57 protein-coding genes, 3 pseudogenes, 1 riboswitch and 1 other annotated feature (1 of these 62 running past the window's edge) are annotated in these 57,671 nt (G+C 32.0%); of the genes and pseudogenes, 22 read left to right on the top strand and 38 right to left on the bottom strand.

The window, feature by feature from the left end; all coding sequences use genetic code 11:
• The 3 genes from gltC to HMPREF2930_RS04680 all read left to right on the top strand — a co-directional run.
• Positions 1-522, top strand: partial view of a glutamate biosynthesis transcriptional regulator GltC gene (gltC, locus tag HMPREF2930_RS04690; RefSeq protein ID WP_017175200.1) — the 3' portion only. Its footprint begins 375 nt before the window's first position; 522 of the gene's 897 nt are visible here — the last part of the coding sequence; the start codon falls outside the window, past its left edge; the stop codon is at positions 520-522.
• 116 nt (positions 523-638) lie between these two features.
• Positions 639-1,760 carry a YibE/F family protein gene (locus tag HMPREF2930_RS04685; protein WP_017175199.1) on the top strand — a complete coding sequence of 374 codons (1,122 nt, stop codon included), beginning with the start codon at positions 639-641 and terminating at the stop codon, positions 1,758-1,760.
• Positions 1,757-2,563, top strand: a complete 807-nt coding sequence (locus HMPREF2930_RS04680) for a YibE/F family protein (protein WP_017175198.1) — start codon at positions 1,757-1,759, stop codon at positions 2,561-2,563. The genes HMPREF2930_RS04685 and HMPREF2930_RS04680 overlap by 4 nt, the downstream gene beginning before the upstream one ends.
• Before the next feature lie 66 nt (positions 2,564-2,629).
• Here HMPREF2930_RS04680 and HMPREF2930_RS04675 read toward each other — a convergent pair whose 3' ends face one another.
• A complete protein-coding gene (locus tag HMPREF2930_RS04675) occupies positions 2,630-3,013 on the bottom strand; it encodes an NUDIX hydrolase (RefSeq protein WP_017175197.1) in 384 nt (127 codons plus the stop codon).
• 150 nt (positions 3,014-3,163) lie between these two features.
• On the opposite strand from HMPREF2930_RS04675, the gene HMPREF2930_RS04670 reads away from it, so the two are divergent.
• Positions 3,164-3,433, top strand: coding sequence for a hypothetical protein (locus HMPREF2930_RS04670; protein WP_029376773.1), 270 nt, complete (start codon positions 3,164-3,166; stop codon positions 3,431-3,433).
• Positions 3,434-3,662: 229 nt separating this feature from the next.
• On the opposite strand, the gene HMPREF2930_RS04665 is transcribed toward HMPREF2930_RS04670, so the two are convergent.
• The 6 genes from HMPREF2930_RS04665 to HMPREF2930_RS04640 all read right to left on the bottom strand — a co-directional run bounded on the left by HMPREF2930_RS04665 (position 3,663) and on the right by HMPREF2930_RS04640 (position 9,962).
• Positions 3,663-4,652 (bottom strand): LysM peptidoglycan-binding domain-containing protein, encoded by a 990-nt coding sequence (locus HMPREF2930_RS04665; protein WP_017175195.1) that lies wholly within the window; start codon positions 4,650-4,652, stop codon positions 3,663-3,665.
• 476 nt (positions 4,653-5,128) lie between these two features.
• On the bottom strand, positions 5,129-5,971 hold the full coding sequence (gene gmpC / locus HMPREF2930_RS04660) for a dipeptide ABC transporter glycylmethionine-binding lipoprotein (RefSeq protein WP_002448016.1): 843 nt from the start codon (positions 5,969-5,971) through the stop codon (positions 5,129-5,131).
• A gap of 41 nt (positions 5,972-6,012) precedes the next feature.
• Positions 6,013-6,672 carry a methionine ABC transporter permease gene (locus HMPREF2930_RS04655; RefSeq protein ID WP_017175194.1) on the bottom strand — a complete coding sequence of 220 codons (660 nt, stop codon included), beginning with the start codon at positions 6,670-6,672 and terminating at the stop codon, positions 6,013-6,015.
• Positions 6,673-7,695 (bottom strand): methionine ABC transporter ATP-binding protein, encoded by a 1,023-nt coding sequence (locus HMPREF2930_RS04650; RefSeq protein ID WP_002447973.1) that lies wholly within the window; start codon positions 7,693-7,695, stop codon positions 6,673-6,675.
• Positions 7,696-7,914: 219 nt separating this feature from the next.
• The gene (locus HMPREF2930_RS04645) at positions 7,915-9,063 is read right to left on the bottom strand and encodes a bifunctional cystathionine gamma-lyase/homocysteine desulfhydrase (RefSeq protein WP_017175193.1); all 1,149 of its coding nucleotides are present in this window, start codon (positions 9,061-9,063) and stop codon (positions 7,915-7,917) included.
• A gap of 2 nt (positions 9,064-9,065) precedes the next feature.
• Positions 9,066-9,962 (bottom strand): PLP-dependent cysteine synthase family protein, encoded by an 897-nt coding sequence (locus HMPREF2930_RS04640; RefSeq protein WP_017175192.1) that lies wholly within the window; start codon positions 9,960-9,962, stop codon positions 9,066-9,068.
• Positions 9,963-10,217: 255 nt separating this feature from the next.
• Between HMPREF2930_RS04640 and HMPREF2930_RS04635 the strand changes: the two genes are divergently transcribed.
• Positions 10,218-10,748 (top strand): pentapeptide repeat-containing protein, encoded by a 531-nt coding sequence (locus HMPREF2930_RS04635; RefSeq protein ID WP_017175191.1) that lies wholly within the window; start codon positions 10,218-10,220, stop codon positions 10,746-10,748.
• A gap of 74 nt (positions 10,749-10,822) precedes the next feature.
• Here HMPREF2930_RS04635 and HMPREF2930_RS04630 read toward each other — a convergent pair whose 3' ends face one another.
• From HMPREF2930_RS04630 to HMPREF2930_RS04600, 7 genes are all read right to left on the bottom strand, one after another.
• A complete protein-coding gene (locus tag HMPREF2930_RS04630) occupies positions 10,823-12,151 on the bottom strand; it encodes a sodium-dependent transporter (RefSeq protein ID WP_037541620.1) in 1,329 nt (442 codons plus the stop codon).
• Between the two features lie 163 nt (positions 12,152-12,314).
• Positions 12,315-12,563, bottom strand: coding sequence for a hypothetical protein (locus HMPREF2930_RS04625; RefSeq protein ID WP_017175189.1), 249 nt, complete (start codon positions 12,561-12,563; stop codon positions 12,315-12,317).
• 12 nt (positions 12,564-12,575) lie between these two features.
• Positions 12,576-13,307, bottom strand: a complete 732-nt coding sequence (locus HMPREF2930_RS04620) for an alpha/beta hydrolase (protein WP_017175188.1) — start codon at positions 13,305-13,307, stop codon at positions 12,576-12,578.
• A gap of 44 nt (positions 13,308-13,351) precedes the next feature.
• Positions 13,352-14,023, bottom strand: coding sequence for a phosphatase PAP2 family protein (locus HMPREF2930_RS04615; RefSeq protein WP_017175187.1), 672 nt, complete (start codon positions 14,021-14,023; stop codon positions 13,352-13,354).
• Positions 14,024-14,386: 363 nt separating this feature from the next.
• Positions 14,387-14,749 (bottom strand): Na-translocating system protein MpsC family protein, encoded by a 363-nt coding sequence (locus HMPREF2930_RS04610; protein ID WP_002447992.1) that lies wholly within the window; start codon positions 14,747-14,749, stop codon positions 14,387-14,389.
• 68 nt (positions 14,750-14,817) lie between these two features.
• On the bottom strand, positions 14,818-17,379 hold the full coding sequence (locus tag HMPREF2930_RS04605; RefSeq protein ID WP_017175186.1) for a DUF2309 domain-containing protein: 2,562 nt from the start codon (positions 17,377-17,379) through the stop codon (positions 14,818-14,820).
• Between the two features lie 15 nt (positions 17,380-17,394).
• Positions 17,395-18,894 carry an NADH dehydrogenase subunit 5 gene (locus tag HMPREF2930_RS04600; RefSeq protein ID WP_017175185.1) on the bottom strand — a complete coding sequence of 500 codons (1,500 nt, stop codon included), beginning with the start codon at positions 18,892-18,894 and terminating at the stop codon, positions 17,395-17,397.
• Positions 18,895-19,682: 788 nt separating this feature from the next.
• On the opposite strand from HMPREF2930_RS04600, the gene HMPREF2930_RS04595 reads away from it, so the two are divergent.
• Entirely contained in the window at positions 19,683-20,210 is a 528-nt protein-coding gene (locus tag HMPREF2930_RS04595) for a phosphatase PAP2 family protein (RefSeq protein WP_228451900.1), read from the top strand.
• A gap of 100 nt (positions 20,211-20,310) precedes the next feature.
• Here HMPREF2930_RS04595 and guaA read toward each other — a convergent pair whose 3' ends face one another.
• The 4 genes from guaA to xpt all read right to left on the bottom strand — a co-directional run bounded on the left by guaA (position 20,311) and on the right by xpt (position 25,350).
• A complete protein-coding gene (gene guaA / locus HMPREF2930_RS04590; RefSeq protein WP_017175183.1) occupies positions 20,311-21,852 on the bottom strand; it encodes a glutamine-hydrolyzing GMP synthase in 1,542 nt (513 codons plus the stop codon).
• 146 nt (positions 21,853-21,998) lie between these two features.
• Positions 21,999-23,465: an IMP dehydrogenase gene (guaB, locus tag HMPREF2930_RS04585; RefSeq protein ID WP_017175182.1), complete on the bottom strand. Its 1,467-nt coding sequence runs from the start codon at positions 23,463-23,465 to the stop codon at positions 21,999-22,001.
• 38 nt (positions 23,466-23,503) lie between these two features.
• On the bottom strand, positions 23,504-24,772 hold the full coding sequence (pbuX, locus tag HMPREF2930_RS04580; protein ID WP_017175181.1) for a xanthine permease PbuX: 1,269 nt from the start codon (positions 24,770-24,772) through the stop codon (positions 23,504-23,506).
• Complete coding sequence (xpt, locus tag HMPREF2930_RS04575; RefSeq protein WP_017175180.1) at positions 24,769-25,350, bottom strand: xanthine phosphoribosyltransferase; 582 nt, start codon at positions 25,348-25,350, stop codon at positions 24,769-24,771. Before xpt ends, pbuX begins: the two co-directional genes overlap by 4 nt.
• A 207-nt stretch (positions 25,351-25,557) precedes the next feature.
• Positions 25,558-25,660: riboswitch (purine riboswitch) on the bottom strand.
• 213 nt (positions 25,661-25,873) lie between these two features.
• Here xpt and HMPREF2930_RS04570 point away from each other — a divergent pair.
• The 4 genes and pseudogenes from HMPREF2930_RS04570 to HMPREF2930_RS04555 all read left to right on the top strand — a co-directional run bounded on the left by HMPREF2930_RS04570 (position 25,874) and on the right by HMPREF2930_RS04555 (position 29,531).
• Positions 25,874-26,281 carry a YflT domain-containing protein gene (locus tag HMPREF2930_RS04570; protein WP_017175179.1) on the top strand — a complete coding sequence of 136 codons (408 nt, stop codon included), beginning with the start codon at positions 25,874-25,876 and terminating at the stop codon, positions 26,279-26,281.
• 215 nt (positions 26,282-26,496) lie between these two features.
• A complete protein-coding gene (locus HMPREF2930_RS04565; RefSeq protein ID WP_037541624.1) occupies positions 26,497-27,156 on the top strand; it encodes a hypothetical protein in 660 nt (219 codons plus the stop codon).
• Between the two features lie 128 nt (positions 27,157-27,284).
• Positions 27,285-27,783 (top strand): annotated as a pseudogene (locus HMPREF2930_RS04560) (DNA-binding protein); the annotation flags it as partial.
• A gap of 356 nt (positions 27,784-28,139) precedes the next feature.
• Complete coding sequence (locus tag HMPREF2930_RS04555) at positions 28,140-29,531, top strand: L-cystine transporter (RefSeq protein ID WP_017175682.1); 1,392 nt, start codon at positions 28,140-28,142, stop codon at positions 29,529-29,531.
• Positions 29,532-29,587: 56 nt separating this feature from the next.
• Here the strand turns inward: HMPREF2930_RS04555 and HMPREF2930_RS04550 are convergent, their stop codons facing one another.
• Positions 29,588-30,343 carry an NADPH-dependent oxidoreductase gene (locus HMPREF2930_RS04550; RefSeq protein WP_017175681.1) on the bottom strand — a complete coding sequence of 252 codons (756 nt, stop codon included), beginning with the start codon at positions 30,341-30,343 and terminating at the stop codon, positions 29,588-29,590.
• A 155-nt stretch (positions 30,344-30,498) separates the two neighbouring features.
• Between HMPREF2930_RS04550 and HMPREF2930_RS04545 the strand changes: the two genes are divergently transcribed.
• The 4 genes from HMPREF2930_RS04545 (at position 30,499) to HMPREF2930_RS04530 (ending at position 34,666) form a co-directional block, all read left to right on the top strand.
• Complete coding sequence (locus HMPREF2930_RS04545) at positions 30,499-31,278, top strand: 2-keto-4-pentenoate hydratase (protein ID WP_017175680.1); 780 nt, start codon at positions 30,499-30,501, stop codon at positions 31,276-31,278.
• A gap of 402 nt (positions 31,279-31,680) precedes the next feature.
• Positions 31,681-32,250 carry an alkyl hydroperoxide reductase subunit C gene (gene ahpC / locus HMPREF2930_RS04540; RefSeq protein ID WP_002447989.1) on the top strand — a complete coding sequence of 190 codons (570 nt, stop codon included), beginning with the start codon at positions 31,681-31,683 and terminating at the stop codon, positions 32,248-32,250.
• A gap of 14 nt (positions 32,251-32,264) precedes the next feature.
• The gene (gene ahpF, locus HMPREF2930_RS04535) at positions 32,265-33,788 is read left to right on the top strand and encodes an alkyl hydroperoxide reductase subunit F (RefSeq protein WP_017175679.1); all 1,524 of its coding nucleotides are present in this window, start codon (positions 32,265-32,267) and stop codon (positions 33,786-33,788) included.
• A 248-nt stretch (positions 33,789-34,036) separates the two neighbouring features.
• Positions 34,037-34,666, top strand: a complete 630-nt coding sequence (locus HMPREF2930_RS04530; protein ID WP_017175678.1) for an NDxxF motif lipoprotein — start codon at positions 34,037-34,039, stop codon at positions 34,664-34,666.
• A 96-nt stretch (positions 34,667-34,762) separates the two neighbouring features.
• Here HMPREF2930_RS04530 and HMPREF2930_RS04525 read toward each other — a convergent pair whose 3' ends face one another.
• Both HMPREF2930_RS04525 and HMPREF2930_RS04520 read right to left on the bottom strand, forming a co-directional pair.
• Complete coding sequence (locus HMPREF2930_RS04525; protein WP_017175677.1) at positions 34,763-35,341, bottom strand: histidine phosphatase family protein; 579 nt, start codon at positions 35,339-35,341, stop codon at positions 34,763-34,765.
• Between the two features lie 277 nt (positions 35,342-35,618).
• Positions 35,619-35,867, bottom strand: a complete 249-nt coding sequence (locus HMPREF2930_RS04520) for a GlsB/YeaQ/YmgE family stress response membrane protein (RefSeq protein ID WP_002447983.1) — start codon at positions 35,865-35,867, stop codon at positions 35,619-35,621.
• Positions 35,868-36,187: 320 nt separating this feature from the next.
• Here HMPREF2930_RS04520 and HMPREF2930_RS04515 point away from each other — a divergent pair, with 320 nt between their 5' ends.
• The gene (locus HMPREF2930_RS04515; RefSeq protein ID WP_017175676.1) at positions 36,188-36,445 is read left to right on the top strand and encodes a helix-turn-helix domain-containing protein; all 258 of its coding nucleotides are present in this window, start codon (positions 36,188-36,190) and stop codon (positions 36,443-36,445) included.
• Positions 36,446-36,503: 58 nt separating this feature from the next.
• Here the strand turns inward: HMPREF2930_RS04515 and HMPREF2930_RS04510 are convergent, their stop codons facing one another.
• The 4 genes from HMPREF2930_RS04510 to rpsF all read right to left on the bottom strand — a co-directional run bounded on the left by HMPREF2930_RS04510 (position 36,504) and on the right by rpsF (position 38,745).
• Positions 36,504-37,448, bottom strand: a complete 945-nt coding sequence (locus HMPREF2930_RS04510) for a hypothetical protein (RefSeq protein WP_017175675.1) — start codon at positions 37,446-37,448, stop codon at positions 36,504-36,506.
• Positions 37,449-37,630: 182 nt separating this feature from the next.
• The gene (gene rpsR, locus HMPREF2930_RS04505; protein WP_002447994.1) at positions 37,631-37,873 is read right to left on the bottom strand and encodes a 30S ribosomal protein S18; all 243 of its coding nucleotides are present in this window, start codon (positions 37,871-37,873) and stop codon (positions 37,631-37,633) included.
• Between the two features lie 41 nt (positions 37,874-37,914).
• Positions 37,915-38,427, bottom strand: a complete 513-nt coding sequence (ssb, locus tag HMPREF2930_RS04500; RefSeq protein WP_017175674.1) for a single-stranded DNA-binding protein — start codon at positions 38,425-38,427, stop codon at positions 37,915-37,917.
• Between the two features lie 21 nt (positions 38,428-38,448).
• Complete coding sequence (gene rpsF / locus HMPREF2930_RS04495) at positions 38,449-38,745, bottom strand: 30S ribosomal protein S6 (RefSeq protein WP_017175673.1); 297 nt, start codon at positions 38,743-38,745, stop codon at positions 38,449-38,451.
• A 247-nt stretch (positions 38,746-38,992) separates the two neighbouring features.
• Between rpsF and HMPREF2930_RS04490 the strand changes: the two genes are divergently transcribed.
• Positions 38,993-39,184, top strand: a complete 192-nt coding sequence (locus HMPREF2930_RS04490) for a hypothetical protein (protein WP_017175672.1) — start codon at positions 38,993-38,995, stop codon at positions 39,182-39,184.
• A 69-nt stretch (positions 39,185-39,253) separates the two neighbouring features.
• Here the strand turns inward: HMPREF2930_RS04490 and ychF are convergent, their stop codons facing one another.
• The 4 genes from ychF to HMPREF2930_RS04470 form a co-directional block, all read right to left on the bottom strand.
• Positions 39,254-40,351, bottom strand: a complete 1,098-nt coding sequence (gene ychF / locus HMPREF2930_RS04485; RefSeq protein WP_019834710.1) for a redox-regulated ATPase YchF — start codon at positions 40,349-40,351, stop codon at positions 39,254-39,256.
• An 11-nt stretch (positions 40,352-40,362) separates the two neighbouring features.
• The gene (locus tag HMPREF2930_RS04480) at positions 40,363-40,566 is read right to left on the bottom strand and encodes a DUF951 domain-containing protein (RefSeq protein ID WP_002448008.1); all 204 of its coding nucleotides are present in this window, start codon (positions 40,564-40,566) and stop codon (positions 40,363-40,365) included.
• A gap of 20 nt (positions 40,567-40,586) precedes the next feature.
• Positions 40,587-41,465, bottom strand: a complete 879-nt coding sequence (locus tag HMPREF2930_RS04475) for a mechanosensitive ion channel family protein (protein WP_017175670.1) — start codon at positions 41,463-41,465, stop codon at positions 40,587-40,589.
• A gap of 129 nt (positions 41,466-41,594) precedes the next feature.
• Positions 41,595-42,419: a ParB/RepB/Spo0J family partition protein gene (locus HMPREF2930_RS04470; RefSeq protein ID WP_017175669.1), complete on the bottom strand. Its 825-nt coding sequence runs from the start codon at positions 42,417-42,419 to the stop codon at positions 41,595-41,597.
• 225 nt (positions 42,420-42,644) lie between these two features.
• Positions 42,645-43,035: a binding site (T-box leader), on the top strand.
• 67 nt (positions 43,036-43,102) lie between these two features.
• On the opposite strand from HMPREF2930_RS04470, the gene HMPREF2930_RS04465 reads away from it, so the two are divergent.
• From HMPREF2930_RS04465 to HMPREF2930_RS04445, 5 genes are all read left to right on the top strand, one after another.
• The gene (locus HMPREF2930_RS04465) at positions 43,103-44,206 is read left to right on the top strand and encodes a PLP-dependent transferase (RefSeq protein WP_017175668.1); all 1,104 of its coding nucleotides are present in this window, start codon (positions 43,103-43,105) and stop codon (positions 44,204-44,206) included.
• Positions 44,203-45,378: a cystathionine beta-lyase MetC gene (gene metC / locus HMPREF2930_RS04460; protein WP_017175667.1), complete on the top strand. Its 1,176-nt coding sequence runs from the start codon at positions 44,203-44,205 to the stop codon at positions 45,376-45,378. Before HMPREF2930_RS04465 ends, metC begins: the two co-directional genes overlap by 4 nt.
• Positions 45,332-47,170: a bifunctional homocysteine S-methyltransferase/methylenetetrahydrofolate reductase gene (locus HMPREF2930_RS04455; protein WP_002454538.1), complete on the top strand. Its 1,839-nt coding sequence runs from the start codon at positions 45,332-45,334 to the stop codon at positions 47,168-47,170. Before metC ends, HMPREF2930_RS04455 begins: the two co-directional genes overlap by 47 nt.
• The gene (metE, locus tag HMPREF2930_RS04450) at positions 47,167-49,413 is read left to right on the top strand and encodes a 5-methyltetrahydropteroyltriglutamate--homocysteine S-methyltransferase (protein ID WP_017175666.1); all 2,247 of its coding nucleotides are present in this window, start codon (positions 47,167-47,169) and stop codon (positions 49,411-49,413) included. The genes HMPREF2930_RS04455 and metE overlap by 4 nt, the downstream gene beginning before the upstream one ends.
• Before the next feature lie 78 nt (positions 49,414-49,491).
• Positions 49,492-50,238, top strand: coding sequence for a cyclase family protein (locus tag HMPREF2930_RS04445; RefSeq protein WP_017175665.1), 747 nt, complete (start codon positions 49,492-49,494; stop codon positions 50,236-50,238).
• Between the two features lie 109 nt (positions 50,239-50,347).
• Here the strand turns inward: HMPREF2930_RS04445 and HMPREF2930_RS11530 are convergent.
• The 3 genes and pseudogenes from HMPREF2930_RS11530 to HMPREF2930_RS04435 form a co-directional block, all read right to left on the bottom strand.
• Positions 50,348-50,458, bottom strand: a pseudogene (locus HMPREF2930_RS11530) (RimJ/RimL family protein N-acetyltransferase); the annotation flags it as partial.
• 33 nt (positions 50,459-50,491) lie between these two features.
• Positions 50,492-50,814: pseudogene (locus HMPREF2930_RS04440) on the bottom strand (MFS transporter); the annotation flags it as partial.
• A 39-nt stretch (positions 50,815-50,853) separates the two neighbouring features.
• Positions 50,854-52,449, bottom strand: coding sequence for a xylulokinase (locus HMPREF2930_RS04435; RefSeq protein WP_017175662.1), 1,596 nt, complete (start codon positions 52,447-52,449; stop codon positions 50,854-50,856).
• 306 nt (positions 52,450-52,755) lie between these two features.
• Between HMPREF2930_RS04435 and HMPREF2930_RS04430 the strand changes: the two genes are divergently transcribed.
• Entirely contained in the window at positions 52,756-53,115 is a 360-nt protein-coding gene (locus tag HMPREF2930_RS04430) for a magnetosome magnetite crystal formation protein family (RefSeq protein ID WP_029376801.1), read from the top strand.
• 75 nt (positions 53,116-53,190) lie between these two features.
• On the opposite strand, the gene HMPREF2930_RS04425 is transcribed toward HMPREF2930_RS04430, so the two are convergent.
• From HMPREF2930_RS04425 to HMPREF2930_RS04400, 6 genes are all read right to left on the bottom strand, one after another.
• Complete coding sequence (locus HMPREF2930_RS04425) at positions 53,191-53,520, bottom strand: hypothetical protein (protein WP_017175660.1); 330 nt, start codon at positions 53,518-53,520, stop codon at positions 53,191-53,193.
• A gap of 200 nt (positions 53,521-53,720) precedes the next feature.
• A complete protein-coding gene (dhaM, locus tag HMPREF2930_RS04420; RefSeq protein WP_017175659.1) occupies positions 53,721-54,095 on the bottom strand; it encodes a dihydroxyacetone kinase phosphoryl donor subunit DhaM in 375 nt (124 codons plus the stop codon).
• Positions 54,092-54,673 carry a dihydroxyacetone kinase subunit DhaL gene (gene dhaL / locus HMPREF2930_RS04415; RefSeq protein ID WP_017175658.1) on the bottom strand — a complete coding sequence of 194 codons (582 nt, stop codon included), beginning with the start codon at positions 54,671-54,673 and terminating at the stop codon, positions 54,092-54,094. Before dhaL ends, dhaM begins: the two co-directional genes overlap by 4 nt.
• Before the next feature lie 31 nt (positions 54,674-54,704).
• The gene (dhaK, locus tag HMPREF2930_RS04410) at positions 54,705-55,667 is read right to left on the bottom strand and encodes a dihydroxyacetone kinase subunit DhaK (RefSeq protein WP_017175657.1); all 963 of its coding nucleotides are present in this window, start codon (positions 55,665-55,667) and stop codon (positions 54,705-54,707) included.
• Positions 55,668-55,861: 194 nt separating this feature from the next.
• Complete coding sequence (locus tag HMPREF2930_RS04405; protein WP_017175656.1) at positions 55,862-56,974, bottom strand: glycerol dehydrogenase; 1,113 nt, start codon at positions 56,972-56,974, stop codon at positions 55,862-55,864.
• Between the two features lie 577 nt (positions 56,975-57,551).
• Positions 57,552-57,671: GNAT family N-acetyltransferase (locus HMPREF2930_RS04400; RefSeq protein WP_141751511.1), on the bottom strand; the 120-nt coding region annotated here is incomplete at its 5' end.

The following is a 57,671-nucleotide window of genomic DNA, read 5'->3' as shown; positions in this document are numbered from 1 at the left end:
ATGAATCATACTCAGATAGTAGACTATTTAAATTCAGGAAAAATTGATATAGCTATTGTTGAGAATACACCTGAACTACAAGCAAACTCAACTCTTTCAATTACGTCTTTATATGAAGAAACATATCATTTATACGTACCTAAAGACGATGCTATTGCCTTATCATTTAATCCGCCCTTAACACAACTTAAACAATTTGAAAAAAATCCTTTATATACACTTCACGATTTTCCTGATTCTATTAAAAAACGATTAGAATCTGTAATTAAAGTACCTATATATACACTAGGTACAAAGTCTCTTGGTCAGTATCTATTAAAACAACGTCGTGGCCATCTACTCTTACCTGATTATATATCGTTGGATCATTCATCTGAACAATTAGAGGATATCTCTTTATCACATACAGAATTAAAACGTTCATTTTGTGTGGTATTTAAAAAAGACAATAAAAAAGTAGATATCTTTAATCTATTTCATCTCATTCAAACATTGCTAAATAAAGTTTCAACATATCACTAGGTCTTGTAACGAACACTAACACATAACATGTGATTGAATATCATTTTGAACACGCATATATTTACTTTATTGCAATAAAGGGGTAAATTATATAATTAAAAAGAGGTTTAGGTTTAATGAATATAAAGACACTTCATGTTTCTAAAATTAAAAACACTCATCGTCTAATTATTATTGTTACTTTCATAATGATTGGATTATTTATTTTTACATTTTTTAATGCTTCATTTTATCAAATACCTATTGGTAAAATCACAAATATCGAAACAAGTCATGGTCAAAAAGTCACAGACGAGCATCATAATACTGACACAAAATATAATCAACGATTAACTATACGCATTCTAAACGGTAAGTATAAAAACGAGATCACAACTGTTAATAATCATTTTGTAAAATCTCAAGCAGATTCAGAGCAATTTGCTAAAAACGAAAAAGTATTATTACATATACAAAAAGGTCCATCTGACGCTACCATTCTAGAAAAAAAACGCGATGGCCTTACTGTGGCGATTGTAGGCATATTTATCGTGACACTTTTAATTGTAGGCAAAAATGTAGGGTTACAATCAATTCTATCTCTACTATTTAACACTGCGTTTATTATTGTTTCCATAGGCATTCATAATACTTTTTCAGGTACAAATTTATTTTTATTAATGAGTATAGCCATTATTTTATCAACTATTCTTACATTAGTATTAGTAACTGGGTGGCAAAAACGAACTTGGGTTACGATAGTTGCTACTTTATCTGGAACGTTTTTATGTGTAGGGATTACTGAATTATTAATTCAGTTTACAGGTGGTAATGGCATCAAATATGAAACAATGAGTTTTTTAACGCTACCTCCAAAAGATGTCTTTATGTCTTCTGTTCTTATAGGAACATTAGGAGCGGTGATGGATGTAGCCATTACAATTTCTAGTGGAATGTACGAAATTCTCCAGCGTACGCCTCACATTTCAATGGCTCGTTGGGTTTTAGCTGGACGTCATATTGGCCAAGATATTATGGGTACCATGACCAATATCTTATTATTTTCATATTTATCAGGTAGTCTAGCTATGGTATTAATTTACTTAAAAAATGCGAATACATTTACTTACACAATATCTATGAACTGGTCTCTAGAAATGACACGTGCACTGACTGGTGGTATCGGTATTGTATTGACCATTCCTATAACCATAGGACTTATGGTCACTATATTTAAGTGGAAAGGAGTAAGTCGATGACTACAATTTTTTTACTCGCACTATTACTTTTTATTTTAATGGTTTTGCTTGGCGGTAAAAAAGGACTCATTTCCTATCTCACTTTATTTTTAAATTTTATTATTCTTATTATTAGTATTGTTTTCATTCTGTTTGGCATGCCAATCTACCTAATAGCCTTTACTTTTTGTCTTGTGACTGCTGCTTGTAACCTTTTTATTTTAAATAGTTACAATATCAAAACACAAGCCGCATTTATCGGAACGATAGTAACAACAGTGCTTCTTATCATAGGCGTCTATTTATCTGTAAAATTTGGTCATCTACAAGGTTTTGCTACAGAACAACAAGATGAAACCTATATATTTTCAATGAATATTGATATAAATATGCTACAATTCTCTGTTTTTACTATTATGTTGGCTGTCATCGCTGCTGTAATAGATTTAACGATTACAATAAGTTCACCAATGTATGAGTTGAATGAAACCAATCCTAATCTTTCTCGTAAAGAATTATTTCAATCTGGTATGCGTGTGGGCAGAGAAATTCTTGCTACTTCCGCTAATACAATTTATTTAGCTTATTTTGGTGGACAATTAACATTATTCTTTTGGTTTTTTCAACTTCATTATTCATTTGGGCATATTTTAAATTCTAAAATTTTTGCTCAAGAGTTTATCTCAATCTTATTAGGTGGCATTGCAGTCGCGTTAAGTATTCCTATCACGGCTTGGGTTAGTGCTCGGTTGATTAAATATCATCAACTTAAACAAACAGATCACCACATTACTACTTCATCCTTAAACGAAGATATAAAATAGTAAAGACCAAACAGTGGCATTTAATGATTGAAAGCATCAAATGTCACTGTTTTATTTATTCAATACTTATGTTGAAAATGTTTCAATCCACTTAATTACAGCTGGTGCGATATATTGTGTATCAAATTTATTGAACCAACGAATATCAGTAACTTCATTATCAATTTGAACTTCATTCCAATTAATACTTCGATTAACCTTAAATCCATTTAATTCGGTCAAAGTATTTGGTTGAGGATAGGCTTCACCAATCACTTTTCCAATATATGTAAAATCATCTTGAGAAAAATGAAGTTGTAGTTCTTCTTCAATTTCTCTTTGAATAGCTTCTAAGAGCGTTTCACCTTCATCAATTTTCCCACCAGGAAAATAATATTTTTCTCTGTGACGCACTTGTACCAGTAAAATTTGGTCCTCTGTTTCTTCCACTAAACATACACATTTAATCATTCTATTCATCCTTATTAAAATATTCTCACTTCAAAAAAATAATTTAATTTAGTATGATATTAACATACATTAAAACAAACATTGGGACAAATTCTTAATGAGTGGTATAACATTCAGATTTGTTTTTTATTTTTATGGAGGTCTTGTATGATGGCAAAACAATCAAAACTTTCACGCTTATCTAGTTTAGTAAGTACAGCAGGATTTATTGTGGATGGATATAATGGACTTAAATATAGTGCAAAAAATAAAAATTTAGTTTATCTATCACTAGCACTTAGCACAGCGGGTACTGTGTTCGATTTTATAGTTTCTATGAGATCACCACGTAAATTCACATCATTTATCTCATTTATTGTTAATGTGACACGCTTAGCTTCAAGCTTTAGAAAAGTGAAAGAAGATTATCATTTCGAATAAAAAAACGAGCCTAAGACATAATGAATTGTCTTAGGCATTTTTAATATATTGGCAGTCGATGACTGAAGTAAAAATACGCTTGTATCAAGCTTTTTTCAATTCTAGTCCCGGATTCCCAACATAAAGACTTTCAATAAGAAAGTCTATGTCCAACGCAAATTAGGGATACGTTGCCAAGGTAGGACGACGGATTCAAAATGAATTCTGTCCCATTTCCTTCATTTTTTTACTAATGAATAAATTTATATTGTCTAACTTGATAGGCTGGAATTGTACGATATGTTAAAATTCCTGGACCTGCACTAAAGTTCATTTCAGATACTAAAATACTTCCATTACTATTGACGCGTTCTACAAATGCAACATGACCATAGTAGCCAGCATCTGATTGAGCAATTGATCCTACAGTAGGATGATAATCAATTCTATAGCCATCTCTTTCAGCTGCATTATCCCAGTTATTTGCATTCCACCAATATGTACTAATACCTTTACCGATTTGAGCACGACGATTAAAGACATGCCATGTACATTGACCCCAATCATATAAATTTCTATGATTAAAAATCGGTGTATGATAATAATAATTTGATGATGAACTTGTACTATTTGTATTACTACTTGATGATGCTGTGCCGCTTACGCGTAATGTTTGACCTGGGTAAATAAAGAAATTATTTAACCCATTTAAACGCATAATATTTTGATATGTCGTATTATATTTCCAAGCGATGCCCGATAATGAATCACCGTAACGCACAGTATAGTAGCTTGAAGAACTAGATGAATTTGAGCTACTTTGTGTGTGGCTACTCGAACGTGCTGTCCCTGAAACTTTTAATGTTTGACCTGGAAAAATTAAAAAGCTATGAAGTCCATTTAATTCCATAATATGGCGGTACGTTGTACCATAGCGACTAGCAATTGATGATAAACTATCTCCACTTTTTACTGTATATGTACTGCTTGAGTTATTACTATAAGAATGGGATGAACTAGAGCCTGAAACAGTTAATACTTGATTTGGAAAAATAAGATTTGATGTCAAACCATTTAATGATTTTAATTTAGCTATTGTTATACCATAGCGATTTGAAATAGACCATAATGATTCTCCACTTTTTACGGTGTGAGTTGTTGCTGCTTCTGCTTGATGTGCAAATATTGTACTAAATGCCCCAGTTCCAATAATTGCTGTTGCAAGAACTTTTTTATTCATAAATAAGCGCCTCCTTAATTTTATGCTTATCTTTGACATGTCCTCATGACAATTGTTGTATTAACGCTTAGTTTTATTACGTTAATTCTAGTGCTTTAACTTTAATTTTTTCTACTCAAGTAGTCTACTTATATAAATTAATATATTTCATCATAATATTCCATTTCAATTTGATTACATAATGATGAAATTTTAGTACGATACTTATAAATTTAAAACTTTATAAAAATCAATTTCTTTAGTCTAATTATTGCATAACGCAAATAAGGATTTTTTTAATGTGATTATATTTAATCAAAAATTTATGATACTATTGAAAATGATATAAAAAAAGAGCGAGACAGAATTCATGTTTGAATTAGCTGTCCCACTCCAAGAGTCGAAAAAAGCTTGATATATGTGTATTTTTAATTCATTAACCTACGATACATGCTAAACGACTAAACAACGATTGATATTCTACAATTTTTAACTTACTATTTTAAGCTATCTTCAATGTCTTTAATTTCTTTTTGAGATAAATCGACTGCTTTTTCGCCATCTTTAGTGTCTTTTTTCAATGCTTCTTGTGCTTCTTTACTATGATATAGATCTACAATTTTTTTGTATGTTTTATTATCTTTATCTTTTGAGTTAACGGCAATTAAATTAATGTATGGTTTAACTGCATCTGAAGTAGAACTTTCTAAATAAATTGGATCTTTCTTAGCATCTAAGCCTGCTTTCGTTGCTACACCATTGTTGATAACTGAAATATCAACATCATCTAATGCACGTGCAGTTTGTTGAGCATCTACTTCTTTAATTTTTAAATGTTTAGGGTTATCTTTAATATCTTTTGTTGTACCACTTAAACCAAAGTTATCTTTTAATTTAATAAGTCCTGCTGATTCTAATAATTTTAAAGCACGCGCTTGGTTAGAAACATCATTTGGAATCATCACTTGCGCGCCATCTTTAACATCTTTAATATCTTTTACTTTTTTAGAATAGATGCCTAAAGGTGCTAATACGGTTGTACTAATTGCTTCAATTTTTGCATCTTTATGTGCTTTTTTATATTCATTTAAGAAAGCAAAGTGTTGGAATGCATTCATATCGATATCTCCATCACTTAATGCTTTATTAGGTACGTTATAATCTGAAAAGTGCTTAATTTCTAAATCAATATCATCTTTTTTTGCTAATTCTTTTACTTTTTCCCAAGCAGCAGTATCATTTGATGCTACGCCAACTGTTACTTTCTTACTATTTCCTCCGCCTGAACATGCCGCAAGGACAATAATAGATGCTAATAATAAACCGATTATTCTCTTCATTAAAAACTGCCTCCCAATATTAAAATAATTTATTTAAATAACTAATTTCTGCGAATTATTCTAGAAATAAAGTTACCTAATGACTGAATAATTTGTACGATAATAACTAGAACGACAACTGTAATAATAATGACCAATGTATCAAAGCGTTGGTAACCATAAACAAGCGCTAAATCTCCAATACCACCGCCACCTACAGCACCGGCCATAGCTGTACTACCAATTAAACCAATAATCGCTGTAGTAATAGCTAGTACAAGTGAACCTAATGCTTCAGGCAATAAAAAATGACGAATAATTTGAAGTGGTGATGCTCCCATAGCTTTTGCTGCTTCAATAATGCCATCATCTACTTCTAAAAGTGAATTTTCTACTAAACGCGCAATATATGGTGCTACATATACTGTAAGTGGAACAATTGCAGCTGTCGTACCGATTGACGTACCTGCAACTAATTTAGTAAAAGGTACAATTGCGATTAATAAAATGATGAATGGAATAGATCTTAAAATATTAATAATTGGATTAAGAATTTGGTGAATAACGACATTAGGCCAGATTCCATGTTTTCGAGTGACTACAAGTAAAATACCTAATGGGATACCAATCAATGCACCAATAATTAATGATACTGTTACCATATAAAGTGTTTCATACAATGCTTGCATTAATTGAGATGACTCTATGCTTGAACCAAACATTTAACGCACCTCCTCATAATGAATATGTCGCTCATTAAAATATGATTCTACCGTGTCACGACTAAATTGTGCATCGTGTTCAAAGCGTAACCATAAATAACAAATCGTTTCATCTTGAATATCTGACATAGACGAGAATAGAATATTTACATTAAAACCATATTGGTTTATTAACTCGTTCATTAATGGATAATCAATTTGCTTTTTATCTAAGAAAAGTCTGTAATCTGTATAATGATTATCTGCTCTTTCAAATGAGGCACGTAATGCTTTAGAAGGCTCTGTACTAATAACTGTTGATACAAAATTTTGTGCTGTTTTCGTTTTCGGATGACTAAACACATCTTTTACTGTACCAATTTCTACAACTTCCCCGTGTTCCATTACAGCTACACGATTACAGATTTTTTGAATCACGCTCATTTCGTGAGTAATCATCATAATCGTAACCCCAAATGTTTCATTCACATTTTTAAGTAATTGAAGAATAGAACTTGTTGTCGCAGGGTCTAATGCACTTGTCGCTTCATCGCACAATAATATTTTAGGATTTGTTACAAGTGCTCTTGCAATTGCAACACGTTGTTTTTGTCCTCCGGAAAGCTCATCTGGAAATTGATTTTTCTTATCTGCAAGTCCCACAAACTCTAGCATTTCTTCAACTTTCTCTTTAATCTCAGAATTACTTTTGTGACTCAGTATCAATGGCATTGCTACATTTTTAAAAACGGTTTTAGAATTTAAAAGATTAAAATGTTGGAAAATCATTCCTATATCTTTTTTTACGTTGCGAAGTTCTTTTTCACTATATGTATTAATATCATGTCCATCTACAATAACATGGCCCTCTGTAGCTTGTTCTAATTGGTTAACTAAACGTACTAGTGTACTTTTACCAGCACCACTATAACCAATCACACCAAACACATCACGCGCATCAATTTTAAAAGAAACATCTTTTAAAGCGTGGATGGTTTCTCGTTTCTTTCGAAATACTTTATTTACACCCTGAAATTCAATCACTATGTTCACCCTTATCTAATTCTGATTAAATTCGTATGATATGAAGTATAGGCAAAAGTTAAGGATGCGTCAATATAGTTTTTTAAAAAATTGAAAATTTCAGATATTTTTAGTATTGAATTACTCTTTTAGTTCCAAATATCATAATAAAAATACAAGAGTACAATAAATATCGTTTCAATTTCTATTGCACTCTTGCATTAATACTTTCACTATATTCTATTTATTTAGCGTATCTATGGCTTGTTTTAAATCTTGTACTAAATCTTCAGTGTCTTCAATACCGATTGATAATCGAACTAAACCATCTGTAATTCCTTCTTTAGCACGCACATCTGCTGGAATAGATGCATGTGTCATCAAAGCAGGTACAGAAATTAAGCTTTCCACCGCACCTAAGCTTTCAGCAAGGGTGAAATAGTGTGTTTCACGAATTAATTGTTTAGCTGCTTCTGTATCTTTGACTTCAAATGCAACAACGCCAGTATGACCACTTGCTTGAGCGATATGAATATCATGATTAAGATGACTTTCAATACTAGGATGGAACACTTGTTGTACTGATGGATGTTCTTGTAACATTTTCACAATACCTTCTACGTTACGATTGATTTGTTCCATACGTAACCCCAGTGTTTTAATTCCTCGAATTAATAAATAACTATCTTGTGGTCCTAATACACCACCTGTAGAGTTAGAAATAAATGCTAAGCGTTCACCTAATTCATCATTAGATGTAGCGACTAAACCTGCAACAACATCACTGTGTCCACCAATATATTTTGTTGCTGAATGTAATACAATATCGATTCCAAAATCTAACGGATTTTGATAGTACGGTGTCATAAATGTGTTATCGACTACAGAAATGAGTTGATTTTCTTTCGCAATTTCTGCTGCACGTCGAATATCTGTCACACGTAATAAAGGATTAGACGGCGTTTCGATATATAACATTTTTGTTTCTGGTTTAATATAATCTTTTACGTTTTCAATATTTGTAGTATCAACGAAATCAACATCAATACCAAATCGTGTAAAGACTTTTGTTAAAGCACGATAAGTTCCACCATACACATCAGAATTTAAAATTAAATGATCACCTTTATCTAATAACATTATAACAGCGCTAATCGCAGCCATACCTGAACCAAATGCAAATCCATGTTTACCATTTTCTAAATTCGCAATGACGCTTTCAATAGAAGCACGTGTTGGGTTTGCAGTACGTGAATATTCATAACCCTGTCTTAAATCACCAATATCATCTTGCAAATAAGTACTTGTTTGATAAATTGGTGTCGTTACTGCTCCAGTAAAATCATCCGTCGTATGTCCACCATGAATCATTTGTGTTTTTTTCTTCATTATTATTCTCCTTTGTATTCAAATATTTTTTTTGACATATAACGATCACTGCCATCTGGAAAAATTGTTACAATAATACCTTTATCAATACGACGTTTAATATCTAAAGCACCTTGTAATGCTGCACCAGATGAGCTACCAACAAGTAGTCCTTCTTGTTTAGCTAATCGTTTTACATTTTCAAATCCTTGATTATCACTAACTGTAATAATATCATCAACGATAGATTTTTCTAAAAATACCGGCCATTTTTCAGAGCCAATACCTTCAATATCATGAGCATGTGCTTTGCCACCATTCAAGACTGAGCCTTCAGGTTCAACAATAATATTTTTAACATTAAATTGTTGTAAATGTTTAGCTACACCGGTAAACGTTCCTCCAGATCCAGCACCAGCTACAAAATAATCAATGTGTGGTAATGCCTCTGTAATTTCTTTTCCAAGTGTATGCGTATAGGCTTCTGGATTATGTTCAGTTTCAAACTGGTTCATATATACTGCATCGTATTTGTCAGCATAATGACGCGCTTCTTTTTGTGCACCAATCATTCCCTTATTTTTAGGTGTTCGTTTGATTTCAGCACCCAATACTCGCATAATTGAAATTTTTTCTTCTGAAAATCCTTCTGGGGCAAAAATCACACACTTTAAATGATAACGATTAGCGGCCATTGCTAATCCAATTCCTGTATTACCAGCTGTAGCTTCAACGATGGTATCTCCTTTTACAATACGTTTTTCTTTTAGCGCAGTTTCTACAAGATATTTCCCTAGTCGATCTTTAATACTTCCACCAGGATTAAATTGTTCTAACTTCGCATAAATTTGTACATGTTCATCGCTAAAACTTTCTAATAATACTAGTGGCGTTTGTCCTATTAAATCATAAGTAATCATATCTTTCGTTCAATACACTCATGTAATGTCTGAACATACCTACTTTCTATAATCATATTCATTTCCAATATTTAATTTTAATTCTTACTCAACCGCTACGAATTATACGCTAACTTATATCTTATTGCAAAAAGCTAGATTCTTTATGTAAAATGTAATTAGTTATTGCGTTTAAGTACTCATATTATGATAAAAGTGAACTACTGGAAATGAATTAAATTTTACGATGAATCAACGTACAAAGGAGAATCGATGATGACATCTAAAGCAGACTTATCTTTATCCGTCTTTACTAAGGATGATTATAAAAATTTAAATTATAAAAATAGTACATTTAGAAACTCAATGTACGACGAAATTGAAGTAAATAAAAGTCACTTTAAACATTGTGATTTTAGCGAAGGTATTTTTAGGAATGTAAGCACTATTTCAAATTCAAAAATGATCAATTGTAATTTTGATAAAAGTATCTTTGAAAATGTAAATTTTTTCAAGACGCTGATTAGTAAATCAAATTTAACTGTTACCTCATTTGATGAAAATCATTTTAATACATTAACGATTGAACATTCTATTTTTAAAAATAGCAATATACGTAATGTAAAATTTGATAACGTCACGTTTAAAAAAGTGATTTTTGAAAATGTCACTATGGATTTGTGTCATTTTGAAAATGTAAAAATAAAAGATTGTATATTTAAACATGTCACTATTAATAATTCTTCAATTCCTGAAAAAATATTAAAAGAATTACATAAACAAGATGTTACGTTTGAAAATATGTAATTCAAATTATCTTTATGCTAAACAGAGTCTAGAACAACGATTTGTATTCTAGACTCTGTTTATTTTTGTTAATGTTAAAATAATTGAACAATAAAAACTAATATAATAATAATGGGCATCATATATTTAATTAAAATATACCATGGAACAAAAAGTTTAAATTTATCTTTCCCAAAGCTCTCTTTTAATGCTTGTTTATCTAATAATTGACCTACAACTAATGTCGTTCCTAATGCTCCTAATGGCATCAAGATATTCGATACGATAAAATCCATATTATCAAAAATTGTACCCGCTCCAAACTTAATTCCACTTAAACTGCTAAATGATAGTGTTGCTGGGATACTAATAATAAATACTAATATACTTGCAATAACTGATATAGCTTTTCGTTTAGTATTATCATTTTTAGTGAAATTTGAGACATTTAATTCCAATAAAGAAATAGAAGACGTTAATGCCGCAAATAAAAATAGAATTAAGAAAATTAAATAAAATACAATACCAAAGCCCATTTGATTAAATACTAACGGTAACACTTTAAATAAGAGTCCTGGTCCTTCTTGAGGTGCATAACCAAATGTTTTTAAAGCTGGGAATATTGCAAGTCCTGCTAATACAGAAACTAAAATATTCATAATAACAATTGAAATGGCGGAAGATTTAATCGTCATTTCCTTAGGCGCATAACTCGCATATGTAATCATACCTGTCGTGCCTAAGGATAGTGTAAAGAACGATTGACCTAATGCAAATAAGACACCCTTAACTGAAATATCTTCTATTCTCGGTTGTAATATATAGCGAACGCCCTCTAATGCTCCGTCTAATGTCAATGATTTAGCAACAACAATAATTAGAAAAACAAATAATAAGGGCATCATCATTTTAGAAGCTTTCTCTAAACCTTTTTCTACACCTAGCATAACGATAATCATTGTTAAAAGAATAAAAATACCCTGTCCCAACACAGTTAACCACGGGTTACTAATTATTTTTTCAAATTTAATTTGAGTTAATGACGTATGTTCAACAGATAATAATTGTAAAAACACATTCCCAATATATATAACAATCCAGCCACCGATAACACTATAAAAGCCGAATAAAATAAAAACAGCTAAATTTCCATTCCACCCAATAATATTTAACCATTTTTTTCCTGTTAATTTACTATAAATTCGAGTCGTATAAGTGCGCCCCATTATTCCTACCGTAAATTCCATAATCAGTAACGGTAATCCTACAAAAATAGTAAAGATTAAAAATAAAAATAAAAAAGCGCCACCACCATAAATGCCAGCCATATATGGAAACTTCCACATTGCGCCTAATCCTATAGCAGAACCAGCACTTGCTAGAATAAATCCGGTTGATGTTTTCCATTGTGATTGATTACTCATTTTCTATCTCCCTTTAACGCGTTAAAGCATGTGTGCGATTAAGTTCTACTCTAACATGTCTGACTAAATAGTGCAATATGCATATAAATGAGTATTAAAAAGATAAGAATAGATGTAAATGACATCTCTCAACTATTCTTATCGTTTAAACTTACTGTTACATTTATTTTTCAAAATCATATATTATGGATTGACCTTCATCTACTTCTTGAATATTCAAACTTTCGATATGATCAACATTAATGTAATGAACTTGTGAGTCATCTTTTAGAAATAAATAGGCCAATTCATCAAATTCATCAATAATACGCTGTATGCATGTGTCATAGTCTGGACCATCTTGGAACGTTTTAAATTCTTTATAAGTAGTTCCAGAAACCGTTGTATATATAAGTAAGAATGTACGTTTCATCTTATTACTCCTTTATTCAGATTTAAAAAAAGTTACAACTTGAGTGATAACGTCTTCATGTCCATCTCCATAAGTCATTAAATGACGACTTAACGGATGACATGTTAAATCTTTGTTATTACTATCAATATGATTAAAAATATAATGGGCACTATTTTGATAAAAGGCATCATCATTACCACCATACAAAATACGAGCGGGAACATGTATACGTTCTAATTCATTAGAAATTATCTCAATAAATGCTTTAAATTCTGCGATATGTGGTTGATAGTCTTGAATTGTTCCAAGTTGTTGTTGTGAAGTAGTTTCATCAAATTTCAATAATTGATTCATGCGCTGACCATAACGTTCCATACGCCACGCAATACTTTTTTCTTCTTTTTCACTTGGTGCAGACATCACTGCTATTTTAGAAACATCAAATAACTCAGCTAACTTTAATGTAAATAGTCCCCCTAGTGAGATCCCCGTTACAAAAATAGTGTCAAACCCTTTATTTTTTAAAAATTGATACCCTTCTAATACATCATTCCACCAATCCTGAATCGTAAATTGAGTAAATTGGTCTAAAGGTAAGCCATGTCCCTGATAATTTGGTGCAAAGCATGTGAAGTTTTCTTCATTAAGCGCCTTAGCTAATGGTTTTACATCACGAACAGTTCCTGTAAATGAGTGAAGTAATAATATCGCTTCTTTTCTTGAACCTTCTAAATAAATCGGATGTGGTGATTTGATTTTCATAGTATTCTCCCCTTTTAAAATACTTATGTTATGAAACTTAAGCTTTACTTCTTTCTTAATTTAATATTAAAGAGTGGTAACGTCATTGAAAATAAAGCAACCCAAATCATTCCTAACGAAAAACCACCAATGACATCAGTTAGATAGTGAGCGTGGAAATATAACCTACAACTTAATACGCCTATCCAAAATATAACGACAACTATAGCAATACTATATCGTATCGCTTTGTTTTTAATAAGTGGAATAACAACTAAGAGTATAGCTAAAGCAAATAATGTACTGGCATTTGAATGACCACTTGGAAATGAATATCCATGGTCTACTAAAAGATGGTTATACGGACGAGGACGAGCTATTATTTGTTTAATTAAAAAATTAACATAAGTTCCTGTATAAATCGTAACTAATAACCACAATGAAAGTTTATAATTTTTAAAAATTAAGATAAGTGCTAAAAATAACGTTATGTAGAGAATGGATTTTACTTCTCCAAAATTAGCACAAAACGTCATCATTTTATGCCAAATTGTACCGTCATAGTGTCTTCTAGGTTTACCAAAATAGTTGGTCAACTCATGTAATGAGTTTAAATCTAATTTTTGCATTAGTGTGGTATGATAAATGACATTCATTGCCGTTATTATAAAAATAATTAATCCAACAACAAACATAGAAATAGTTTTAGTTGGCGATACTTCTAATTTATTTTTCATATTTGTTTTTCCTTTACTACATTTGATACTAATATTTTATGAAAACTCTTTCAAATAATATATCCGTTCTTCATATTCATTAAAGTTTGAAGATGTATCACACAATTCATTCATCAATATGTTGACTACTTAACTTAACTCATTGATCGTATTGCCCTTTTATACCTCTAGCATCAGAATAGTCGGACAAATGATAATGAGTAAGAGGTTCTGATTGAATTGATTCGTTCGCATCTCTATCTCTCTTTTAATGTTAGTTAGATTTTACAATAAATGATAAAAATTCGCTTGTAAAAAAAGAGATTAGGAATTATTTTTTATATAACATTTCCTAATCTCTTCTCGTACTTATAACATTTTATTTTAAAGTGATTTTTCAAGGTTCTTATCTAATTTAAAAACAATAATACGTTCACCAGTAATTGTACTTAAATCACTATGGAAGCTTTTAACTTCAGTACCTGTGATTTTGAAAACAAGTTGCATTAAATCATCTTGTCCAGATTCCACCAGTTCTGAGCGTGTACGTTTAATGTTAAGTAATCCCTCTTGAGTTTCACATACACGATACTCCGCAGGCGTCAAAATACCTTGTAAGTTGACGATAATCATATCTCGTAGAATATCTGTCTTTACTGACAACGAACCACGTCCAAGAAAATCTTTTTCCCATTGCGTAATTGCTTTACTAATTTCTGCTTCATACATACCTTTCGATTTCGTCATTGCTATAACAAATCTCCTAATGTTTAATTAACATTAGTGTATCATTTTTTAAATTAAAATCGAATAGCTTACCAATCTTTAAAACTACCCTTTTCATCAATACTTGCAAGACGTACCCATTGATGATCGACTTTTTGTTTAAACTTAATATTATCATTAAGTAAACGTTGTATATAACGATCTGGTGCTTGAATCACGACTAATAATCGAATTGGAGCATGATAAATTTTATTGTCCCCTGCCATCACAGACTGCCATGGCAATCCAGCTAATAAATCACTTGAATTCCCTTGCATAACGCCAACACCAGAAGTGACAGATTGTGTTGTTTTATTACCGCTACCATAAAAATGTGGTGCCACTGTAGAGGCATAATACTGTAGGTTAATCCACTGTGCAACGAGTGCTGGACCAGAAATAATTGTATTTAGTAATTGACCATCAGGATCTTTCGCATAATCATAATTATGTAAAAATGCACGTCCTTCTAAATTACTACCTTCTGTAATACTTCGTTGCCCAATAATAAATTCTGCATTACGTGCTAAGCCCCATTCTGGACGGATTTCGCTCCAATCATTTGCAAAGCGATGTGCTTCCGCAATTGGATGTTTCAATTCTCTATCGCTTAAACGAGGTAATTGAGCAAGACGTTCTAAATTTGCATGATAACTTACACGTGGCATGGCTTCTTCTAAAATATCAAATGCTTTCTTTGCTTCTGATGTTAATGAGGGAACGTAAATCCATTCTAATTCATCAATTGATGTTTTATGTTCTGCAGCAACAAATACTGTCTCATCCGGAATATGAATGCCTTCAGCGGCTAACCCTTGACGTACTAAAGGTAAATTGCACATCATGGCAAGTAATTTCGCATTAAATCCACTTGAAGCTCCTCCACAAGCACCACATTCTAATGATGCATGGTAGGGATTATTGTTTGTTTCGCTTCCATGCCCTCCAAGTACTACTAATGGCGCAAAATTTGTAGTTAAATCCATTAATTGTAACGCTTGTTTCGTAAAAGCAATTTGTTCTTCTTCAGTAAATCCAACAGGCAAATCACTATGTACATGATGATCTCTATCAATCGTTAGCTTAGCATTCGGTTTTTTTAACCAATTTTTAGTCAATTTACGAATAAATACGCCTGTTTTCTTTGGCATTAATGTACTTGCAAGTGTATTTAAACTTAAAAATGGCCCACTTAATTCTGGCAATAATAAACTAGGTAGCACATTATTTTTCATTAATTTAAAAGTATAAAACATGGATGTAATGGAATGTTGCTGTTGATTATACGTATTTAATGCATGTCGCTCTGCATATTCTTTAATAGTATATGCAGGAGGTACCATCACTGGTAAAGAATCATGACTAAACTGTTCATCTAATGCTTTTTTTCGTATAGGTAAACCAAAGAAACCTGCAATTCCTATAGTTTCAAATGGCCCTTGATTTTCTAAATGACGACGAAATGGTTCAGAACGTACATCGATACAAAATGCAAGTTGTACTTTTGTAGGTTGTTTGTCACGCTTGACCGATTTATCGTAAATCATCTCAACAAGTTTGCGTTCGTGAGTTTCTTCCCAAGCTTCTAACCATAATTTCTTGAAGTATAATGGATTAAAATCATGAGCAAACTTCAAGTGTTCAATTTGACCCTCAATAGACATCTCAGCCCATTCATCAATCGTCATTTCACCATAATATAACCATTTACTCACAAGTTCTTTTATTCTTTTTTCAACATTTAAGACTGCCGGACGGCTCATTTTTTCAGTATCTAATAGAATACATTCCATTGTAAGGCGTATTGCAAGATATTGAGTTAATAAGTCTTTTTCATGTTCATGTTTTTCAGCACGATAATACATCATACCTGCCCAACCTGGTAACGATAAAAGATGTCCAGTTAAATAAAATTCATATTCATCTTCAGCAATATCTAGATGATTAAGTGCCATGATTAATGCGTCTTCATAGTTGTGTGGCAACATCTTAATCATTTTACGTTGAGTTTTAGTCAACATTGGATCATATTTCGCTAAATGTAACCAGGCTACATAGAACCCTTCTTCGCGTTTAGGCATTGTCCAACTTGATTGGAAAGTATCTAAATATAATTTTGACCATTTAATAATATGAGTATTTAACTCATCCATTAAAGATTCGCCTTTAGCATTAAATGCATTTGCACTTTTTGAACGTGCATAAGCAAATGACTCATTTTCGAATACTTTTTTGAGTTTTGAGACTTCTAATTTCAGATAGGCTTCTTTAGTAATTAAATCTCTCGGAATATCTTTAATATTCATAGCATTTTTGCAGTACGTATCCACATGAGTCTTAGGAATATCCGTCTTATAAGATTGAATAGCTTGTTGTACTTCTTCTTCAACGATATGTTTATCAATCTCACCATTTTCAAGCGCCGTCATTACAGAAGCATGGCTTGGATATAAATCAATATCACGCACATGTTTAAACCATTGTGCAACTTGATCAAAGGTTTGATACTCAAGTTCTTCCCATGGATTACGTGCTGCAAAGATTGAAATTGGTGAAAGTGGCGTAATCACACGACGTGCAGATTGAACAACGTCTTCTATATTAATAGTCATGTAAATGTTCACCTCTTATAAATATTTCTTTAAATAATTTGGATGGCTTTCTACAGATTTAAATTTAGCTTCTCCAATTTTAATTAACCATAAGTAAACTTTAGCAAAGGCTGTAGATGTACGATGGCGAGCGACCCAAATACTAAAAATACTACCTAGCACTAAAATTGCAATACTAATGATAATACTAATTAACGGTGGATGGGCAGGAGCCATATATACATGATGGAGTATATTAACAAATACTTGATGAGTCATAATATAAACCATTGCAACAACTACAATCATTGTAATACCTATAAAGCGTCCCATTACTCCTTTATTTAATGCTACAAGTTGATTCCATGATACAGAGATAGACCAAGCTAAGATAAATGCACTAATCAAAATATATGGGCTATGGTTACTTGTCATAAAAAATACAATTGCAATAATCAATGCAAGAGCTCTTCCAAGTATTATCCATCCATATGATTTCTTAATATTAGGTGGAGTTGGTATATTAAATCGTCTGACAACTGAGCCTGATTGTAAGAATAATGTAGCTTTAAATATACCATGCAATATTAAATGGATAATCGCAGCTGAATAAACACCCATTGCACATTGAACGAGCATAAAACCCATTTGACTCATCGTTGATCCAACAAGTTGTCGTTTATAATCAACATGTACTAAACTAATGCCCGAACCAATCAATACTGAAATACTAGAAATAATTAATAATATTGTAAGAGCAATAGAATTATCAAATATCGGTGAAAAACGCGTTAAAATAATGCCCCCCGCATTAACTATACCGGCATGCATAATAGCTGATACAGGTGTAGGCGCAACAACTGATTCAATTAACCAACTCTGAAATGGATATTGCGCAGCTGGAATAATAACAGCAACAACAAGCAATAAATCAATAACTAATTTTAGACCATGATTTAGAGCATAGTCATAATTTTGAGAAGGATCGATTGTCCATTCTCCTGTTCCTATGTATAGCAAAATAACCGCAATTAATAGCGCTAACCATCCAATAATAAAGGAACGTGCAGAAACTTTTGCTGCCTCCGCTGGAACTTTCCAAGTTTTATTCAATCTAATTAGTTGCGTTAAACAAAATAACGTTAATCCCCAGCATAAAGTCATTAAACGTAAGTCATTGCTTAACCATCCTAGTGAAGCAAAAACAGTTATAAATGTATATAAAGGAAAATACTTACGATAATTGTGATCTCCTAATAAATAACGCGTTGAAAACTTTTGAATAATAAAACCTAACGCTAAAACAAAAGCACCTACTAACCAAGCAAGTTTATCTAAGGCAAATATGCCAATAACTTCTCTTTCATTTATAGTCACTAACCCTACAATACCTACAATAACTGGCAATAGAAGTAAAGCTAAGTGAAATCTTATGTATTTAACTGGAACTGAGGGGATTAAAACAATCAACCCACTTAACGCTGCCATAATAAGCGTTATAAAAAATAATATAAGTAAACTACTCATACTTAACATTATCATTCCTCCACTTTTAAACTGTAACCTATATATAACTATTGCTTATAATATAATAAAACACCTACAATAGTTTAGTTTTATCCTATTAAAAAGGACGACTATCTATTGTAGGCTTCTTTTATGCTCATTCAATATATTTATTAATGCTCTTTAAGCAACCTATAATTTAGATTTAAGTACATTAGTTTTACCCTTCAATTAAACAATAAAGTAAATGATACTTTTTGCCTCATTGCTTGATATAAACCTATGTATAATTTAATGCATATTAAATACAATATATGAAAATATCAACTAAAAGTCAAATTTCTAATATATAAAAAGAGTTTGAGACGATAAAGTATGTCCCAAACTCTCACGGATAAAATGAATTTACTTCATTACTTATAAAATAACATATTTTGTTCAATATTCATGTAACAATTCTGTGAAAACGCTTAATTTTTTTGTAAAGTTTTTTAATATTTTATTTGCTTTTTTTGAATAATGAAGGATGACTATCATATTTTTGTGATTACCTTAGCTTTTTTGTCTTTAAATTTATTTTAATATTAAATCATTCTTTGTATCGATAACTTTAGCGCTTTAACAAGTTAAACTAGATTAAAATAAAGAAAGGTATAGTACTGATGCAAAATAAACAATATACATTAACCATTTCATTTATAATAAGTAGTCTCATTTTTTTAATAACTATTTTTTCGGTTTTTACTAAGTCGTTATGGACACATATATTAGATTTACAATCATTCTATTGGTTCTTAAACACATTTGGCGAACCAAAAATGAATTTCAAAGGTAATTGGTTCAATGACTTTATGACGTTTCTAGCATCATACGGTGATATTGCAACCTTTATTACCCTGACCCTTATCATCGCAACTATTGTTTTAATTAAGCGACGCTTCTTATTAGCAATATGGTTACCGACAACAGTAGCTTCAGCAGGTATCATAGGTATTGCGTTAAAAGACATCATTCATCATTCAAGACCTTATGATCACTTAACAATTGATGCAGGATTTTCATTCCCAAGCGGACATGCTTTAACAAGTACGATTGTTATTTTTGCTCTTATTTTTGTACTTATCCCTAAATTAGGAACTATCTGGGTAAAACGCATAATAAATACGGTGTTAATTGTAGTATGGTTAGGTATTTTATTTTCAAGATTATACTTCCATGCTCACTATCTCACTGACGTAGTTGGCGGCATATTTTTTAGTTTTTCATGGTTATTCATATCATTGATGGTGTATCAATATATTCTTCAAAAAGTACACCATAGAACATCATTACAACAAAGACGATAATCATTTCAATCAAAAAGAAATTAGCATAAACGTCCAAATTATTGAATTTAATAAAAAAAAGCGAGCATTTCTCACGAAAATGCTCGCTTTTTTTAATGGGCTACTCCCATTCTATAGTGCTTGGTGGCTTAGAAGTAATGTCATAGACGACACGGTTTACATGGTCTACTTCATTAACTATACGACTAGAAATTTTTTGTAATACTTCCCAATCGATACGTGCAAAATCACTTGTCATACCATCAATTGATGTTACAGCACGAATACCTACTGTATGATCATACGTACGATAATCACCCATAACACCTACAGATTGAATACCTGGTAGTACTGTGAAGTATTGCCAAATCTCTCTTTCAAGACCTTCTTCTCGAATCACTTCACGTAAAATCGCATCAGATTCACGAACGATTTCTAATTTATCTTCCGTAATTTCACCTAACACACGAATACCTAAACCAGGACCTGGGAATGGTTGTCTCCATACTAAATGTTCAGGGATACCTAATTCAATACCTAAGGCACGAACTTCATCTTTAAATAATGTATTAATAGGTTCAATCAATTCAAATTCCATGTCTTCAGGTAATCCACCTACATTATGATGAGATTTAATTGTTTGCGCTGTTTTTGTACCTGATTCAATCACATCTGTGTAAAGTGTACCTTGTGCTAAGAAATCAACATCTGTTAATTTAGCCGCTTCATCATCAAACACATATACAAATTCATTACCAATGATTTTACGTTTTTTTTCTGGATCAGAAACGCCTTTTAGTTTTTCCATAAAACGTTCTTTGGCATTTACACGAATAATATTCATATCAAAGCCTTCACCGAATTGTTCCATTACCATATCGCCTTCGCCTTTACGAAGTAAACCATGGTCTACAAAAATACATGTTAATTGATCACCAATGGCCTTATGCAATAATACTGCAACAACTGATGAATCTACACCACCGCTCATGGCACATAATACTTTACGATTGCCTACACGTTCACGAATTTTTTCGATTTCAATTTCAATGAAGTTTTCCATTGTCCATTCACCTGTACAATTACATACACGACGGACAAAATTTCTTAGTAAATCATTACCGTATTCTGTATGACGTACTTCTGGGTGGAATTGCACACCATAAATACGACGTTTTTTATCTTCGATAGCAGCATAATTTGTACTTGGGCTATCAGCAATAACTTCAAAACCTTCAGGAATTTCAATGACTTTATCTGAATGACTCATCCACACTGTTTGTTCTTCTGGTAAACCAAAGAATAACTCATCAGATTTTGCTTTAATAATTGCTTTACCATATTCACGTTCATTTGCACGTTCAACTTTACCGCCTAATAGTTTGGTTGTAAGTTGCATACCGTAACAAATACCTAACACTGGAATACCTAAATTATAAATTTCAGGATCAATCGTAAATGAACCTTCTTCATAAACAGAATTTGGACCTCCTGAAAGAATAATACCTTTAGGATTCATACGTTTAATTTCATCTATAGAAATTTCATGATCGTGTAATTCACTGTAAACGCCCATTTCACGAATACGACGTGTAATTAACTGGTTATATTGACTACCGAAATCTAAGACAAGAATTAACTCTTGTTCTTTAGCCATTTCCATAATAGTAAATCTCCTTTAAATTAATTTATGTAAACAATAGAAAGACGCTTTTCATATTTATAAAGACAATAAATAATTTCAACCTCTATAAACAATTTATAGAAAAGCGTACTTTCTTAATTTAATCGCTTCTTGCTCACCTTACATTAAAATGAATAGTTTGGTGATTCTTTAGTAATTTGTATGTTATGTGGATGACTTTCCGCTAAACCTGCAGGGCCCATACGTGTGAATTGTGCTTCTTCACGCAATACTTTTAAGTTTGGTGAACCAGTATAACCCATACCAGCTCTTACTCCACCCATAAGTTGATAAATGGTATCTTGTAATGGTCCTTTATAAGCTGTGCGACCTTCAATACCTTCTGGAACAAATTTTCTAGGAGATTTATCTTCTTGGAAGTAACGATCATTTGACCCTTTTTCCATGGCTCCAAGAGAACCCATTCCACGATATACTTTATATTGTCTACCTTGGAAGACTTCAGTAGCGCCTGGGCTTTCTTCAGTACCAGCTAATAAGCTACCTAACATAACAGCATGACCACCAGCCGCTAATGCTTTAATAATATCACCAGAGAATTTAATACCACCGTCAGCAATAATCGCTTTACCATGTTTACGTGCTTCAGTAGCACAGTCATATACTGCAGTAATTTGTGGTACACCTACACCTGCAACGACACGTGTTGTACAGATTGATCCTGGTCCAATACCTACTTTAACCACGTCTGCACCTGCTTCAAATAAAGCGCGTGTCGCTTCAGCAGTTGCAACATTTCCTGCAATAATTGTAAGGTCAGGATATTTATCTTTCATTTTTTTGACTTGCTCAATCACACCTTTAGAATGTCCATGCGCTGTATCAATAATTAACGCATCTACTCCTGCTTCTACAAGTTTTTGTGCACGAATTTCAGTATCTTTAGATGTACCGATAGCTGCTGCTGCAAGTAAACGGCCATGCTCATCTTTCGCTGCATGAGGGAATTCAAGTACTTTTTCTATATCTTTAATTGTGATGAGACCTTCTAAACGACCATTTTCTACTAATGGTAATTTTTCAATTTTATGCTTTTGAAGGATTGCTTCTGCTTCATCTAATGTTGTACCAACTGGAGCTGTAATTAAATTTTCTTTAGTCATCACATCTGAAATTTTAATTGAGAAATCTTCAATAAAACGTAAGTCACGGTTTGTAATAATACCAACGAGTGTTCTTGATTCTTCATCTTTTACAATAGGCACACCTGAAATACGATATTTACCCATTAATGCTTCTGCTTCATAAACACTTTCATCTGGTGTTAAGAAGAATGGATTCGTAATAACACCATTTTCTGAACGTTTTACTTTTTGTACTTCATCAGCTTGCTCTTCAATGCCCATGTTTTTATGGATGACACCTAAACCACCTTGACGTGCCATAGCAATAGCCATTTTAGATTCAGTTACTGTATCCATACCAGCAGAAATAACTGGAATATTTAATTTAATTTTATCTGATAATTCTACGCTTAAATCAACATCATTTGGTAATACGTCTGATGCAGCTGGAATTAACAAAACATCGTCAAAAGTTAATGATTCTTTAGCAAACTTATTTTCCCACATTTATAACACAGCCTCCATTTTTTATATAGTTAATCTTATTATTTCACATTTTCGTCGTTTTGTTTATACTTTATACCGTTAAAAAAGAAATTAAGAATAATAGCAGAGATTGCTCCTAAAACAATACCATTTTGAGTTAACCAAGCGAACTGTTCTCCTAAAGCTTTAAATGCTTGAGGTACAGCACTAATTCCTGTACCAAGTCCGACTGATACAGCAATAATTAATAAATTATTTTGATTTTTGAAATCAATATTTCCTAAAATACTTACCCCATAAGCCATTACCATACCAAACATAGCAATCATTGCACCGCCTAATACAGGTAAAGGAATAATATTAGCCAGAGCACCTAGTTTAGGTATACAACCACTTATTAAAAGTAAGACTACCATTCCGTATATGACTTTATTTTTCTTAGCTCCAGAAAGTGAAACAAGTCCTACATTTTGCGAATAAGCTGTATAAGGGAAAGAATTAAAGATTGATCCTAAAATGATGGCTAGACCTTCCGCAGTGTAACCTTTACGAAAATCTTTACGTTCTAGCTTACGACCAGTGATTTCACTTAATGCATGATATACACCAGTTGATTCAATCAGACTTACAATTGCTACAATTGTAAACACTAATGTTGCACCGAAATCAAAGCCAAATCCTGAGAAACGGAATGGTCGTGGAATACCGAGCCAATGTGCGTCACCAACTTGGCTAATATTAACTAATCCAAAGATACTAGCCAATATAGTGCCTATAACTAAACCAATCAAAATTGCAATAGATTTTAAGAATCCCGTTGTAAATCGTTGTAATAGTAAGATAACAATAAGTGTCACTCCACCTAAAATTAGATTTTTAGGGTTACCATAATCTTTAGCGCCTTGACCACCAGCAAGATAATTCATAGCAACGGGCATTAAGTTAATTCCGATAATTGTAACTACACTACCTGTAACAACAGGTGGGAAAAATTTAACTAAATAAGAAAAGAATGGAGCAATGATCACAACTAAGATACCTGATAGGAACAATGATCCATATAACACGTCTAAACCTTTAGTCTGTCCAATTAAAATCATAGGTGCTACAGCAGTAAATGTACATCCTAAAACAATAGGTAGCCCTGTACCAGTAATCTTATTTGCTTGTAAAAATGTAGCTACTCCACACATAAAAATATCTACTGTAATTAAATAAGCAATCTCTTCAGGTGAGAATTTTAAACTTGTTCCTACAATGATAGGTACTAAAATAGCACCTGCATACATTGCTAATAAATGTTGTACACTTAAAATTAAATTTTTCATTCATCTTCACCTAGTAAAGTCACTTTATTCCCTGTTAAGGAAGCAACTTTACATAATGAAGAAACAGTTAAACCAGCCTCTTCCAATCTTTGTCGTCCATCTTGGAAACTTTTTTCTACAACAATTCCTATGCCTACTGTTTCTGCTTTAGCTTGTTGTGCAATGTCGTACAATCCAAGTGAAGCATCACCATTTGCTAAGAAATCATCAATAATTAATACTTTATCTTCAGACCCTAAAAATTCTTCTGATACAATCACTGTACTTGTTTTATTTTTAGTAAATGAATGGATATCAGTACTGTAAAATCCATCTTTTAAAGTACTTGGCTTTGCTTTTTTTGCAAATAAGCATGGCACATCGAAATGTAATGCAGCCATGATTGCAGGAGCAATACCGGAAGCCTCAATAGTTAAAATTTTCGTAATCCCTTTATCCTTAAATTGTTTATAAAATGTTTGACCCACTTCATACATTAATTTGGCATCAATTTGATGATTTAAAAATCCATCAACTTTTAATATTTTTTCATCAATGACTACGCCATCTTCCTTGACTTTTTGTTCGAGCGCTTCCACTTCAAAACCTCCTAAACTTTATATAAAAAAACCCGAAACTTTTATCTAGTTTCAGGATCTATAAGTGAACAAGTACGATACACATTCATTTGTAACTTAGAAGTAAATAATTTAGATTTATAGATGATAAACACTACTTTACATTATACAAATGATAATATAGTATAAGACATCTTAGCCAATCCTCAAACTTCTCATTAACTTCCTTACCTTTGTACTTGAACTCATAGTCGCGTTGTTTATGGCAACACGGTAGAAACTTCTAAAGCCATATTCTTCAGATTATATGAGCAATATAAATTATTTAATGATAATAGCAAATTTTAAGCTTATTTTCAATAACTGATGGAGAGTTTATCCTTGTAATCACACTACTTATAAATGTAAGCGTTTAATATCATATAAAAAAACTGTATTTGTAAAACACATATGTTTAATTATATAATTATATAGAAACGTTTTATATCTATTCATTAGGGTATAAGTATTTAAAAGTAGCATGAAATGATGGAGGACGATGAATATGCCAGATATTACAGTTATAGATAATGAAAATCAAATTTACAATGTGATTGAAAAGAAAAAAGCAGAAGGATATTCAGAAAATGAGATATTTGTTATCAGTAAATCTAAATTACATTTAGATGATTTACATAATTCTCAAGTAACACTTATAGCAACAAGTGGTTCATTCAGTGATCGCATGTCACGCTTATTAACCGGTGAAGATGGTGAAGAAGCTGTATTGAATAATTTCAAACTATCTGATAACCAAGCAGAACAATATAAAAAAGATATGCTTGATGGCAAATTTTTAGTAATCGCTAGAAAAGACGCTTCTTCACATAATGAAGTTGAAAAAAACAACGCAGCTTATGAAGAAGTTGATATCACTCATTACGCTAATGAGTCTAAGGGTCCAAAATCTTAAAAATAAGTTTAACCATTCATTGTATTTATTCATGTCGATTGTTAAATGAATATAATTTCTTACAAATTAACAGTCAAAAATTAATATATGCTTCTTTCAAAGTAAAGTGTGAATCATTTATAACTTTGAAAGAAGTTTTTTAATATATTTTGTATTATGATGTGCTACTTTACAAATGTGCTATACTTAAAAAAATATGATGCGGGGAGATCGCTATGAAATTTCACACTATTCATTCTTTAGAAGACGCTTATTATCAAAAAGCCGTCGAGTTTTATAATAAACAATTAGATGTTGATTTTTTTGAAGACAGCATTATCACAAAACGGTCCTTACAGAATAATAAAACAGAAAATGATTATGTTTTGATTGTTGGTATTGAGAAAGAAAATATAATCAGTTTGGCTACAGCGCACTACGAGGCAACAACAAATTCAGCCTTTTTAGTCCACTTATTAGCTGTAGTTGATTCAAACTATGATGAAATCATATCTCAAACTTTAAATGAAGTTGAAACTCACCTAAATATATTATCTAATAAAGTACATGCTAGAGATATTAACTTTTTAATGATTGAAGTCCCGAAACTTGATAATAGTATATTAGATAATCAATTAATTAAACGACGTCATCATACCTTATTAGAAAATGACTTTGAACAACAATATGACATTGATTATTTGCATCCTAACTATACGTTTGAAGAAACACCTATACGTACTGACTTATTTATTAAATCTAACATTGAACTTACAAAAGACATCTATCCTGCTAGTGTGAAATCTAATTATATTCTCAAATATGTATTTGCGAATGGAATTTCTAGAGATATTATATACCCCCTTTTAGAAAAGATGAATTTACGTTTACCTTGATAGAACACTTGAAAAGCGCGATATAAAAGGTTAAACTAATATGCGAGGTTAGACTGACGTGTCACTAACCGAAGACAAACGTCAGTGTAAATGAACAATATTCTATAGATACGAAAGGACTTCAAATTATGTTAACTAAAGAATTCGCTCAACGTGTCAAACTAAGTGAAAAACAAGTCCGCAAAATCGTCCAACATTTAGAAGAACGAGGATATCAACTTAGTAAGACTGAATATCGTGGTCGTGAGGCTACAGACTTTAAAGAAGAAGATATTGAACTTTTCCAAGATATTGCAGAAAAGGTAAAACAAACAAATAGCTATGATTTAGCTTTCGAAGAATTAGAAAAAGAAAAAGATTTTTTACAAGTTATCGTTAAAGAAGACCAACAACAGTTACCAGCTGATCAAGGCGTCACACAATTGGTAGAAGACTTACGTACGGAAATACAAAAAATGCGTGAAGAACGTCAAATGTTAGGTCAGATGATTACTCAAGTTCATCAACAGCAAAATGAACTTAAAGAATTACAAAGTCAAATTACTGAAAAATTGAAAGCAAATAATGAGTCATTAGCTGCCATCCAAACATCACAACAAGCCATTCAAACTGCTCAAAAAGAACAATCTGATTATACTAAAAATAACTTAGTTAAAGAAATTAATGATAACAATCAACAAGCGATTGATAATTTAAAAGAACATCAAACTTATGTTTCATCTTCAAATGAGAAAAAAGGATTCTTAGCTAGACTATTTAATCTTTAATGTAACAATTGTATATAGTGCTATTTACTAAAACAGGATTGAAATTAAAAAGATTTCGATCCTGTTTTTTTGTTTTAATACTCATTTAGTGTCTATTTATAATTAATTTGTAAAAATATTTAGTAATTTATGTTATTTAAAGTATTGAATTATTATATATTTAATACTATTCTTATGAAATGTGTCGGATTTAACTAATAAAAGGAGAATCATTATATGGGAACATTATTTTCAATTATTAATATTGTCATAATGTTGATTTTCATTATCGGCTTATTCATTATGGCTAAAAAACATGTATCATTCCCTAAACGAGTCTTTACCGCTCTAGGATTAGGAATTGTATATGGTATTATTTTACACCTTATTTATGGTGTTAATTCTAAAGTGCTTGAAACTACAACTGATTGGTTTAGCATCGTTGGAGATGGCTATGTGACATTATTACAAATGATTGTTATGCCTCTTATTTTTATTTCTATTGTTTCAGCATTTAGTAAGATACAAATTGGCGATAAATTTGCTAAGATAGGTTCTTATATTTTTATGTTTTTAATTGGTACTGTCGCTATTGCAGCCGTTGTAGGTATTTTTTATGCCATTGTATTTGGCCTTGATGCTTCAAGTATCGATTTAGGTAGTGCAGAACATGCACGAGGAAATGAAATTAGTAGTGAGGCGAAGCAACTTACAGCGAATACACTACCACAACAAATTCTTGAATTATTACCAAGCAATCCGTTCTTAGATTTTACTGGTCAGAGAACAACTTCAACTATTGCAGTAGTAATATTTGCCATTTTTGTAGGATTTGCATACTTACGTGTTGCACGTAAACAACCTGATAATGGTAGCTTATTAAAACGTGGTATTGATGCTGTTTATGCTCTCATCATGTCAATTGTTACCTTTGTTTTAAGATTAACTCCTTATGGAATTATCGCAATTATGGCTTCTACAATTGCTACAAGTGATTTTGCAGCAATTTGGACATTAGGTAAATTCATGATTGCATCTTATGCAGCTTTACTTACAATGTATGTTATTCATTTAATTATTTTAGCGATTATGGGAATCAACCCTATTCGTTATGTCAAAAAAACACTTGAAGTACTGATTTTTGCATTTACATCACGTTCAAGTGCAGGAGCGCTTCCTTTAAATGTGCAAACTCAAACGCAACGTTTAGGAGTACCTGAAGGTATTGCAAACTTCTCAGCTTCATTCGGCTTGTCTATTGGCCAAAATGGATGTGCTGGTATTTATCCAGCAATGCTTGCTATTATGGTTGCTCCTGTTGCTCATGTTGACATAGATATACCATTCATTCTTACACTAATTGCTGTTGTAGTTATTAGTTCATTTGGTGTAGCTGGCGTTGGTGGCGGTGCAACTTTCGCTTCAATTCTTGTATTATCAACTTTAAACTTACCAGTTGCATTAGCGGGTGTATTAATTTCTATCGAACCAATTATTGATATGGGTCGTACTGCTCTAAATGTCAATGATTCTATATTAGCAGGTACTGGTACAGCACATTTAACAGGTAACTTAGATAAAGAAAAATTTAATTCTAATCATTATGGAGAATTATCCACAGAATCATAAATAACAAGAGAGGCAGAATTTCGAACAAATTCTGCCTCTCTTTTTTCGGTTTTATTTTATCTTTTCATTAATCCAGATTTATTTAATTGCTCTAACATATCCAATCGTGCTTTTCCACTTAAAAATCCAGCAACTTGTTGAGACCAGGTTTCATTTCTCACACCATTTGTACGGTCTTGATAGTATTTACTAACCATTTGATCATAAGCGTTTAATGTTTCTTTTTGTTGTGCTTTATTACTATTATAGACATTTTTATGGAAGACATGTCCAAAAGGTAAACGTGGTTTTGGTGATCCATTTTCATCCTCAGCTGGCTCCCCTATAGCCATACCAAATAGAGGGAAGGCATATTCAGGTAAGTCTAAAATCTCACGTACACGTCCGACATCATTGCGAAGCGAACCTAAGTATACAATGCCATAGCCCATATCTTCAGCTGCTAAAGCAATATTTTCTGATACTAATGCAACATCAATGGCACCAACTAATAAGCCCTCAGCTGACTCAAATGACGTCTCCATTTGTTGTTCTACATCTTCATTAATAAGACTATGACGATAATAATCTAAAACAAATACGAATAAATAGCCATTATCTACCACATAATGTTGTCCTGATACTTCTTTGAGTTCTGCTTTAATTTCTGGGTCTTCTACTCCAATAATTGAATACGTTTGTAAATAACTAGATGTTGAAGCACTTTGCCCAGCTTCAACTAACTTTCTAACAACGTCTTCACTTAAAGGTTGATCTTTAAATTTTCGAACTGAATGATGTTTTTTAGCTAATTCGTAAACATAATCTGACATTAAGTCCACTCCTTTTTTAATTACTGAATATATGTTAACAATTTATATTTTATTTTTCTTCTAAATTGCCCTTTATTTTAAATTAAGATTTGCATGCTAAACTAATTAAAGTTATCATAATAATGACAATTTTCAGATATCAAAGGAGAGATACTATGACTCACGCTAACAAAGAAGTTTCAACAGCCTTATATCAAGCTTTTACATCAAAAAAACCGATTGATTTTATCAGTTCCTCTTTTGAACTAAATGAGTTAGAAGCCTATCACACACAAGATGATCTCATTAATCAATTAAAAAATAAGCAAAAATCAGAAATTAAAGGTTACAAAGTAAGTATGACAAGTGCCGCCACTCAAGCCATTGCCAATACAAATGAGCCTGCGTACGGTACTATTTTATCTACTCAAGTAGTCGAAGGTGGTAACTCTATCTCATTATCAACATTATTTGATCCATTACTTGAACCTGAACTTATCTTTGAATTAACTGCAGATTTACCAGAGAATGCAGATGTTCAAACCATCTTAGAAAGTGTAAAAGTAGCTCCAGGTATTGAAATTCCTGACGCACGTTATAAAGATTGGTTCCCTAACTTTGCTTTATCAGATTTAATTTCAGATAATACTGCAACAGGTTTAATTGTGGTTGGAAAAAGAGTAACACCTCTTGATTACAAATCGTTTGCTGATATTAACTTAAAGTTATTTAAAAACGATCAAGAAATTGAAACAGGACATTCTAGTGACGTACTAGGAAATCCTATTGAATCTATAAAATGGTTAAATAAAAAATTACATTCACATGGAAAACGTTTAGAAAAAGGTCAATTTATTTCTTCAGGTACATTTATTTCACCACTACATTTAGAAAAAGGTATTTATATTGCTGAATACGAGAAAGTAGGAAGCGTAAAAGTAGAAGTCAAAGACTGATTTTAATAAAATAATATTGAAAATACTTGATACTCTCTTCAGATTTATATGTTTCATAGCGTAACTTGAAGAGAGTTTTCATCTATTATTTTTGATTTCCATTATCAAATACTTTCCTTTAGTTGAGAATAGATTTAAGCGAAAAGATGTATTTGTATTTACAATTTACATTTTTTAATTAGGAAAAATAAACCTCACAATATCTTAAAAAAGTTAATATTTTTTATATAAACCTTATTATATCAGTGCTTTATAATGTTTTTCTTACTTTTAAGTATATTATGTTGACGAAATAAAATCTACATGTAATAATATTAATCAAGAGATTAGAATTATTATAAATAAGCAATAATTATTATGTAGTTCTAATTAATATTCGATAAATCAGGAGGAATTTAAGTTATGTCTTTAATTAATAAAGAAATCTTACCTTTCACAGCTCAAGCATATGATCCTAAAAATGATGAATTCAAAGAAGTAAGCCAAGATGATTTAAAAGGTTCTTGGAGCGTTGTTTGCTTCTATCCAGCTGACTTCTCTTTCGTATGTCCAACTGAATTAGAAGATTTACAAAACCAATATAGCCAATTACAAGATTTAGGTGTTAATGTATTCTCAGTTTCAACTGATACTCATTTCGTACACAAAGCTTGGCACGATCATTCAGACGCAATCAGCAAAATCCAATACACTATGATTGGTGACCCTTCTCAAATCATCACTCGTAACTTCGATGTATTAGATGAAGAAGCAGGTTTGGCACAACGTGGTACATTTATCGTTGACCCTGATGGTGTAGTTCAAGCAGCAGAAATTAATGCAGATGGTATTGGCCGTGATGCAAGTACATTAGTAAATAAAATCAAAGCCGCACAATACGTACGTCAACATCCAGGTGAAGTTTGCCCAGCAAAATGGGAAGAAGGTTCTGAATCATTACAACCAGGATTAGACTTAGTAGGTAAAATTTAAGGAGGCATTTAAGTATGCTTAATGCTGATTTAAAACAACAATTACAACAATTATTACAACTTATGGAAGGCGATGTAGAATTTAGAGCAAGTATCGGCTCTGATGATAAATCTAAAGAATTAAAAGATTTATTAGATGAAATCGCTGAGATGACAGATTATATTACAATCGTTGAAAAAGAATTAAAACGCACACCAAGTTTTCAAGTAAGTAAACCTGAAGAAGATACTGGTATCACATTTGCTGGTATTCCTTTAGGTCATGAGTTTAATTCACTTGTGCTTGCCATTTTACAAGTAAGTGGTCGTGCGCCTAAAGAAAAACAATCAATCATTGATCAAATTAAAGGTCTTGAAGGTAACTACAATTTTGAAACTTATGTAAGTTTAACTTGTCAAAAATGTCCAGATGTAGTTCAAGCATTAAACTTAATGAGTGTAATTAATCCAAATATCACTCATACAATGATTGATGGTGCTGTATTCCGTGAAGAATCTAAGGATATCATGGCAGTCCCTGCTGTATTTTTAGATGGTGAAGAATTCGGTAATGGTCGTATGACAATTTCTGATATTTTATCTAAACTTGGCAGTACACAAGATGCTTCAGAATACGAAGATAAAGATCCATACGATGTATTAATCATCGGTGGTGGGCCAGCAAGTGGTAGTGCTGCAATTTATACTGCGCGTAAAGGTTTACGCACTGGTATTGTTGCAGATAGAATTGGTGGTCAAGTTAACGATACAGCTGGTATTGAAAACTTTATTACTGTTAAACAAACCACTGGATCAGAATTCTCTTCTAATTTAGCTGCACATATCGAAGAGTATGATATTGATGCTATGACTGGTATTCGTGCAACTAAAATTGAAAAAACTGATAAAGCTATCCGAGTAACTTTAGAAAATGATGCAGTTCTTGAAAGTAAAACTGCTATTATTTCGACTGGTGCAAGCTGGCGTAAATTAAACATTCCTGGTGAAGATCGCTTAATCAATAAAGGTGTTGCTTTCTGCCCTCACTGTGACGGACCTTTATTTGAAAATAAAAACGTTGCAGTTATCGGTGGTGGTAACTCTGGTGTTGAAGCAGCTATCGATTTAGCAGGAATAGTTAAACATGTGACACTATTTGAATTCGCTCCAGAACTAAAAGCGGATACAGTGTTACAAGAACGTTTACGTTCTTTCCCTAATGTTGATATTCACACAAATGCTAGAACTGCTGAAGTTCTAGGTGAAGATCATGTTACTGGTTTAAGCTATGAAGATATGTCATCTGGTGAAATGAAAGAATTAAGCTTAGATGGTATCTTTGTACAAATTGGCCTTGTGCCAAATACAAAATGGATTGGTGACGCAGTAGAGTTAAATAACCGTGGAGAAGTCGTTGTGGATCGTGAAAATAACACAAACGTTCCTGGTATTTTTGCTGCTGGTGACGTTACTGACCAAAAATATAAACAAATCATTATATCAATGGGTTCAGGTGCTAACGCAGCATTGAGTGCATTTGATTATATTATTAGAAATTAATTTACAGTTTAACTTTCTACATGAAAGTAAGACTTAGAACTTAACCTATCAAATATCTTCATTTTAAGCAGAGTCATTTTATTAATGGCTCTGCTTTTTTAATTTATTTTTTTACTGATATTGCCACAATTTGTTCATAGATTTATATTAATTTTAGGTCTTAAACATTCAATTCTGTTTCTATAAATGATACTCTATTATTATGCTTAAATAGAAACGTTTACTAATAAAGGAGATTATTGAAATCTATGAAAAAGAGTATGATTATTAGTAGTTTTTTAGCATTGTTATTAATATTAAGTGCTTGTGCACCTAATAATGATAATAATGAAGACAATCATAATCAAAGTAACGGTGTTAATGCACCGAAACATGCTAAAAACTTAACTGAAAATGATATTTTTACATCAAATAAATCACATCAAAAGCTTACTGAAGATGAAATGAACCAAGCAATCAAAAAATATCTAGATGTTAATAGTGATATTTTAGATAATAAATATATAATGCAAAGTCAAATCGACCGTCAAAGTTCAGGACAAACAAAAATCACTGATAAACAAGCTACAAAACTTAGTAATTTATCTAATATTGCTGTTAAAAATGACTTACACTTTAAAAAATATGTTGAAAATAACACATTGCCAGACGGCTATAAAGATCATGTAAATCGTATTATTAAATACTTTCATGCTTTGAATAGTACAATTGCAAATGTTGATGAAAGTATCGAACAACTGAATTACCAACCTCAAAATACAATTAACGTTGTAGATGTTCCTACTCATTATGCTGGAGATGTAAATGGAAACCAACAAAATAAAATCAAATCTTTCTTAAATAAGAAAGATATCAAAACAGACGTTTTTGATAAATAGAATAGGTAGTATCCGTTTGAATATGTTATTCAATCCATTAATGGTGACGTCTAATATATAAAAAATCTGAGACGATGAATGATGTCTCAGATTTTTTTATAACTCAATAAGATATGGCTTACAATTTTCAATTACTTTAGTTAATGCTTCTTCTTTATTTATATAGCCAAAGTAAACCATAATACAACGTATCACAACTTGATGTGCAATAATGACTATCGTGTGATTATCTTGAATATGGATCGTTTCGAAAAACTGTTTCACTCTATGATAAACATCATTATAACTTTCCCCCTCAGGCGCTTTTTGAATAAAGCTATGTCGAAAATCTTTATAATTTGAATCATGAAAATAGCGATGATACTTATTATTTTTCATAAGTTTATCCTTAAATTGACCTTCAAATAGACCCAATGAACGTTCACGTAATAATGAGGTAACTGTAGTTGGGATATCGTAAGGGAAGATATATTGATATGTTTCTTTTGTTCTTGTTAAATCAGATACATACACATCATCAATTTTTATATTATAAAAATACGTCTTTAAGTTTTTTGCACTTTCAATGCCCCTTTCAGTTAAAGGAACGTCTAACTGACCACAATAATATGCTCGATTGTACTTATTATCGTAATTAGACTGTGATTCACCATGTCGAATAAGATATAAATTCATGTTTTACCTCCTATTTCAATTTATTATATTAAATAATAATTGAATGAAGTCTACTAATAATACAAATTATATATTTTTAAATAATATAAGTTTTTATGATTGTCAATATTTATATTGCATGATACTATTAACTTGTAGTTATTTAATAACTACAAGTCTTTTATATTCATGAACATAATACTCCTGGATGACGTCTTAACCCGACGTCATCCTCTTTTTTTAGTTTAATAAATAAAAAAAGAGCACTACATAACGTAGTCCTCTTTAAATACTATACTTATTTTTTGATTGCTTTTAAAATTAAAGAAACAATAAAAATAAGAATAATTGCACCGATTAATGCTGGGAAGATTGGTACTCCGCCCCAAACAGGACCCCAAGTACCTAACAATTTACTTCCGATGAATGAACCGATTAAACCAGCAATGATATTACCTAAGATACCACCAGGGATATCTTTACCCATGATCATGCCAGCAATCCAACCGATTAATCCACCAACTATTATCATAATAATAAAGCCCATAGTTAGATTACTCCTTATAGTTTTATTTTATTTACTTCTTATTCATACCACCTATTTCAATTTTATAAACATCATTATTAAAATAATTTATTTTTTATAACAAAAACAACTAAATAATAACACCCACATATTTTATTAGTATTTATTCAATTAATGATTAAAAATATAAGGCTCCTAAAAATAGCAACTATTTTTATATAAAATACTTGCTAAACATTATGAACAAGCATATTATAATAAAATATATAAAATACTTAATAAATTTTCATATAATAAAATTTTGTTTATATACAAAATTGATACTTAGGAGGTTATGTATTATGAGTTCACATGCACTGTATAACTTAAGAAAAAAAAGACATCTTGAAATTAATGAATTAACTGAAATCCTAAACAAAAAGTATGGCACACATTACGAACCACATCAATTATACGAATGGGAAAATCATCAACATGAACCAAAGTTCAAAGATGCAATGATTCTGGCAGATTATTTCAATACATCTTATCAAGTTCTAGTTGAAAGTAAATATAAAGAATATCAACAACAATTTGATGATGTTGATATTCGACTATAAACAACTTTAAAGGAACAAAACATATTCATGTTGAATATAATGTCTTGTTCCTTTGTTTTTATTCTTCGGTATTTGTACTTTGATGATTTGGTTGTGCTTGTTCATTACGATCCATTTGAGAAGTTGTGGGTTCTTCTTTAGTTTGTGTAGAAGCGTCTGTTGAAGTTGAATGATTGTTCTCGGATTGATTCGATGTCTGGACATCATTTTGAGTTTCAGATTGCGCGCTATTTTGATTTTCTTCATTAGATGATGTATGTTGCGTTTCATTATTATTCTTTGTTTCATTATTTTGTACATCATTATTTCGTTGTCGGTTACTTTGTTCTAATTTACTTTCATTCATTTGTTTTCTTTTAGCTTTTTCTTCATCTGTCATATTATTATAATTATCAACAATACTACCTGTATGTTTATCTACAATAGCTACATAAGGTGTACCAGTACCATAAGCGTCACTTGCTGCATAATCTATATAATACATATCGTCAGTACTTTTACTAGGATTGTAATTAAATTCATTTCTTAAACGATGTCCAAATCCTTGATTTTTATACCAATCATAGACAACATCCTCTGCTTGCTGAGGTGTAAGTTCTTTATTCGAAGAATCGTTTGATTGATTGTCACTAGTTGAATGACTTTCATTTGTAGTCGTTTCATTATTTCCATTGATTCCGTTTTCAGATTGGTTTTGAGTATTCTGTTCGGATGACTGAATACTATTATTATCATTTGGTTGAATATCTTCAGTTTGATTATAATTAGTATTTTCATCATTATCATTTTGTTGTGTATCTGATGAATCTATATTCTTCTCATTATTAGTATTATTATTTTTATTTGAACTATTAGGCGTTTTGTTATTATTATCACTCTTCTCAGTTTTTTGTTTATCCTCTGAACTATCATTATTTCCGCCTGGTAAATGAATATTTAAATCACAAGCACCCAAAAGTAAAGTAGATGCAACAATACCTGCTAATAAATATTTTCCTCTCATTATCATCAAAACTCCTTATGTATATCTCTTTTAATGATAACATTTTATATTGCATCCCTTAAAGATATTACCCAATACATTTTAAAATCAACTTAATATGTATAATCTGCTCATTTTTTATTACTCGACATAAAAATAACCCCGCAAGCCTTGAGCTTACGGGGTTTAACCCTAATTATATATTAGTTTTCGTCTTTAACATATGGTAATAAAGCCATATGACGAGCACGTTTAATAGCTGTAGTCAACATACGTTGATATTTAGCTGAAGTACCAGTTACACGACGTGGTAAAATTTTACCGCGTTCTGAGATAAAACGTTTTAATAATTCAGTGTCTTTATAATCAATATGTGTAATACCATTTGCTGTGAAATAGCATACTTTTTTACGACGACGTCCGCCTCTTCTTGGTCCACCTGCCATGGTTAATTACCTCCTTTTATATTTTTAATCTCATTCTTTCGTTAGAATGGTAAGTCATCATCACTAATATCAATTGGACCATTCGCATTTGCAAATGGGTTATCTGATTGATTATTGTTTGATGCACGATTGTTATTATTATAAGATGTATTTTGTCCTGATTGTGAACCACCAAATCCTTGGCCATAATCTTGGAAATCATTATTTCCTTGATGACGTTGTCCACCTTGTGCATTTTTAGGTTCAAGGAATTGAACACTATCCGCTACAACTTCAGTGACAAATATACGACGACCTTCTTGATTTTCATAACTGCGTGATTGTATGCGACCATCAACGCCAGCTAAACTACCTTTTGAAAGATAGTTATTTACGTTTTCTGCTTGTCTTCTAAATACAACAACGTTAATAAAGTCAGCTTCGCGTTCCCCTTGAGCATTCGTGAAAGTACGATTAACTGCTAGAGTAAATGTCGCTACACTTACGCCTGAGGGAGTACTTCTGTATTCTGGATCCTTAGTTAAACGACCTACTAATACAACTCGATTTATCATTTCAACGCCCCCATTTAATTATTACTTATCTTGGTCTTCACGGATAACGATATAACGGATAATATCGTCATTGATTTTAGCTAAACGTTGGAATTCGTCTGTAGCTTTGTTATTATCTGTTTTAATGCGTACGATGAAGTAGAAGCCTTCTTTGAAATCTTCAATTTCGTAAGCAAGACGGCGTTTACCCCAGTCTTTTTCTTCTAAAACTTCTGATCCTTCTGAAGCTAAGATACCGTTAAAGCGTTCAACAACTGCTTTTTTAGCATCTTCTTCAATGTTAGGACGTACGACATACATAATTTCATATGTTCTCATTTTATAATTGCACCTCCTTGTGGTCTATGCGGCCTATCGAATCCTATCCATAGGCAAGGAATAATTTTCATTACTCACAATCAAGAATTATAGCATAGGTGATTACTTTTTACAATAAATATTATTTGAAATATTTTGTCTGAAAGTGGATAAGATTTATCGTATTGGCCTATAAATTTATATTCAAACTTTAAACATATCTTTTCAAAAGAGAACTGATATTCTATAATGTCCTTGAGGTGTAACTATGCAATTAGATTTAGATTGGAATAAAGATTTTCAAGAGTTTCAAGAAATCTTAAATTGCGGTATCACTCCAGAGTGGCTATACTGTGCAAAAGCCAATATGATTCTTGAGCCAGCTTATACTGGAGAAGGTAAACAGTTTTTTAGCACCAAAGATATTGTTAAAGCAAGTAAAGTTATACCGTTTTTTTAAGATATAACCATAATGATATAACTAAAGCGCGACGTCTATAATAAATAGATGTCGCGCTTTTTTATATTCCTATACATTAAATCGGAAGTGAACAATATCTCCGTCTTGCATAATATAATCTTTACCTTCTAAACGTTGTTTACCTGCTTCTTTCGCACCTTGCTCACCACCATGCTCAACATAGTCGTCATAACTTGTTACTTCGGCACGAATGAAACCACGTTCGAAGTCTGTATGAATGATACCTGCACATTGTGGTGCCGTCATCCCTTGTCTAAATGTCCAAGCACGTACTTCTTGAACACCTGCTGTAAAGTAAGTAGATAATCCTAACAAATCATATGTTGTTCTGATAAGACGATCGAGGCCTGGTTCTTCAATACCTAAGTCTTCTAAAAACATTTCTTTATCTTCATCATCAAGTGTTGCAATTTCTTCCTCGATTTTTGCGCTAATGACGATAACTTCAGAATCTTCTTTTGCTGCGTACTCACGAATGGTTTTCACTTTATCATTTTCATCGTCACCAATTTCATCTTCGCCAACGTTTGCAATATATAACATTTTTTTAGATGTTAATAATTGAGCTTGATTTACATATTTTTGATCTTCTTCGTTAAAATCTAAACTACGAACTGGATTTCCTTCTTCTAACGCTTCTTTTATTCTAGATAAAATGCGGAACTCCATTTCGGCTGTTTTATCTTTTTGACGTGCCATTTTTTCAATTCGAGGCAAACGTTTCTCTACTGATTCTAAATCAGCTAAAACAAGTTCCATATTAATGACTTCAATATCATCTAATGGATTTACACGGCCAGCGACGTGTGTCACATTTTCATCATCGAAAGCACGTACTACCTGACAAATAGCGTCTACTTCACGAATATGTGATAAGAATTTATTTCCTAAACCTTCACCTTTTGAAGCACCTTTAACAATACCTGCAATATCTGTGAATTCGAAAGTGGTAGGAATCGTTTTCTTAGGTTCTACCATTTCTGTTAATTTATTCAAACGTGTATCTGGTACTTCTACAATCCCGACATTCGGGTCAATCGTAGCGAAGGGATAGTTCGCAGCGAGCGCACCTGCTTTTGTAATTGCATTAAATAGAGTAGATTTACCAACATTAGGCAAACCTACGATACCTGCTGTTAAAGCCATGAATCATTCTCCTAACTTTCTGTATCTTGATGAGATACTAATATTTTTTTTATTTTTTTATCAAACACTTGTCGTGGAATCATAATACTTCTTTGACAATTTTCACATTTAATTCGTATATCTGCACCCATGCGAATAATTTTAAATCGATTTGTTCCACAAGCATGTTGTTTTTTCATTTCTACTATATCATTTATACCATATTTTGGTGTCACAACATTACCCCCAACATTTATTAAGCGTCTTGTTTATCGGTATTTCTTACGTACATGGGTTGTGGCAATTTAATACCTTCTTGTACAAACATTTTTTGAATTTCTTTGCGTAAAATTCTAGAACCTGAAGCACCTTCTCCAGGAATAGTTTCTGCTGATATTCTTATGATAACTTTTGTTTCATCTAACCCATCAATTCCTAAAACAACTGGATCAGTAATGAATAAGTAGTATTTACTACGCATTGCTGTAAATAATTTATTTAATTTCTTTTCAACTTTATCTAAATTTTCATCAACTGAGACTGGAATTTCTACAATTGACGTACCATTAGTAATAGAATAGTTAGTAATCTCACCCATACTACCATTTGGTAAAATAGTTAACTCCCCAGTGATGGTATTAATACGCGTTGATCTCAATCCTATAGATTTTACTGTTCCTTCAGCAACTGTAGTACCACCGCTATTAATTTTAACATAATCACCTACATCAAACTGATTTTCAAAAATAATGAAAAATCCAGTAATAATATCTTTGACTATAGTCTGGGCTCCAAAACCAACAGCGATACCTACAACACCGGCGCTGGCGATAATTCCGTTTACGCTAATTCCAAATTTACTTAATACTGTTGTGAGCACGATAAACCACACAATGTATCTTACAACATTTTTGATAAGGGACACGAGCGTTTTAGAGCGTTTTTTATTTCCTCTATTACTTTTATTTTGAAATTTAAATGCTTCTTCTATCGCTTTATTAATAATTCCAATTACAATTAAGCCTACTAAAATATAAATAATAACCATTGCTAATTTAGTTGCTAAATTTGTATATACTTCGGGTTCTGTTAATGGTTGAAATAGCGATGTTAACACGTTCTTCAACTGATTCATATAGCCCCCTCCTTTTCCATTTAGTCCACATTAAATTTGTATTCCAATTTATTTATTATACAAAAATTCTTCTAAAATTGTATCAGTCTTTTGATTTATCATTTTCTTTTTTATTTTATTAATAGGATACTATTTATTAAGTTTATCTATAATACGTCTAAACTCAGCCTCGGATTTAAACTCAAACACAATTTTCCCAACATTTTTAGATACAGATATATCTATATGAGTTCCAAATTTTTCCTTAAGCGCACGTTCTTGTTTCTGTATGAATTTGGGTTTACTTGGAGTATTTAATTTTTCTTTTTTAGACTGCCCACCGTCTTGAATTTCAGAAACAACTTTCTCTAAATAACGTACACTCCACCCCTCTTTGATTGCTTGTTTACCTATACGTTTCATCGTATTTACATCTTTTAATGCAAGTAAAGTACGTCCATGGGCACCTGACATGCGATGCTCTCTTACAAGCTTAGCAATATCAGAGGGTAAATTTAGTAATCTTAGCATATTAGCAATGTAAGGACGTGATTTTCCTAACCTTTCAGCAACTTTTTGTTGTGTCAGACCAAGATCGTTCATTAATCGTTGATAACTTTCAGCTTCTTCAATTGCATTCAAATCTTCTCTTTGTAAGTTTTCTATAATGGCTAATTCCATCATGTCAGAATCAGAAAGGGATTTTACAATTGCAGGAACTTCCTCTAACCCAGCTAATTTAGAAGCTCGAAAACGTCGTTCTCCTACAACGATATAATATCCATTGATCGTTTTTCTTAAAACAATAGGTTGAAGTATACCATGAGTTGTTATAGAATCTGCTAAATCTTGAAGTTTCTCCTCATCAAATGTTTTTCTAGGTTGATAGGGATTAACTTTAATACTTGAAATTTTAATATGTTGTACGTGTTCATCATTATTTAATTGAATACGTTGATCTTCAATATGGTCCACTCATAGTCCTCCCTTATCTTTAAAGTCATTACTTAATTTTAAAAAAAGCGTGTTATATCTACAAGTCTTATAAACTTTTTTAAGAAAAATTTTACTAGGTAGAAAGTATATATATCAATCATTCAACCGCTTTCTGAATTTATTATTTAATCATAATTTTCAGAAAAGTTGTTGACAAATGTAATTTATGTCTGTAAGCTATGAATTAACTTAAAAAAACACAAATTACACACGGTAATAAGGAAAGTAAAACTTACACTGCAGATACAGAGAGTCTTGTAAGCTGAGAAGAGACATTGAAAGAAAGTTTGAAAATGGCCTTTGAGTGTTGATGCCAATATGAGGTATCAACGGGTTCGCCCGTTATAGCGATACAGTATTAACATTTATTGTTTAATGGCGTACTGGAATCACCGACGTCACTAAATTATCGTTAATACTCATTTATCATTAAAAGTTAAATGAGTTTTTTTATTACAGATATATCTGATATTTTACGATAATGTGTGTCACTTTTTCAAGTACTCCTAAAACATGATGGCGTACTGTTTGAGGTTACTTTAGCAATAAAGTAGCAAACAAAGGTGGTACCACGAAACAAGCTTTCGTCCTTTACATCCGATACATATCGGGTTTAAAGGACGGAAGCTTTTTTTATTTAGAAAATGATAGGAGGATTTGAAATGAAAGATACTCAATTAGCACAAATTTCATTAACAAAGGATTTGACTGGCGCAATTGCTAATCCAATTTACTTATCGACGGCATATCAACATCCTCACCTAGGTCAGTCTACAGGATATGATTACACACGAACGAAAAATCCAACGCGCTCTTCATTTGAAGAAGCATTTGCCAAATTAGAAGGTGGTACAGCTTCATTTGCAACTTCAAGTGGTATGGCAGCAGTTCAACTTATTTGTAACTTATTTAAACCTGGTGATGAAATTTTAGTAGCTTTTGATTTATATGGAGGAACATTTAGATTATTTGATTATTATGAACAACAATATGGTATTCATTTTAAATACGTTGATTTTTTAAATTATGAAGAAGTCGAAAATAGTATAAATAAACACACGAAAGCACTCTTTATCGAACCAATTTCGAATCCTCAAATGATTCAAATTGATGTAGAACCATATTATGTTCTAAGTAAAAAACATCATCTATTAACCATTATCGACAACACGTTTTTAACTCCATACTTATCAACACCTTTAGAACAAGGTGCTGACATTGTTTTACACTCAGCTACAAAGTATATAGGTGGTCATAATGATGTACTTGCAGGTGTAGTGACAGTTAAAGATGACACACTTGCTGAACAATTAGGTCAATTTCACAATATGATTGGCGCCACATTGTCTCCACTTGATTGTTACTTACTTCAAAGAGGTTTGAAAACACTACATCTCAGAATAGAACGATCTCAAGACAATGCACGTCGTCTCGCAAAACGTTGTGAAACATCCGATTCTATTGATGAAGTACTCTATAGTGGAAAAACAGGTATGCTAAGTTTACGTCTTAATAAGGCTTATAGCGTAGCTAAATTTTTAGAAAATTTAGAAATTTGTATTTTTGCAGAAAGTTTAGGAGGAACTGAAACCTTTATTACTTTCCCATATACACAAACACACGTCGACATGCCAGATGATGAAAAAGACAAACGCGGTATTGATGAACATTTAATTCGCTTATCCATTGGTATTGAAGATTATAAGGATGTTGAAGCAGATATTATTCAAGCATTAGAAAATTCTAAAGTAGGAGTGATTTCATGAGCTTATCTAAAGAAACAGAAGTGATATTTGATGAACATAGAGGTGTAGATTACGATTCAGCAAACCCACCATTATATGATTCTTCAACTTTCCATCAAAAAGTACTTGGTGGTAACGCAAAATTTGATTATGCCAGAAGTGGTAATCCTAATCGTCAATTATTAGAAGAAAAATTAGCTAAACTTGAAGGCGGCCAATATGGATTTGCTTATGCTTCAGGTATTGCAGCAATATCAGCCGTATTACTCACATTACAAGCTGAAGATCATGTCATTTTACCAGATGATGTGTATGGCGGAACATTTAGACTAACTGAACGTATTTTAAATCGTTTTAATATTAAATTTACGACGGTAAATGCGACTCATCCTGAAGAAATTGAACAAGCCATTCAACCTAATACAAAATTAATTTATATAGAAACACCATCGAACCCATGCTTTAAAATCACTGATATTAAAGCAGTTGCTCATATCGCTAAAAAGCATGATCTACTTTTAGCAGTAGATAATACATTTATGACTCCATTAGGTCAATCTCCACTTTCACTTGGTGCTGATATAGTGGTTCATTCTGCAACAAAATTCTTAGGTGGACATAGTGATATTATTGCTGGCGCTGCTATTACAAATCGCAAAGACGTCGCTGAGGCACTTTATCTACTCCAAAATGGAACAGGAACTGCCCTATCTGCACATGATAGTTGGACTTTAGCCAAACATTTAAAAACATTACCTGTTCGTTTTAGACAATCTACATCGAATGCTGAAAAGCTTGTAGACTTTCTAAGTCAAAGAGATGAAGTTGCTGAAGTGTATTATCCGGGAAATAGTAATTTACATTTATCACAAGCTAAAAGTGGCGGTGCAGTCATTGGCTTTCGTCTAAAAGATGAAACAAAAGCTCAAGCATTTGTAGATGCGCTAACTTTACCACTTGTATCTGTAAGTTTAGGAGGAGTAGAAACGATTCTCTCACATCCAGCCACAATGTCTCATGCAGCTGTTCCAGAAGAAGTGAGAAACGAACGTGGCATTACATTTGGTCTATTCCGTCTAAGCGTAGGTCTTGAACAACCTGAAGAACTCATAGCTGATATTGACTACGCATTGAAGGAGGCATTTAATGAGTCGATTATTGAACCATTTGAAGAACAACGTTTTAGTAGCTGATGGCGCAATGGGAACAATCCTCTATTCCGAGGGCCTAGATACTTGTCCTGAAGCATATAATCTTACACATCCCAATAAAGTTGAACGTATTCATCGTTCATATATAGAAGCAGGAGCTGATGTCATTCAGACAAATACGTATGGCGCTAACTTTGAAAAATTAAAAGTATTTGGCTTAGAGCATAAAGTAAAAGAAATTCATAAAGCCGCTGTACAAATTGCAAAACGCGCAGCCAATAAAGAGACATTTATCTTAGGAACGGTGGGTGGCTTCAGAGGAATAAAACAAGAAGACTTATCGCTTTCTACTATTCAATATCATACAGACAATCAAATTGATACTTTAATTGAAGAAGGTGTAGATGGTTTACTATTTGAAACCTACTACGATTTAGATGAATTAACGAGTGTGATAACAGCGACACGTCAAAAGTACGATATTCCAATTATCGCACAACTGACCGCTTCCAATACGAATTATCTCGTTGACGGTACAGAAATTAACGAGGCGTTAAAACATCTCATTGAATGTGGCGCAAATGTGGTGGGCTTAAATTGTCACCATGGCCCACATCACATGCAACGCTCATTTTCACATATCGAACTACCAGAACATGCCTATCTCTCATGTTATCCTAATGCGAGTCTACTCGATATTGAAAATAGTGAATTTAAATATAGTAACAATGCTAAATATTTTGGTGATGTTGCACAAGAATTAATTAACGAAGGCGTTCGTTTAATTGGTGGTTGTTGTGGTACTACACCGGAACATATCTCTTACATTAAAGAATCTGTAAAACATTTAAAACCAATTAAAACTAAAAAAGTTATTCCAATTCATCGAACAATTAATACAAATGCAAAACGTACATTAAAACAAAATTTAACATCAAAAGTAAAACAAAGACCTACTGTGATTGTTGAATTAGACACTCCAAAACATCTCGATACAGAATTGTTCTTTGAGAATATAGGTAAGCTAGATGAAGCAAATATTGATGCAGTAACACTCGCAGATAACTCTCTCGCTACTGTAAGAGTCAGCAACATTGCTGCTGCAAGTTTAATCAAACAACGATACGAGATTGAACCTCTTGTTCATATCACATGTCGAGATCGGAATCTAATTGGTTTACAATCTCATCTACTTGGCCTTTCACTCATCGGTGTGAGTGAAATTTTAGCTATTACAGGAGACCCTTCAAAAGTAGGTCATCTACCAGGCGCAACAAATGTGTATGATGTTAACTCAAAAGGCCTAACAGAACTTGCACTACGATTTAATCAAGGTATTAATGTTGATGGTGATGCGCTGAAGAAACATACCAACTTTAACATCGCCGGAGCGTTCGATCCAAACGTTCGTAAATTAGACGGAGCAGTTAAACGTCTTGAGAAAAAAGTAGCGGCAGGTATGAGTTACTTTATTACCCAACCTGTATATAGTAAAGAAAAAATCAAAGAGGTATATGAAGCAACTAAACATCTTGATACCCCACTTTTTATCGGTATCATGCCTATTGCAAGCTACAATAACGCACTTTTCTTACATAACGAAGTGCCTGGAATTAAAATGTCAGAAGATGTATTAAATCAATTTAAAGCAGTAAAAGATGATAAAGAAAAAACAAAAGAATTAAGTTTGAGACTGTCTAAAGAATTAATCGATACGGTACATGAATACTTTAATGGTTTATATCTCATTACACCTTTCCAACGTATTGATTATTCATTAGAGCTCGCAGCATATTCTAAAGCAATTACCCAAAACAAGGAGGCAATATCATGACAACAATTAAAACTTCAAACTTAGGATTCCCAAGATTAGGTAGAAAAAGAGAATGGAAAAAAGCAATCGAAAGCTATTGGGCTAAAAAAATCGATAAAACTGAATTAGATCAAACATTAACAGACTTACATAAAGAAAATTTATTACTTCAAAAGAATTATAATTTAGACAGTGTACCTGTTGGTGATTTCTCATTATATGACCATATTCTTGATACATCATTACTTTTCAACATTATTCCTGAACGTTTCCAAGGACGTATAGTAGATGATGATTTATTGTTTGATATTGCACGTGGTAATAAAGAACATGTTGCAAGTGCATTAATTAAATGGTTTAACACAAACTATCACTATATTGTTCCTGAATGGGATAATGTTGAACCTAAGGTGAATCGCAATGTATTATTAGACCGTTTTAACTATGCTAAATCAATTAATGTAAATGCACATCCTGTCATTGTTGGTCCAATCACTTTTGTGAAACTTTCTAAAGGTGGTAATCAATCTTTTGAAGAAAAAGTTCAAACATTACTTCCACTATATAAAGAAGTATTACAATCTTTAGTAGATGCAGGTGCTGAATACATTCAAGTCGATGAACCTGTTCTTGTAACAGATGAAAGTGAAAATTATGAAAATATTACTAAAGAGGCTTATGACTACTTTGCTGATGCTGGTTTAGGAGAAAAATTAGTCATACAAACCTATTTTGAACGTGTTAATGTAAAATTCTTAAGCCGTTTACCAGTGGCTGGTCTTGGTTTAGATTTTGTTCATGATCACGGTTATAACTTAGAACAAATTAAAGCAGGAGATTTCGATAAATCTAAAACATTATATGCTGGTATTATTGACGGTCGTAATGTTTGGGCTGCAGATATTGAAGCGAAAAAAGAATTAATCGAAACTTTACAACCTTATACTAAAGCAATTGTAATTCAACCTTCCTCTTCATTATTACACGTTCCGGTATCATTAGATGATGAAACATTAGATACATCAATTGAAGAAGGCTTAAGCTTTGCTACTGAAAAATTAGATGAGTTAGATGCATTACGTCGATTATTTAATAATAATGATAATAAAAAATATGATGAGTTAAAAGCACGCTATGAACGATTCCAAAGTCAATCATTCAAAAACCTTGAATATGATTTTGATAGCGTACCAACCAGTCGTAAATCTGATTTTAAAGACCGTAAAAAAGCACAAGACGCTCGTTTACATTTACCAGATTTACCAACAACAACGATCGGCTCATTCCCTCAAACAAGAGAAGTACGTAAATACCGTGCAGACTGGAAAAATAATCGAATTTCAGACGAAGAATATAACAACTTCTTAGAAAATGAAATCGCACGTTGGATTAAAATCCAAGAAGAGATTGGCTTAGATGTACTTGTACACGGTGAATTCGAACGTAATGACATGGTTGAATTCTTCGGTGAAAAACTTCAAGGTTTCTTAGTCACAAAATTTGGATGGGTTCAATCTTATGGTTCACGTGCTGTAAAACCACCAGTCATTTATGGAGATGTAAAATGGACTGCACCTTTAACAGTTAAAGAAACTGTTTATGCACAAAGCTTAACTGATAAACCTGTTAAAGGTATGTTAACTGGTCCAGTCACTATCTTAAACTGGTCATTCGAACGTGTAGATGTTCCTCGTAAAGTCGTTCAAGATCAAATTGCCTTAGCTATTGACGAAGAAGTATTAGCACTTGAAGAAGCAGGTATTAGCGTCATTCAAGTAGATGAACCAGCATTACGTGAAGGTTTACCATTACGTTCTGAATACCATGAACAATACCTTGCTGATGCGGTAAATTCATTTAAACTTGCAACATCTTCAGTCCAAGATGAAACACAAATTCATACGCATATGTGTTATTCTCAATTTGGTCAAATCATTCATGCAATTCATGACTTAGATGCAGATGTTATTTCAATTGAAACATCACGTAGCCATGGTGATTTAATCAAAGACTTTGAAGATATTAACTATGATTTAGGTATTGGATTAGGTGTATATGATATTCATAGTCCACGTATTCCTACTGAAGAAGAAATTGCAACAGCAATTGATCGTTCTTTACAACAAATCGACCGTTCTTTATTCTGGGTTAACCCTGACTGTGGTCTAAAAACACGTAAAGAAGACGAAGTGAAAGATGCCTTAACAGTACTTGTAAATACTGTTCGTAAAAAACGTGAAGAAAAAAATAAACCTGTCGCATAAGATACAGATAAACATGTGAGGGAGAAATTGAGTTTTCTCCCTCTTTTATTCTTATATTAGACTTTCGAGGTGAAACATATGACAAATTATCCATTGTGGGACCAATTACAACAATTAAAAACAGCAGAGTGGGTAGATTTAACCCATACTTTCGATCCAGACATTCCACGATTTAGTGAATTTGAAAAAGGCCAAGTATCCACATTATTTACAGTCAAAGAACATGGCTTTTATGTACAACGTTGGAATATCGTTACACAATACGGCACACACATTGACGCACCGATACATTTTGTAGAGAATAAACGTTATCTTGAGGATCTTGATTTAAAAGAATTAGTCTTACCACTTATCGTGTTAGATTATTCAAAAGAAGTAAAAAATAATGATGACTTTATCGTGACACGCCAACATTTAGAACAGTGGGAAGCGGAGAATGGGCGCATTGAAGAAGGTACCTTTGTTGCTTTACGTACAGATTGGTCAAAACGTTGGCCAGATATTGAACAATTCGAAAATAGAGATGCTGATGGTAACCAACATTTACCAGGTTGGGGACTAGATGCTTTAAAATTCTTAATTGAAGAACGCGGTGTAAAATCGATTGGTCATGAAACATTCGATACAGATGCATCAGTAGATACAGCTAAAAATGGCGATATTGTTGGAGAACGTTATATACTTGGACAAGATACCTTCCAACTTGAACTCTTAACAAACCTAGACCAATTGCCTACGCGTGGCGCAGTCATTTATGCAATTAGTCCCAAACCGAAAGATGCGCCAGGTTTCCCTGTCCGTGCATTTGCTATCAAACCATCTTAAATATAAGTGATATGTTGATAATGAGCGATCAAATTTATCACTTTCCTATATAATATATAACATCCTGATACTAAAGTACTTGAGCAAGACGAAGTATCAGGATGTGTTGTTATTTATATTCATTTTCATATTCTTCTCTCAACACACTATACACATAACTATCTGAGGATTTCCCTTCTACACGTTCATCACTTCTCAATATACCCTCTTGTGTGAATCCACGAATACCATACATAATTATCATCATTGCTTAATTTTGTTGAGCTAAACCTAAAGTTAAAAATCCAACATGAAAAATAATCCATATTATAAATGCTAAAGTCATCAGTCGACGTGGACTAAATACTTCTGCTAGTACTCCAGACATCCATGAAGCCAGTGCTACTATTAATCCATATATAGCTATCACTCTACCTGCTTGTGAATCACTATATCCAAGATCGATAATATACTTAGACAAAAACGCTTGTTCAAATCTATCACCTGTCATAAATATAGCTACCGCTACATAACCCCAATTAATACTCTAGGTAATCCTAAAAGCTGACGATTTTGTTTAGTTAAATCATTAGTCACAATAATTCCACTTTCTCCCTTTGCTTATTTGTGATTTCTTTAAAGTTGTTCATTAGCAAGACGTTCTATAGGAAGACCTTTTTTAAAACGTTCAATATAACGATTAAAGCTTTCTATTTCTTTTTCATTTGGTTCAATTTTGATGGACTCAGTATCTTTAAAAGCAATTTCATTAAGATAACTAGATAAATTTACATCGTTTTCTGCTATAAGATACCTAGCTAAAACAGCAATCCCCCATGCTCCACCTTCACCAGCTGTTTGCATAACACTAACAGGACTTTGCATTGCTGCTGCTAAAAATGTTTGAGCAACTTTTTTGGTTTTGAATATACCTCCGTGCCCATATATTGAATGAATTTCAATATCTTCATTTTCTTTTAATAAATCAATACCAATTTTTAATGTACTAAATGCACTATATATATGAGTCTTCATTACATTAGCTAAATTGAATGAACTATCTATCGATCGTACTAACATAGGGTAACCCTGTTGAACCTCTGTAATAAATTCTCCAGATATATATCCATATGAAAGTAATTTCCCAAGTTTATCATCACCATTTAAAGCGTTTTCGAATAATTTTGTAAAAAGTTCACTTTTTTCATATTTGACACCCATTACTTCTAATACTTCTCCAAATAAATCAACCCATGCATTAATATCAGATGTGCAATTATTCGCATGTATCATGGCTACTTCATAGCCATCTGGTGTTGTGACAATATCCACTTCTGGATAAATATTTTTTAAAGATTTGTCTAATACAATCATTGAAAAGATACTTGTTCCTGCAGATATATTACCAGTCTTTGGTGCTACGCTATTTGTAGCTACCATTCCAGTTGCAGCATCAGCTTCTGGAGCACACATAGGACAGCCTGCTTCTAATTGACCATTTGGATCAATAAGTTTTGCTCCTGTTTCTGTTAAATAACCTGCATTTTCACCTGCTACCACAACTTTTGGTAATACTTCTAAAATATCTTGATGATATCCCATTTCAGAAAAAAGCTGATTAAATGTTTTAGCAATATCTTGTCGATACTCTTTAGTTTCTACATCAACGGGAAACATGCCTGAGGCATCGCCTATACCTAATACTTTTTCATCTGTTAAGTACCAATGAATATAACCAGCAAGTGTTGTCATGTAATCTACTTTAGCAACATGAGACTCATTATTTATAGCTGATTGATATAATTGAGCTATGCTCCATCTTTCTGGAATATTTACTTGAAATGATTCTCTTAAAATCTTAGCCGCCTGATTAGCATTGTTATTACGCCAAGTTCGAAATGGAACGAGCAAATCTTCTTGTTGATCAAATACTAAATAACCATGCATCATCCCACTAATGCCTAATGATTTAATTTTTTTCACTGTAGTTCCATACTGTTCTTTTATAACTTTAGTCATTTCACTATAACTTTTTTGTAGACCTATCCATGCATCGTTCATAGAATATGTCCAATATCCGTCTTGATATGTATTTTCCCATCCAAACGTTCCTGTAGCTAATGTTTTACAGTTGTCATCAATTGCTACCGTTTTAATTCTAGTTGAACCAAATTCAATACCAATTGTTAAATTACCCGCTTCAATAAATTGTTTTATTGAGGAATTATTCATTTTATGCACCTCCCTATAAAATTAGTGAAAACGCTTACTTATTTAATGCTATCAAAACTTTATATAGCAAACAAGTAATTTTCAAATATAATATTTTATTAATTTTAATATTTATAAATACACAATTGATACTTTTAGTTATATAAAATCCTAAATACAAACTTATTAGTTATTTATTTAGAAAAAGTATACAAACGATATTTTTCTTTTCTCAATACTTACAGTGTTGTAAGTTTATCTATTAATTGTTGTAATATTTTATTATTGATGTTTTTATAATAAGTAAAGAGAAAGAAGGTGAAAAAAGTGGAAAATACAAATAGTAAAATGCATAAAAATGACAATAGTTATGTTTTATCAGCATTGAGTTATTTAAGTATCTTTTTTGCACCTATCATTTTACCTTTATTGGTATGGATACTTGCGGAAGAGCCAACGTCTGAGCATGGTAAAAAAGCATTAGGGAACCATGTTATAACGTGGATCAGTTTTTTTATAGGTAGAGCGGCATTTATTTTTTCAAAAGAGGTCTTTGATAAACCATTCGATCATCAATTATTAATATTTGTTATTGCTTTAATCATTGCTATTGTGTTCTTTTTAATTGCTTTAATATTATATATCCTCAACATTATCAGAGGAATTAAAATTTTATTAAAAAAATAAGTCACTTATATATTAAATTAAAAAGGGAGTACTATACTTCCTTTTTAATTTAACGCTTTTCTATAACTGATGACTTTATTTATAATCTAAGATACTTTCTTCAACGTTTCTAATCACATCTCGCGAAACCTCAAAATTATTATTAATATATCCATGCTTATTAACCGATAGAGCAATCGATTGGCCTGCATAATAATCATTTTGACTTACTCTAAAGGCACGAGTAAATGCTTCACCATCTTGTATTTTATCAATTAAAATATCTCTATTCACAAAAATCGGTTGGCTAATATTTATAGCTTTTCCATCCTTTATATTAAACTCATACAATCTTAATCCATATAATTCAAGATCGTCATTATTTTTCTTAATGACGTATTTAATCGCATTATATTTTCTAGCCATCTTTTTAATCCTTTCTATTGCTATATTATAGTAATTTTTATTTTAGTTTTCATTTATAATGTGTATTTCAAAAAACTTGAAAGATAATTTATTTATTATATAAAACCACTATGAACATTGACATTCAATCACTGCAGTTTAAATTAATAAAAAAAGAGGACAAAGACCTCTACACATCTTTGACCTCATAATATATTCACTTAATCATTTTTTAATTGTTCTTTGACTTCTGCGATAGTTTCATCCATCGTCATATTCGATTTAAGTGCCACACTCGCGATAAAACTACCTTCTACGACGGGCGCCTCCATTTTTTCAATACGATGAGAGCCTTCATACATTTCGATTGCCATATCAAGGTTCATCCCAGCAGACCCTATATCATAAAAACATATTGCATCATCATCTAATTCATTTATGACTGAAAGAATACGATCGAAAGATGTGCCAATCCCTTTATCATCTAAGCCACCAACATCAATAATATTGACGTCATTATCTGTCATTTGTAAATTTAAATCTTTGACACCTTCAGCAATTTTATAACTGTGACTCACAATTACTATTGAAGTCATTCTACCTCTCCTCCTATCATCGCATTTAAAATGTAAACACTACTTTGAGCACCTGGATCGATATAACCTTTTGAATCTTCTTTAAAATATGATGCTCGTCCTTTCGTAGCTATCATGTTTTTAGTTTCATCAGCATATGATTGTAATGTGTTAAAATCAATGTTTTCATCATTATCTAATGCTTCTCTTGTACGTTCAATTACGTCATACATCGTTTTTTCATTTAATTCTACTTTTCCACGTTGTTTAACGGCTTCTGAAAAAGCAGCAATCATCTCTTTTAAATTTTCTTTGTCAATATCATCTTTAACGACATTTGCCATTTTAACAAAGCTAAAACCGTATAAAGGACCTGAGGCACCGCCCACTTTAGACATTAATGTCATTCCTGTTGATTTAAATAATGACTTCATATCTGTGTCATCCAGACCTTGTTCTAACGCTTCAAATCCTCTGACCATATTCACTCCATGGTCGCCATCACCAATGGCACGATCTAAATCAGTTAATTCACTTTCTTTTTCTTTAAAAGTTTCAACTAAACTAAGTAGTCTTGTTTTCATGTCTTGTACATTCATTGAAAAGTCACCTCATTATCTCTATTTTTATTTAAAAATAACGACTTGTTGTTGGAGCTAAAAGACCTTTTTCTATTTCTTCACTATAAGGAACCACTGTAATGGAGAAACCTTGCATATCAAGTGATGTCATATAATCACCAACAAACCATTGTTTAGCAGCTATGTCATGTTCTTGGAATTGTTGATTTAAATACTTCGCCACAATACTTAATTCAGATAAAGGCGTGCCTCCCATACCATTTACCATAACAATTAATGATTGATCTTTCACTTCTTTTAACAACTCATCTAGTAAACGCTCAATAATAACATCAACCGATTGAATCGCTTCACGGTGTAACCCTTTTTCACCATGAATGCCGATACCTATTTCCATTTCATTATCATCAATATCGAAACTATATTTCCCAGTTGTTGGCACCATTGGTGAAGTAAGCGCCATCCCAATACTTTTAATTTTAGGAATAAACGCTTCAATTTTGTTTTTAATATCTTTTAAAGATAGGCCTTGGTCCGCTAAATAACCTGCATATTTATGAATGAATACCGTACCAGCCACGCCACGACGTTTTTCTACATCTGAAACAGCAATATCATCATTCACAATGACACGTTCAACTTTAATATCTTCCATTTGTGCCATTTCTTGAGCCATCTCAAAGTTCATAACGTCTCCAGCATAATTTTTAACGATTAATAATACACCGTCGCCTGTATCGACTGCTTTAATAGCATCTAAAATTTTATCTGGAGTCGGAGATGTAAAAACTTCACCACATACTGCCGCATCAAGCATACCATTAGCTACATAACCCGCATGTGCTGGTTCATGACCACTACCACCGCCTGATACCAAGGCAACTCCTGAATTTTTTTTATTTTTTTTAACAACAACTGTTTCTGAAATAATTTCAATATTATCATTCGTTAAAGCGAGACCCTCTAACATGTCTGTTAAAATATTATTTTTTTCTTTAATTAATTTTTTCATCAAAAAGCGACTCCTTTTGGCATATTCAAAGTAAGTTTATCTAAGATTAAATATCAACATCATTTTCTTTATTTAAACTTGGAATTTTCATATTAGTAAATATAAAAATACTCTTTCAAAAAAGGATAAAGACATAAGTTTTATCTTTATCCTTCTAATTACTTATCTATTCTTAGTTATCTTCTTTACGAAAATTAACCTTTGGAATTCAACGTACTTTTAGATAATTCACTTACTGTTAAAATAGCGTCTGCAATGTCATCTGCATTTAACTTATCACTTAAATTTGCAAAAGTATCATTTGGTTCTAAAGCACGCTCACCTACGCGAACCAAATCTTCATAACTTTTATCGGCAATGTGGAGTTCTTCTAAAGTCGTTGGCATATGGATACTACTTAAAAATTGTTGATATTTTACAAATTTTTCTGTTGGCGCATTTTCCAATACTAATTGGACTAAAATACCATAGGCCACTTTTTCACCATGCGTTAAATGATGAATATCGCCTTCAAGTGCTGTAAAACCATTATGAATTGCATGAGCAGCTGCAAGTCCTCCATTTTCAAATCCTAAACCTGAAAGTAATGTGTTCGCTTCAATCACTGCTTCAACTTGTGGAGATACAATATGATTTTTAATTGCTTCATATGCACTATGTCCATATTCAAAAATTACTTCTTCACATTTCTGCGCAATCGCTAAGCTAGCTAATGATGGTTTTCCACTAAACATATTTTTTCCTTGTCTACGTAACGTAGATTCTACCTCAACTAAAGTAGCTAATCCATCACTCATCCCTGAAGCAAATAAACGTACAGGCGCTTGCGCAACAATTTGTGAATCCACCATTACTGTATCAGGATTCTTAGGGTAAAATTCATAACCACTAAATACGCCATTATCATCATAAATAACAGATACGGCTGCCGTAGGTGCATCCATTGATGCAGTAGAAGCGAAATCGATAACACTTGCATTTAAAGCATTGGCTACTGCTTTACCTGTATCAAGTGCCTTTCCACCACCTAAACCAATGACTACATCTATGCCTTTTGTCTTAGCTTCATCAACGATACGATTAATTTCATTTTCTGAAGATTCGCCTTTAAATGTTTCGTAATCATAATTAACTTCTGAATTATTTGAAAAACTTTGATCAATTTGATCTTTAGTTATATTCCAAACAACTTCATCTGAGATTATTAATGCATGTGAACCTAAACGTTGTGTTTCATCTGCGATAGATTCGATAACTCCTTTTCCTTGTACATATCTTCCTGGAGATTGATAAATAATTTTTGCCATAGAGCTTTCCCTCCATAATAAATATTTATACTGCATCATTTAATAACTCTTCAGTAAATTACGCTCACAAATATATGATATAGAAAATACATATTAGCGTATTTACCATTACAATACGAAAAATAAGAATCAAAAGAAAGATTAAGTTGCTTAAAAAATTGATTTCTCTCTACACTTCCATTATTAATCTATTAAATATAATTGTCCACATATTAGCTAAAACTTCATTAAATTATCACTTTAAAACTTAAATATTGTAATATTATAATTTATAACCTATAATTGACTCTATCTTTACAATAGGTTTTATTGTGTTATCCTATGCTTGTATTACTCTTAATCTAACATAAAAATTTTAACCACTTTCAATTTATTCTGGAGCGTAAATTGAAAGTGGTTTTTTTAATTTATTATATATAGGTTTACTAAACAATAAGCTTAAAATAGAAAGAGATGATTCTATTCTCTATTATGTTCGGAATGAATCTATAAGTGGATATCATACGTTTATTGATTACTTAAAAAATAATTATAAAATCGTCTTGAAGATAAATTTGAATGTGTATTTACAATAGAATTAATCATCATATTCTTCTCTAAGCAAACTATACACATAACTATTTGAGAATTTCCCTTGTACACGTTCATCACTTCTCAATATACCTTCTTGTGTGAATCCAAGTCTTATTGGTATAGC

Origin of the sequence: Staphylococcus sp. HMSC068C09, from assembly GCF_001813735.1 — a bacterium.
GTDB lineage: Bacteria > Bacillota > Bacilli > Staphylococcales > Staphylococcaceae > Staphylococcus > Staphylococcus hominis.
The sequence above is the reverse complement of the archived record's forward strand: the minus strand, read 5'-3'. Positions and strand labels throughout refer to the sequence as shown.

Bases quoted from the DNA above. Each gene is read 5' to 3' on its own strand.
- ssb (WP_017175674.1), bottom strand. From the start codon at position 38,427: ATGATAAATCGAGTTGTATTAGTAGGTCGTTTAACTAAGGATCCAGAA.
- HMPREF2930_RS04530 (WP_017175678.1), top strand. From the start codon at position 34,037: ATGAAAAAGAGTATGATTATTAGTAGTTTTTTAGCATTGTTATTAATA.
- metC (WP_017175667.1), top strand. From the start codon at position 44,203: ATGAGCTTATCTAAAGAAACAGAAGTGATATTTGATGAACATAGAGGT.
- rpsR (WP_002447994.1), bottom strand. From the start codon at position 37,873: ATGGCAGGTGGACCAAGAAGAGGCGGACGTCGTCGTAAAAAAGTATGC.
- HMPREF2930_RS04510 (WP_017175675.1), bottom strand. From the start codon at position 37,448: ATGAGAGGAAAATATTTATTAGCAGGTATTGTTGCATCTACTTTACTT.
- HMPREF2930_RS04620 (WP_017175188.1), bottom strand. From the start codon at position 13,307: ATGAAAATCAAATCACCACATCCGATTTATTTAGAAGGTTCAAGAAAA.
- guaB (WP_017175182.1), bottom strand. From the start codon at position 23,465: ATGTGGGAAAATAAGTTTGCTAAAGAATCATTAACTTTTGACGATGTT.
- HMPREF2930_RS04475 (WP_017175670.1), bottom strand. From the start codon at position 41,465: ATGAATCAGTTGAAGAACGTGTTAACATCGCTATTTCAACCATTAACA.
- HMPREF2930_RS04435 (WP_017175662.1), bottom strand. From the start codon at position 52,449: ATGAATAATTCCTCAATAAAACAATTTATTGAAGCGGGTAATTTAACA.
- ahpF (WP_017175679.1), top strand. From the start codon at position 32,265: ATGCTTAATGCTGATTTAAAACAACAATTACAACAATTATTACAACTT.
- HMPREF2930_RS04570 (WP_017175179.1), top strand. From the start codon at position 25,874: ATGCCAGATATTACAGTTATAGATAATGAAAATCAAATTTACAATGTG.
- HMPREF2930_RS04625 (WP_017175189.1), bottom strand. From the start codon at position 12,563: ATGAAACGTACATTCTTACTTATATATACAACGGTTTCTGGAACTACT.
- HMPREF2930_RS04600 (WP_017175185.1), bottom strand. From the start codon at position 18,894: ATGTTAAGTATGAGTAGTTTACTTATATTATTTTTTATAACGCTTATT.
- ahpC (WP_002447989.1), top strand. From the start codon at position 31,681: ATGTCTTTAATTAATAAAGAAATCTTACCTTTCACAGCTCAAGCATAT.
- HMPREF2930_RS04525 (WP_017175677.1), bottom strand. From the start codon at position 35,341: ATGAATTTATATCTTATTCGACATGGTGAATCACAGTCTAATTACGAT.
- HMPREF2930_RS04515 (WP_017175676.1), top strand. From the start codon at position 36,188: ATGAGTTCACATGCACTGTATAACTTAAGAAAAAAAAGACATCTTGAA.
- HMPREF2930_RS04555 (WP_017175682.1), top strand. From the start codon at position 28,140: ATGGGAACATTATTTTCAATTATTAATATTGTCATAATGTTGATTTTC.
- metE (WP_017175666.1), top strand. From the start codon at position 47,167: ATGACAACAATTAAAACTTCAAACTTAGGATTCCCAAGATTAGGTAGA.
- HMPREF2930_RS04520 (WP_002447983.1), bottom strand. From the start codon at position 35,867: ATGGGCTTTATTATTATGATAATAGTTGGTGGATTAATCGGTTGGATT.
- HMPREF2930_RS04550 (WP_017175681.1), bottom strand. From the start codon at position 30,343: ATGTCAGATTATGTTTACGAATTAGCTAAAAAACATCATTCAGTTCGA.
- HMPREF2930_RS04545 (WP_017175680.1), top strand. From the start codon at position 30,499: ATGACTCACGCTAACAAAGAAGTTTCAACAGCCTTATATCAAGCTTTT.
- HMPREF2930_RS04605 (WP_017175186.1), bottom strand. From the start codon at position 17,379: ATGACTATTAATATAGAAGACGTTGTTCAATCTGCACGTCGTGTGATT.
- dhaL (WP_017175658.1), bottom strand. From the start codon at position 54,673: ATGAATGTACAAGACATGAAAACAAGACTACTTAGTTTAGTTGAAACT.
- HMPREF2930_RS04630 (WP_037541620.1), bottom strand. From the start codon at position 12,151: ATGAGTAATCAATCACAATGGAAAACATCAACCGGATTTATTCTAGCA.
- guaA (WP_017175183.1), bottom strand. From the start codon at position 21,852: ATGGAAATGGCTAAAGAACAAGAGTTAATTCTTGTCTTAGATTTCGGT.
- HMPREF2930_RS04685 (WP_017175199.1), top strand. From the start codon at position 639: ATGAATATAAAGACACTTCATGTTTCTAAAATTAAAAACACTCATCGT.
- HMPREF2930_RS04680 (WP_017175198.1), top strand. From the start codon at position 1,757: ATGACTACAATTTTTTTACTCGCACTATTACTTTTTATTTTAATGGTT.
- HMPREF2930_RS04465 (WP_017175668.1), top strand. From the start codon at position 43,103: ATGAAAGATACTCAATTAGCACAAATTTCATTAACAAAGGATTTGACT.
- dhaM (WP_017175659.1), bottom strand. From the start codon at position 54,095: ATGACTTCAATAGTAATTGTGAGTCACAGTTATAAAATTGCTGAAGGT.
- HMPREF2930_RS04615 (WP_017175187.1), bottom strand. From the start codon at position 14,023: ATGAAAAATAAATTAGAAGTATCGCCAACTAAAACTATTTCTATGTTT.
- HMPREF2930_RS04635 (WP_017175191.1), top strand. From the start codon at position 10,218: ATGACATCTAAAGCAGACTTATCTTTATCCGTCTTTACTAAGGATGAT.
- HMPREF2930_RS04595 (WP_228451900.1), top strand. From the start codon at position 19,683: ATGAATTTCAAAGGTAATTGGTTCAATGACTTTATGACGTTTCTAGCA.
- HMPREF2930_RS04455 (WP_002454538.1), top strand. From the start codon at position 45,332: ATGAGTCGATTATTGAACCATTTGAAGAACAACGTTTTAGTAGCTGAT.
- HMPREF2930_RS04565 (WP_037541624.1), top strand. From the start codon at position 26,497: ATGAAATTTCACACTATTCATTCTTTAGAAGACGCTTATTATCAAAAA.
- HMPREF2930_RS04405 (WP_017175656.1), bottom strand. From the start codon at position 56,974: ATGGCAAAAATTATTTATCAATCTCCAGGAAGATATGTACAAGGAAAA.
- pbuX (WP_017175181.1), bottom strand. From the start codon at position 24,772: ATGAAAAATTTAATTTTAAGTGTACAACATTTATTAGCAATGTATGCA.
- rpsF (WP_017175673.1), bottom strand. From the start codon at position 38,745: ATGAGAACATATGAAATTATGTATGTCGTACGTCCTAACATTGAAGAA.
- HMPREF2930_RS04675 (WP_017175197.1), bottom strand. From the start codon at position 3,013: ATGATTAAATGTGTATGTTTAGTGGAAGAAACAGAGGACCAAATTTTA.
- dhaK (WP_017175657.1), bottom strand. From the start codon at position 55,667: ATGAAAAAATTAATTAAAGAAAAAAATAATATTTTAACAGACATGTTA.
- HMPREF2930_RS04610 (WP_002447992.1), bottom strand. From the start codon at position 14,749: ATGACGAAATCGAAAGGTATGTATGAAGCAGAAATTAGTAAAGCAATT.
- HMPREF2930_RS04640 (WP_017175192.1), bottom strand. From the start codon at position 9,962: ATGATTACTTATGATTTAATAGGACAAACGCCACTAGTATTATTAGAA.
- HMPREF2930_RS04665 (WP_017175195.1), bottom strand. From the start codon at position 4,652: ATGAATAAAAAAGTTCTTGCAACAGCAATTATTGGAACTGGGGCATTT.
- HMPREF2930_RS04490 (WP_017175672.1), top strand. From the start codon at position 38,993: ATGCAATTAGATTTAGATTGGAATAAAGATTTTCAAGAGTTTCAAGAA.
- HMPREF2930_RS04425 (WP_017175660.1), bottom strand. From the start codon at position 53,520: ATGGCTAGAAAATATAATGCGATTAAATACGTCATTAAGAAAAATAAT.
- HMPREF2930_RS04655 (WP_017175194.1), bottom strand. From the start codon at position 6,672: ATGTTTGGTTCAAGCATAGAGTCATCTCAATTAATGCAAGCATTGTAT.
- HMPREF2930_RS04645 (WP_017175193.1), bottom strand. From the start codon at position 9,063: ATGAAGAAAAAAACACAAATGATTCATGGTGGACATACGACGGATGAT.
- HMPREF2930_RS04670 (WP_029376773.1), top strand. From the start codon at position 3,164: ATGGCAAAACAATCAAAACTTTCACGCTTATCTAGTTTAGTAAGTACA.
- gmpC (WP_002448016.1), bottom strand. From the start codon at position 5,971: ATGAAGAGAATAATCGGTTTATTATTAGCATCTATTATTGTCCTTGCG.
- ychF (WP_019834710.1), bottom strand. From the start codon at position 40,351: ATGGCTTTAACAGCAGGTATCGTAGGTTTGCCTAATGTTGGTAAATCT.
- HMPREF2930_RS04445 (WP_017175665.1), top strand. From the start codon at position 49,492: ATGACAAATTATCCATTGTGGGACCAATTACAACAATTAAAAACAGCA.